The organism is Chryseobacterium sp. SC28, from assembly GCF_003932955.1.
Taxonomy (GTDB): Bacteria; Bacteroidota; Bacteroidia; order Flavobacteriales; family Weeksellaceae; genus Epilithonimonas.
Genome location: NZ_QOVY01000006.1, coordinates 1 through 57,671 on the forward strand (window position 1 = coordinate 1; position 57,671 = coordinate 57,671).

General features: G+C 37.3%; 38 protein-coding genes, 1 tRNA gene and 1 pseudogene (1 of these 40 running past the window's edge). 6 read left to right on the forward strand and 34 right to left on the reverse strand.

What is annotated here, in order from left to right; genetic code table 11:
- Positions 1-107: 107 nt before the first annotated feature.
- From DTW91_RS05060 to DTW91_RS05105, 10 genes are all read right to left on the reverse strand, one after another.
- Complete coding sequence (locus tag DTW91_RS05060; RefSeq protein WP_125202307.1) at positions 108-2,573, reverse strand: hypothetical protein; 2,466 nt, start codon at positions 2,571-2,573, stop codon at positions 108-110.
- Positions 2,573-2,860 (reverse strand): hypothetical protein, encoded by a 288-nt coding sequence (locus tag DTW91_RS05065; RefSeq protein WP_125202308.1) that lies wholly within the window; start codon positions 2,858-2,860, stop codon positions 2,573-2,575. Before DTW91_RS05065 ends, DTW91_RS05060 begins: the two co-directional genes overlap by 1 nt.
- Positions 2,861-3,144: 284 nt before the next feature.
- Complete coding sequence (locus DTW91_RS05070) at positions 3,145-6,108, reverse strand: DEAD/DEAH box helicase (RefSeq protein WP_125202309.1); 2,964 nt, start codon at positions 6,106-6,108, stop codon at positions 3,145-3,147.
- Between the two features lie 4 nt (positions 6,109-6,112).
- The gene (locus DTW91_RS05075) at positions 6,113-7,996 is read right to left on the reverse strand and encodes a UvrD-helicase domain-containing protein (RefSeq protein WP_125202310.1); all 1,884 of its coding nucleotides are present in this window, start codon (positions 7,994-7,996) and stop codon (positions 6,113-6,115) included.
- Positions 7,997-8,007: 11 nt separating this feature from the next.
- On the reverse strand, positions 8,008-10,158 hold the full coding sequence (locus DTW91_RS05080; protein ID WP_125202311.1) for an ATP-dependent endonuclease: 2,151 nt from the start codon (positions 10,156-10,158) through the stop codon (positions 8,008-8,010).
- A 274-nt stretch (positions 10,159-10,432) separates the two neighbouring features.
- Entirely contained in the window at positions 10,433-12,640 is a 2,208-nt protein-coding gene (locus DTW91_RS05085) for a peptidase domain-containing ABC transporter (RefSeq protein ID WP_125202312.1), read from the reverse strand.
- Between the two features lie 49 nt (positions 12,641-12,689).
- The gene (locus tag DTW91_RS05090) at positions 12,690-13,526 is read right to left on the reverse strand and encodes a GLPGLI family protein (RefSeq protein WP_125202313.1); all 837 of its coding nucleotides are present in this window, start codon (positions 13,524-13,526) and stop codon (positions 12,690-12,692) included.
- A gap of 78 nt (positions 13,527-13,604) precedes the next feature.
- Entirely contained in the window at positions 13,605-14,900 is a 1,296-nt protein-coding gene (locus DTW91_RS05095) for a radical SAM/SPASM domain-containing protein (RefSeq protein ID WP_125202314.1), read from the reverse strand.
- 50 nt (positions 14,901-14,950) lie between these two features.
- Positions 14,951-15,157, reverse strand: coding sequence for a hypothetical protein (locus DTW91_RS05100; protein ID WP_125202315.1), 207 nt, complete (start codon positions 15,155-15,157; stop codon positions 14,951-14,953).
- A 295-nt stretch (positions 15,158-15,452) separates the two neighbouring features.
- Complete coding sequence (locus DTW91_RS05105) at positions 15,453-15,680, reverse strand: hypothetical protein (RefSeq protein ID WP_125202316.1); 228 nt, start codon at positions 15,678-15,680, stop codon at positions 15,453-15,455.
- 285 nt (positions 15,681-15,965) lie between these two features.
- Between DTW91_RS05105 and DTW91_RS05110 the strand changes: the two genes are divergently transcribed.
- Complete coding sequence (locus DTW91_RS05110; protein WP_228412661.1) at positions 15,966-17,705, forward strand: helix-turn-helix domain-containing protein; 1,740 nt, start codon at positions 15,966-15,968, stop codon at positions 17,703-17,705.
- Between the two features lie 64 nt (positions 17,706-17,769).
- Here DTW91_RS05110 and DTW91_RS05115 read toward each other — a convergent pair whose 3' ends face one another.
- The 9 genes and pseudogenes from DTW91_RS05115 to dnaK form a co-directional block, all read right to left on the reverse strand.
- Complete coding sequence (locus DTW91_RS05115; protein WP_125202318.1) at positions 17,770-18,966, reverse strand: hypothetical protein; 1,197 nt, start codon at positions 18,964-18,966, stop codon at positions 17,770-17,772.
- 449 nt (positions 18,967-19,415) lie between these two features.
- Positions 19,416-19,835 (reverse strand): toprim domain-containing protein, encoded by a 420-nt coding sequence (locus DTW91_RS05120; protein WP_125202319.1) that lies wholly within the window; start codon positions 19,833-19,835, stop codon positions 19,416-19,418.
- A 33-nt stretch (positions 19,836-19,868) separates the two neighbouring features.
- Positions 19,869-20,366, reverse strand: a complete 498-nt coding sequence (locus tag DTW91_RS05125) for a hypothetical protein (RefSeq protein ID WP_125202320.1) — start codon at positions 20,364-20,366, stop codon at positions 19,869-19,871.
- Between the two features lie 235 nt (positions 20,367-20,601).
- Complete coding sequence (locus DTW91_RS05130; RefSeq protein WP_125202321.1) at positions 20,602-21,774, reverse strand: VapE domain-containing protein; 1,173 nt, start codon at positions 21,772-21,774, stop codon at positions 20,602-20,604.
- Between the two features lie 5 nt (positions 21,775-21,779).
- Positions 21,780-22,118 (reverse strand): helix-turn-helix domain-containing protein, encoded by a 339-nt coding sequence (locus tag DTW91_RS05135; protein ID WP_125202322.1) that lies wholly within the window; start codon positions 22,116-22,118, stop codon positions 21,780-21,782.
- Between the two features lie 114 nt (positions 22,119-22,232).
- The gene (locus tag DTW91_RS12835) at positions 22,233-22,961 is read right to left on the reverse strand and encodes a hypothetical protein (protein WP_125202323.1); all 729 of its coding nucleotides are present in this window, start codon (positions 22,959-22,961) and stop codon (positions 22,233-22,235) included.
- Positions 22,962-22,963: 2 nt separating this feature from the next.
- Complete coding sequence (locus tag DTW91_RS05145; protein WP_125202324.1) at positions 22,964-24,214, reverse strand: site-specific integrase; 1,251 nt, start codon at positions 24,212-24,214, stop codon at positions 22,964-22,966.
- Positions 24,211-24,807, reverse strand: a complete 597-nt coding sequence (locus DTW91_RS05150) for a helix-turn-helix domain-containing protein (RefSeq protein ID WP_228412656.1) — start codon at positions 24,805-24,807, stop codon at positions 24,211-24,213. The genes DTW91_RS05145 and DTW91_RS05150 overlap by 4 nt, the downstream gene beginning before the upstream one ends.
- A gap of 220 nt (positions 24,808-25,027) precedes the next feature.
- Positions 25,028-26,806 (reverse strand): annotated as a pseudogene (gene dnaK, locus DTW91_RS05155) (molecular chaperone DnaK); the annotation flags it as partial.
- Positions 26,807-27,014: 208 nt separating this feature from the next.
- On the opposite strand from dnaK, the gene ppk1 reads away from it, so the two are divergent.
- The 4 genes from ppk1 (at position 27,015) to DTW91_RS05175 (ending at position 34,488) form a co-directional block, all read left to right on the forward strand.
- Positions 27,015-29,084 carry a polyphosphate kinase 1 gene (ppk1, locus tag DTW91_RS05160; protein ID WP_125202424.1) on the forward strand — a complete coding sequence of 690 codons (2,070 nt, stop codon included), beginning with the start codon at positions 27,015-27,017 and terminating at the stop codon, positions 29,082-29,084.
- A 39-nt stretch (positions 29,085-29,123) separates the two neighbouring features.
- Complete coding sequence (locus DTW91_RS05165) at positions 29,124-30,017, forward strand: exopolyphosphatase (protein WP_125202326.1); 894 nt, start codon at positions 29,124-29,126, stop codon at positions 30,015-30,017.
- Positions 30,018-30,193: 176 nt separating this feature from the next.
- On the forward strand, positions 30,194-33,247 hold the full coding sequence (locus tag DTW91_RS05170) for a choice-of-anchor I family protein (RefSeq protein ID WP_125202327.1): 3,054 nt from the start codon (positions 30,194-30,196) through the stop codon (positions 33,245-33,247).
- Between the two features lie 221 nt (positions 33,248-33,468).
- Complete coding sequence (locus tag DTW91_RS05175) at positions 33,469-34,488, forward strand: LLM class flavin-dependent oxidoreductase (RefSeq protein ID WP_125202328.1); 1,020 nt, start codon at positions 33,469-33,471, stop codon at positions 34,486-34,488.
- A gap of 121 nt (positions 34,489-34,609) precedes the next feature.
- Here the strand turns inward: DTW91_RS05175 and DTW91_RS05180 are convergent, their stop codons facing one another.
- The 3 genes from DTW91_RS05180 to dnaE all read right to left on the reverse strand — a co-directional run bounded on the left by DTW91_RS05180 (position 34,610) and on the right by dnaE (position 43,121).
- Positions 34,610-36,403 (reverse strand): ComEC/Rec2 family competence protein, encoded by a 1,794-nt coding sequence (locus tag DTW91_RS05180; RefSeq protein ID WP_125202329.1) that lies wholly within the window; start codon positions 36,401-36,403, stop codon positions 34,610-34,612.
- A gap of 287 nt (positions 36,404-36,690) precedes the next feature.
- A complete protein-coding gene (locus tag DTW91_RS05185) occupies positions 36,691-37,854 on the reverse strand; it encodes a GEVED domain-containing protein (protein ID WP_185144744.1) in 1,164 nt (387 codons plus the stop codon).
- Between the two features lie 620 nt (positions 37,855-38,474).
- A complete protein-coding gene (gene dnaE / locus DTW91_RS05190; protein WP_125202331.1) occupies positions 38,475-43,121 on the reverse strand; it encodes a DNA polymerase III subunit alpha in 4,647 nt (1,548 codons plus the stop codon).
- 241 nt (positions 43,122-43,362) lie between these two features.
- On the opposite strand from dnaE, the gene DTW91_RS05195 reads away from it, so the two are divergent.
- A complete protein-coding gene (locus DTW91_RS05195; protein WP_125202332.1) occupies positions 43,363-45,414 on the forward strand; it encodes a S8 family peptidase in 2,052 nt (683 codons plus the stop codon).
- Positions 45,415-45,518: 104 nt separating this feature from the next.
- On the opposite strand, the gene DTW91_RS05200 is transcribed toward DTW91_RS05195, so the two are convergent.
- From DTW91_RS05200 to DTW91_RS05255, 12 genes are all read right to left on the reverse strand, one after another.
- Positions 45,519-47,102: a T9SS type A sorting domain-containing protein gene (locus tag DTW91_RS05200; protein WP_125202333.1), complete on the reverse strand. Its 1,584-nt coding sequence runs from the start codon at positions 47,100-47,102 to the stop codon at positions 45,519-45,521.
- 139 nt (positions 47,103-47,241) lie between these two features.
- Positions 47,242-47,315 (reverse strand) — tRNA-Asp (locus tag DTW91_RS05205).
- Between the two features lie 350 nt (positions 47,316-47,665).
- Entirely contained in the window at positions 47,666-49,267 is a 1,602-nt protein-coding gene (locus DTW91_RS05210) for an ice-binding family protein (RefSeq protein ID WP_185144745.1), read from the reverse strand.
- A 270-nt stretch (positions 49,268-49,537) separates the two neighbouring features.
- Entirely contained in the window at positions 49,538-49,855 is a 318-nt protein-coding gene (gene trxA, locus DTW91_RS05215) for a thioredoxin (protein ID WP_125202335.1), read from the reverse strand.
- 69 nt (positions 49,856-49,924) lie between these two features.
- Complete coding sequence (locus tag DTW91_RS05220) at positions 49,925-51,097, reverse strand: cysteine desulfurase family protein (RefSeq protein ID WP_125202336.1); 1,173 nt, start codon at positions 51,095-51,097, stop codon at positions 49,925-49,927.
- 50 nt (positions 51,098-51,147) lie between these two features.
- Complete coding sequence (locus DTW91_RS05225) at positions 51,148-51,735, reverse strand: HAD family hydrolase (RefSeq protein ID WP_125202337.1); 588 nt, start codon at positions 51,733-51,735, stop codon at positions 51,148-51,150.
- Between the two features lie 56 nt (positions 51,736-51,791).
- A complete protein-coding gene (locus DTW91_RS05230) occupies positions 51,792-52,517 on the reverse strand; it encodes an SDR family NAD(P)-dependent oxidoreductase (protein WP_125202338.1) in 726 nt (241 codons plus the stop codon).
- A 30-nt stretch (positions 52,518-52,547) separates the two neighbouring features.
- Positions 52,548-53,864, reverse strand: a complete 1,317-nt coding sequence (locus tag DTW91_RS05235; protein ID WP_125202339.1) for an FAD-dependent oxidoreductase — start codon at positions 53,862-53,864, stop codon at positions 52,548-52,550.
- Positions 53,865-53,926: 62 nt separating this feature from the next.
- Positions 53,927-54,814, reverse strand: a complete 888-nt coding sequence (locus DTW91_RS05240; protein WP_125202340.1) for a decaprenyl-phosphate phosphoribosyltransferase — start codon at positions 54,812-54,814, stop codon at positions 53,927-53,929.
- A gap of 87 nt (positions 54,815-54,901) precedes the next feature.
- Positions 54,902-55,600, reverse strand: a complete 699-nt coding sequence (locus DTW91_RS05245) for an OmpA family protein (RefSeq protein WP_125202341.1) — start codon at positions 55,598-55,600, stop codon at positions 54,902-54,904.
- A gap of 20 nt (positions 55,601-55,620) precedes the next feature.
- Positions 55,621-56,115, reverse strand: coding sequence for a lipocalin family protein (locus DTW91_RS05250; protein WP_125202342.1), 495 nt, complete (start codon positions 56,113-56,115; stop codon positions 55,621-55,623).
- A gap of 83 nt (positions 56,116-56,198) precedes the next feature.
- Positions 56,199-57,671 carry the 3' portion of a S8 family serine peptidase gene (locus tag DTW91_RS05255; protein WP_125202343.1) on the reverse strand. 207 nt of this gene lie beyond the right edge of the window, so only the last 1,473 of its 1,680 coding nucleotides appear in the window; its start codon lies off the right edge, out of view; the stop codon is at positions 56,199-56,201.

Genomic DNA, 57,671 nt, shown 5'->3' on the forward strand with positions numbered 1-57,671 from the left:
TTTGTTCAGATAATATCTTAATAATCTGAACTTCTGAAAATTTACTGTTTTTCATAGTCTTCCAAATTAAAAACTATATTTTTAAATATTCCTATTTTTGGGGAAGATTACAGATAATCTGAACCATCAGCAACTTTATCAGGGGGCTTACCATAAACTAAAGACTGATATATAAAATTTAAAATACTTCCAATTCTTATAACAACAATATTAAAATCATCAATTTCGTCGAACAAGTCGGTTTCTTTATATGACTTTAGCAAATATTCGTATGCTTCCGATAATTTATATATTGCTGATTTTGAATCTCCTAAAAACCAAAATGAGGTGGCATATTCTGCCATCAATTTTGCCAATGTAAGTTTCGATAGTTTTAAATCTTTATTATTGTCGGCATATTCAAAAGCCTTGTTTGTATATGTGTGTGCAATGTTTTTATCTTTTTCACCAAAAATTTTAGCAATAGTGATATAAGTGTCTAATTTTGTTTGAGACAATATATCGACATCTTCTATTTCTAGTAAAGCTATTAAAGCATTTTCTTTATCTCCAGAATAAAATTGTTGCCGTCCGAATTCATCTTTAATAATAAATACTGCTTCTGGATTGGAGAAAGAATTTTTTATTTCATTATAAAATACCTCTGTTTTATTCATATCCTTATACTTGTCGGCAAGAATAAAGATTTTTGATTTACTTGAATAAGCACGCAACAATTCTAATTTTCTTGTGTTGCATTCTTGAATGATATATTCTAAAATTTTAATTGTTTCTCTCCAATTATCTTTATTTTTCTCATTTATGTTGTCAATCAACCTCCTTGAAAAAAGATGAATCAAATTTTTATCGTAGTCGATTTCCTGTTTGCCGATTACATCAAAAGTTCCAAACCAAGCCTCGATTTCTTCTAATTCACTTGTTTTGTCTAATATTGACCAGAAATTAGCAGTAACTACCTCATCTGCTTTATCTGGAGTTCTGAAAGAACTTTCGTTTAATTTTATAAGAAAATATAATGATTGTTTTACATCATTTTCTTGCAAATAGCTTCTAAAAAGCATTAAATAAGCAATGCTAGCAACCTCTATCGGGACTAATTCTATATCGTTTTGTAAAATTGTTTCTAAATGGTTTCGAATAAAATTTCTATTATTTTGATTGTATCTATTGTCTTTCTTGAATTGCAAATCATTACAGATATAAAGTTGTAGTGACCTAATAGACAATTTAATCAATGGACTCATTTCGTTAGGCAAATCAGAACCAAACCATAATGATTGAAATAAAGAACCCAAATATATTTCGGGATTTGTAAAATAGGTTTGTAGTCCCATTGTCATTACAATTCCTGCGTCATCAAAAGATTCTCCGATTAAAAAATATGACATTGCACTTTGCCCCTCGAATTGAGAAATTGTTTTTTTCTGTAAAATATTCTTGGCTAAAGTGTTATTAATTTCTTTTCGTGTTTCTACGGCAACATTATTACTTCCCAACCTTTTTATTAAGGGCGAAATAAAAAAAGTAGAATCACTGTTTTTTTGTAACCAGCATCCATTTAAGTTTTTAAGTTTTTCAAAGGGCTTATGAATAATTGGCTTAATGTTGCTAACGATTTCTATTATTTCGTTGGTAATCATTCCAGAAACTATGTTAAGTCTATATAATAACTCTCTGGAGTTTTCGTCTTGAGTAGAGTTAAACAATTTTTGATAGGTTTCGTCATCCAATTCGTCAAAAGGCTTACCAGAAATAAAATCCATTAAATTTTCGTCTGAAATGTTCCAATTATTCAAGTCTAAATATTTGCAAATAATTTGAACATATATTGGATAACCTAATGATATTACTTCTATAATTGTAGAAAATCGTTTATGATTATTATCATTCCTATAACTTAAAATTATTTCTTCAATTTCTTCTTTCGTAAGTAAGGGAATTTGTAGTTCTAAAAAATCATTAGTAATACCTTTGACAATTTTTGAATGAATCTTATAATTTGACGTAGAAAGAACTTTTATGTTATTTGCTTTGCAGTATTCTATAAATTGGATAAATAGTAGATTTACATTTTCGTCCATTCCAAATTCTGGAAGGTCATCTAAAATTATTAGTTTACCTTTTTCATTATTAGAAAAAACGTTTGTATTTTGAGAAAGAACTTGATTAAAAATTAAAACAATAATATTGTGAAATTCCAAAATTGAAATCTCTTTAAAATTGTAATTTAATATGCTTTCAAGAGGTAAATATTTTTCTATTAATAATGAAAGTTGGGTTTTGCCCGTATCAAAACCGCCTTGTATATTTAGCCAAACTTTATTTTCCCAATTTTTTGCAATACCTTCAACGGTTTTGTTCCGATAACTTAAATTATTACTTAAGGTTGATAAGGAATTTTTCCGTATCGAATTTCCAATAATAACATTCTGATAGGGACTATTGATAAATGAAGAAAGGTCAAGTTTATCTACTTGTAAAACATTAATAGTAGATTGACTAACATCCTTTATATCAATTTTACCTTGATTTTGTTTATTGTTACCGAATAGTTTCCCAAATAAATCAAACATTATCTCTTATTAATATTGATTTCAGAATTTTTTTTAATTTTAGAAATATTATATTCTGCATCATCATTCTCGTTTGTGTCTATATTTATTTTTGATTCAGAAATATTTTTGATTCTAAATTTATTATAAATCTTGTCACCAAAAAGCAAGACAGTTAGAGCTAAAATTTGCCCCAAACATATAATTATAGGTTCATAATCAAAATCTGTTTTTTTTGCCCATAAAAATGATACTCCTAGAATCAAAAAATTTACAACAATAGATATATTTTTAACCAATTTGCTCATACCACAAATTTACCATTTAAAGTAATGCAGATATTCATTTATGAAAAAAGAGAGCAAAACTTTACTGTCTTATCATTATTGAATTTACTTGTCGTTAAATTTAGCTTTTCCGTTTGATTGTTTATCCTAATTATATATTTTGTTGTCTATCAAATTGAAAATTTCAAAAAATATTCAGCTTGCATATCTATCTCAAATATCATAACAATTAAGTTCTCATTGTTCGTTTTTCCCATATTTTTCTTTATTTTTATTAACACTTAATCAATATAAAAATATAGAGTTTAACATATACATTCCTCCAACAACCCTTTCCAAATTGTAAATCCCTTATTGTTGTCGGAGTAGTCGTGGACAATTCTTGAAAAGTTTTTTGGATTGGTTTCCAAATAGGCTTGCCGTCCTTTCTCTCTAATGATGTTCAGTTCTTTGTCTATTAGTTTTATGGTGTCAATCAGTACCGATTTGTTTTTTTCTGTATGCCAGATATAGGTTGCTTCTTCGGTGTCTAATGTTTCTAAAATGATGTGATAATTTTGTTCTCCTACTAACAAAAAGACAAATGAAAAAGGTTGTAGAACAAACCGTAGTTTCATAACATTTCGTTCGTGTTTTTCGGCTAAAAACTGGATGTGCTGTGAATGTTTGTACTGTTTTCCTTTCAATAAATCTTCTAAAATATTTTCAGCATCGCTGTAAATGTTTTGATTTTTGGGGAGTTCATTCGTAGTAAGAATATTTTGTACCGATGTCGGAATTTGACCGATAAAACTTTTGTTCAGAAACTGAAATTTGACACTCTCTACAATTTCCTTATTGATGTTTTCAATGTCGGATGATGTAGCTAATTGCGACAAAATCACTCCATTTTCAATTTCGGCATAAATATCAATATTAACCATTTTTGATTTCAAAACCTTGATGAAATAAGGTTTCAAAACTTCAAATTCTGGTCTGAATTCTTCGTTTTCGATTTCAAAATCAAATCGTTTGTTGTTTGGTTTATCAATGTACTCAAAGCCAATATTGCCGTATCTGAAATCTAAATCTTCTATGGGGACTTTAATTTGCTTTTCAACATCCAAACTTTGTCTTTCAGGAGAAAATTCGGTTGGTTCATCAAACAGACTTGCTTGTTTGGTTATTTGACGATAATACGTATTCCGTTTTAAAAACAGCTTGTTTAGGTAGTCAATTTTGATGTCCCGATAGTCGTGTATAATTGGGTTGATTTCCGACCGTTGCACACGTCCAATATACTGAATTAGCTTGCCTTTGAAAGAAAACGGATATACCAAAAACAAGGAGCTGATATTCGACAAATCCGAACCTTCTCCAAAATATTGTCCAGTGGTAATCAATACCTGAAAATTGCCTTGTTGTAAAGTTTGCCATTTAGATTTTCTGTTGGCATCGGAATCATCTCCACTTAACGTAACGACTTCATAAGACTGTTTCAGAAAAAGATAAAGCGTATCAATGTGTTCCTTTCTCTCTGTGATAATAACAATTCGCTTTCCTTTGGAAAGTTCGTTTTTGATGTCATTCAGAATGAGTTTATTCCTTTCCGAATCGTGAACTAAAATCTTTGAAAGTGTTTCAAAATTATCCGTTTTGGAATTGAAGGGAACATCCAAATTAGTATTTCTGACAATGATTTGAGCGTGTTTGAAATTTTCAATTTCATTGCTTGTAACTTCTGAAATGACATCTCCTATAAAAGCAAAAATCAGTTTGTCGTCATTGTATTTTCTAAACGGAGTTGCCGTCAATCCGTAGAGATAAAATGTATTTAATTTCTCAATCGTATTACGAAAAGTTTCGGCAGGAATATGATGACATTCATCCACTAAAATAGTTCCGAATTGATTTTGGAGTTGCTCTATTTGCTTCGGTAAACTTTGGATAGTCGCTATGGTAATTTGCTTGCCTATTTTCACTTTCCCTTGACCGATAATGCCGATTTCGTGTTTCGGAATAGCGAGAAAAGCCTGAACTCGTTCTTGCCATTGTTCTAATAATTGTTTGCGATGTACAACGATTAGGGAAGATTGCTTTTTGTCTGCAATAATCTTCAACCCCATTATCGTTTTACCCGAACCCGGCGGAGCAACGATAACGCCAAAATCTTTTTTTGAAATAGTTTCAATAACTTTTTTCTGATGATTTCTCAACGTAGCATTGAACGAGTATGGGATTTCTTCTTTAAGTTTTCGGTTGTCTTGAAAATCAAATTCCAGATTTTGTTCTTTGCAAAATCGAAGCAATTTTCCAATAAATCCTCTCGGAATAATGATTTCATTTTCCGTTTCTTCAACGAGTTTAAAATATCGTTCTGTGCCAAAAGTGTTTTTGCCCGATTTCTTCTTGATAAAGAACTCTGAATTGGCAAAATTCAATTCCTCTTTCAGAAAGTTGATTAGTGGAGTTGTTAACCCATCTCTTTGAATGAGAATATTTTGTTGAAGTGTAATAGATAGTTTGCCATTATGGTTTTTAGCAATTGGTAAATTTTGTATTGTTGAAATTTCCTCAAATAATTTATCCAACATTTCAATCGAAACCCTTTCAATTTCATTCAAGAATTGCCATTGGTCGGGATAAGGCTCAAAAGTTTCAGGATTGATAAAGCAACTGTTACCGTTGTCCATTGCTGGTTTGAAAAATGGCAGTGCAATCAGATTACCCAAACCTTTTCCAGAAAGAAAATCCTGATTTGGAAATAATCGGTCGAAACTTGAACTTTTGTCAAACATTGAAAACACTCCCGATTGCTCTAAAATGGAGATGAAAATTTTTCTGCTTCGGATTGCAGGATAAGGCTTCTCAAAAAATATCCAAACGTGTCCGCCATTTCCAGAACGGGAACGTTCCAAATAGGCAGGAATATGTTTCTCTCTGCAAGCATTTAAGAAATATACCGCTTCTTCTTTCCAGTTTTGCTTGTCAAAATCCGCTACCAAAAACCAAGATGTATTGTCTTGCAATAATGGATAAGCTCCAATTTGTTGAACACCGTTTAAGTGTTTTTGAATTTCGTTCTCGGTAAGTGGCAGATAGGTTTTATGCGGATAATTTGTAAATGTTCCGCCATTCATTTTGTGTACCCGATAGTGATACGGGTCATATTGATAGGCTGGCATATAGCCTGACTTTCCTGATTTCTCCCAACGAACAGCAAACACGTCTTCACGACCTTTAAATAAGGAGCGGAATGTGTTAATATGTTCGTTAGAAATATCATTCATAAAACTATAAGATAACTTCTACTTCATCATCGCCAAACCACCCATTACTAATAACATTTTTCTTTAAATCTTCTGGTAAATCTGTATAGGCAACTATTGCCAAACTCTCTTTAGCTCTACTGCAAGCCACATAAAACAGTCGCATCGTTCTATCTATACCTGTTTCTTTACCTTCATCTATGTTTTTCTTATCGGTATTTGTGAGTGGTTTTAGTCCAAATAATTTATCGTAGCTAAACATGAACCCTTTTGATTCTTCATCATCGATAATAATCATAACACGCTCAAATTCTAATCCTTTAACACCTTGATGCGTTCCAAATTTCGACTCTTCGTTGATATATTCATTATACTTTACTATCTCAGCAAAATTGGCTTTTAATGCTTCTTCCCAGGCTATCAAAACCTCGTCATCTTCCGTTGTTTCATCATCTTCAATCTCAACATCTGAATCAACATCAACTCTTTTCAAAACCACTTTTAGTATGGGTGGAATTTTAAACAAATTGGTTTTTTGTATTTTTTTTAGTATCTCTATTAACGTAGGATTATTATCTTCATTCCATAAAGACAATAATTCGTTGACCTTATCATTTACGGTATGTAATAATTCTAATTTATTAGCATCATTTTGTAATGTCTGCTTATCTATTAAATGCGAATGCTGTTTTATGATATTAGCAATCTCAAATTTATTTTTCTTAAGATGAGCCTTATATAAAGGCAGAACTGTTTTCGAAAATAAATTAATAGAAGATGAAGTGCCATCTAACAAACCTGTTTTCAGCCTATCAACAGCATAAAGAGGTGCAAAGAAGTTGGAGAATCCTATTCTCCTTGCAGCCATGTGATGCTCCAATGTTAAAATCATAACCTCAGAATCATTCTTGTTCCACTTATCATCTTTTGTTGCTTCCTGCATTTTTTTGTGTATCAATTCTTCTGTTTCGAACTTATCCTTTGTGCGAGAAATAGCAAAGAATCTAACAGTTCCACCTTTATTTTCAATACGTGGAAATTGTTCTTGACCATCTATATCTGCTCTAATTTTGTTTATAAGGTCAATTATTCTTGATTTTGAACGGTGATTCATTTTTTTCGCAGGCTTAACCCATTTTTCTGGTAACCCTATTCCTAAATTTTCTTTTCCATCTGAATAAATTCTTTGCATCGTATCGCCAAACAATCCTAATGAAAGTCTTTCTTCATATTGATTTTGAAGTTCAAATAATGCATCTATTAACTCCTTTTTAGTATCCTGACTTTCGTCTATAAGGATAACAGGGTACTTATTTATTAAGATTTGTTTGAACAAGTCTTTTGATTTAATAAAATCAGCAGTAATGGAAATTACCTCCGTATGATTTAAAGAATCTTTCGTTAAATTATCTCCATTGGGGTTATAAATGAACTTTTGAATAGCATCGAGAGAAGCAAGCCTTTTATTTTTGGATTCTATTTTTTTAGCTCTTCCAATAGATGTCTTATTGTTTAAATCTTTACTTTTAGATTGTTGCTCTTCTAATTCAGCTATTTCAACAACTAAATTACTCTTTATCCAGTTTTTAATATCGGGAGTAAAACTTTTTATTAATTCCCAACAGAAACTATGAATTGTACTAACATTAAATATTGAACTATATTCCAACCTATGAGTGATTTCATCGGCAGCTGCATTAGTATAGGTAATGATTGCAATTTTTTTATTTCTTAATTTATACTCCTGTCCAAATTCCTCTTTAAAGCGAGCCAAGACATTTACAAGTGTTCTTGTTTTTCCTGAACCGGCTCCTGCAAAAAGAAAATAGCTTTGGTGGGATGATGGTTTAATACTTTCATAAATCACATCATCAACTGGAGCATCTATTTCATTAGTATATTCAGCCATTAGATTTATGTTTAGTTGATTAATCCTTGTTTGTTACTTTTTAATTGTTCTTCAATCCAGTCTAATCCCTCTTTTATATAAGAAGGAGTTTTTATCTTTTTAGGATCTTCAAAATATAATATATCCAAAGCAAATTCTGCTTTTTTGGCTTGTTTATCGTTAATGATTGTGTATGTGTCTTTTACGAATTCTTTCAAATCATCTTTCTTGGAAGCCTCTACCATCTTTTTCAAAAGACCTGTAGCATCTGTAATAGCTATAAAGCTCTCCTTGTTCTCAATAACCAATGCGTCTTCAAATGTGTAGGGATAAACAATGATTTTGTCACCGTCATTGTCAAATTCGATTGCTTTTTGATAGGCTACTCTAATCGGTAAATCTTTCATTATTTTATCATCCGAGCTTAAATTCAACAATTCATCTAAAGATTCTTTTTGCGGATGCCATTTCTTTAAAGTATCATTATTTGTTTTATAGCTCTTTCCTAATTCAGGTTGACATTTATTGCCATTGTCATTTGGATTGACAGAATCAACATCAGTAATAACCAAACAGATCAAACCTAATTTTTCAATCAAGGGTTTTAATCTGTGTGCATGACTTCCGCCAATCTCTAAAATTGTTACATAACAACTATCCAACAAACAATTTTCATTCTTTATGAAATGTGGTACGAGAATTCGTTCGGCAGGACCTTCTACTAAAATAACAGCATCAGCAAAAAACAAATCGTTATGTGTAGTATTCAGATATCGAATCACAAATTTTTCGGTCTCTTTATCTTTTTTGCCAAAAACTGATTTTAGACTAATCACTTCTGATGTAGGAAGAGCTAAAGAATTATTTCTTTTAAAATATCTTAAGCTTTCAAATTTTTGGTGAGCAATGTAGCTGGAATGCGTACTAATAACTAATTGCGTTGTAAAATCTTTATTATCTTTTAAATTCACATTATTTCGCAATACCTCATAAGCCTTTTTGATAAAAACCTGTTGCACTTGAGCATGTAAATGAGCTTCTGGTTCTTCTATCAAAATCAAATGCAATGGTTCTATAACTTCATCGTCAGTTATTGCATTTTTACCGACTCTCATCCATTCGTCTCTGAAACGTATTAATTTGAAAATGATTGATATGAGATTTTGATATCCTAACCCATTATACTTTTCAGGCAACGATAAATCTTTATCAAGATAATATTTTACCGCTGAATCATGCTGTAGACCATCAGCCGTTGAAACTTTAGTTGATAATTGAATTTGAGGATTCCCAAATCCAGGATAATTCAATCCTTCAAGCTCTGAAAGAGATGTTTTAAAACTTTCTTTTAAATTCTTATCAAAATCATCTTGAGCATTATTGATTGACTCTAATGCATCAATATCTTTTTCGGTTGGCTCTAATGTTGGATTAAGATGCTTATCATAATAAGCCCTTAATTGTGAAGATAAATTCCTACTATTACTTTCAATAGTTTCTGAATTTGCATCACTGAATCCTCTTTGAGCATTAATAATATCTATTTTAATTAGACCTTTTAAAACATCTCCATCTAAAGCTATATTATTATCTAATAATTCTTGCTTTTCCTCATACTTATCAGGATCAAGCAGATAAGTTTTGATTGTGAAATGAGCATTAAGTTTACGTTCACAGAAATCCCAAAATGTTTTTGGCCATAGCTTAAAGTCTTTTCCCTTTTCTTGTGATAGCTTATTCGATTTGTTATAAAGAGTTATGAATTCTTTTATTAATTCATCCATGTCTTTAGGTTCAAATCGTAACCTTATACCTAATAAGCCTCCTTCCCAATCTAAAGTAGGAATCATATGGCTTACATAGTGAAGTTCCGAATTCTCGACTTTAATCCATAAATCCAATATCGGAAGGTATTGTTCTAATAGTTTTACAGACTTGTCCTCTTCCTTTAGTTCATCTGCTTTAATCCAGTTTTCTCCAATTTCATTTAAACTTTTCCAATGGCAGAGTGTAAAGTCTTGGGTTTTGAAACTTTTTGTTTTAAGGAAAATCATCAATGCATCCATAGCAGTCGTTTTACCACTATTATTTGCTCCAACAAAAATTGTCTCTTTTTCGGAAAAATCTATTTTACAGGATTGCAGTTTTCTGAAGTTTTGTATATGGATAGAATTTATTTTCATATGAAATTATTAAAAATTTGTAAAAATATATTTATACGAACAAAAATGTAGTATCTTCTTTGTAATTCTATTTTCATTGGTGTTATATTTCATTAAGAATCCTATCACTCAACTATAAAGATAGTTATTTAAAACTATTTTTTTTACAGTTTCCCATAAACCTTTAAACATAACAGCCCCCAAAAAGAGAGCTGTTATTGTAAATATAGTATGAATGAATGTTTAAAAATCATATTCTATAATTCTTTTTACCCAAATTTACGAATTAGGACGGTTAATTTCCCAGTTCCAACTGGTTTTTTACAAGATTATAATAATCTGCTTTTCTTTTAACAAGACTTTGATGATTGCCTTGCTCTGTAATTTCTCCGTTTTTCAGGACAATGATTTGGTCGGCATTTTTTACGGTGCTTAATCGGTGAGCTACAATAATTACCGTTTTCCCTTTGAAAAAGGATTGAAGATTATCGTGGATTATTTTTTCGTTTTCGGCATCCAATGCGGAAGTAGCTTCATCAAAGAAAATAAAATTAGGGTTTTTATAAACTGCTCTTGCGATTAGTATTCTCTGTTTCTGTCCACCCGAAATCCCATTTCCTGAAGCTCCTATTTTTGTGTTTAAACCCAAAGGTAATTCCTCAACAAAAGATTTGATATTGGCGGTGTGTAATGCTTTTTCAAGTTTTTTATAATCTATATTTTCATCACTTGTAGCAATGTTTCTTTCGATAGTGTCAGAAAATATAAAACCATCCTGCATCACCACACCACAGTTTTTTCTCAAATCTAATGGCGAAATATCTTTGATATTAAGATGATTAAAATTAATTTCTCCGGAAACAGGTTCATAAAATTTTAAAAGCATTTTCATCAAGGTTGTTTTACCACTTCCACTGGCTCCGACAATGGCAGTCACTTTTCCTTCCGGAATAAATAGATTAATATCTTTTAAAACATAAGATGACTGCGGACCTTCATACTGGAATGAAACGTCTTTGAAATAAATCCCTTTCTCTATACCGTTTTGATCTGTGTATTTAGGACTAAATAATGAAACCTGATTTTTCTGTTCCTCTTCCGGATGATTTTGTACTTCGTTCAATCTTGATAAACTTAGTTTGGCATCCTGTAAAGAACGGAAAAATGAAATCAACTGACTTACAGGCGAATTCATTTGCCCGATGATATATGAAACACTGAGCAATGCTCCCAGTGTCATATGTCCTTTTACGACAAACGAAGCAGCTAGAAATGTAACGACGATATTTTTAAATTGATTGATGAACTCAAAACCTGAAAGCTGTATCTGGTCTAATTTTAGAATACGGATATTAATTTTGAAAAGCTTTTGCTGAATGTGCTCCCATTCTCTTCGCTTGAAATCCTCAAATTGGTTAAGTTTCATTTCGGAAACGCCATTGATGATTTCGTAAATGGACTCCTGATTCTCACTTCTTTGCTGGAATCGAAAATAATCTAATATTTTTCTTTTTTTCATCCAATAGAGCGACCATACTATAGAAACTACGGTCAAAACGATATAAACTGCCAATATCCTGAAATCATAATACCACAACACTCCAAAGAATACAGAAAACGTAATGATAGAAAACAACGTGAGAAGACTTTGAGAAGTAAGGAAATTCTCAATGCGTTCGTGGTCTTGAATACGCTGGTTGAAATCCCCCATCAATTTGGTGTCAAAGAACTTTATTGGAAGTTTTAATAGTTTCTTTAAAAAATCCGAAATAATCTGGATATTGATTTTTGTACCGACAACAAGCATAATCCAATTGCGGAAAATACCAAAAATGATATTTCCAAAGAAGAATGCCAATTGGGCTAATAAGATATAGGAAATGACAGATAGGTCTTTTTTGCTAACTCCATCATCTATCAGCTTTTGTGTAAGAATGGGAAAAATCAAAGTGGTAAGTGTTCCCAGTAATAAAAGAAAAAATAGCTGAAGCATCTGGTTTTTATAAGGCTTCAGATACTTTAGCAAATATCTTATTGAAAGCTTTTCCTCTTCCGGCGGTGTTTGCTTGTAAAATTCTTCTGTAGGTTCTAAAAAAAGAGCAACACCTTTCTCTCCGTCTGAAAGCCAAGACTTTTTGAATTTTTCCTCAGATAATGAAACAAAACCGTGTCCCGGGTCTGCAACTTTATAGACTGGTTTTCCTGTGAATATGTTTTTGTTGATTTTGTAGAGAACTACAAAATGATTTTGATTCCAGTGAAGGATACAAGGGAGTAATTCTTTATCAAAATCTCCAGTTTTTAACTTTGCTGAAATAGTTTTAAATCCTATTTTATCTGCTGCTTCGCTTATTCCCAACAATGATACACCTTCCCTAGTGATAAAACTTCTATCCCGAAGATATTGCAAACCGAAGTCTTTGCCATAATGTGAAGACACCATAGCCAGACAAGCAGGACCGCAGTCCATTTGGTCGTGTTGGGCAAAAAATTGAAATTTCATATTTTTTCTAGAGTTTACAAGGAAACATTTTATACGCTTTATTACAGAATTATTTTTTAGAATATTTAATAGCCTTACTTATTTCAATAGGGTTATTATGAGTGAGTATAAAATTCTGCTCCTTCTTTATCAATGGTACCAACTCATTTGCATTTGAATATTTTACACCATTCTCTTCATAGGTAGTATTGCCGTTTCTTAAATTTTCCCTTATACCATGATAAGGGTCATTAAAATACTCTAATGCTTTACTGACAAATATTTTTTCTGTTACAAATAGTGGTTTATTACCATATCTTTCTTCCAAAAAATTTGAAGTATCGTAGGTTGTTTTAAGATTTTTATTTTGTACCAATGAAAAGAGATATTGGTCTTGAGAATCCCTTAATAATATTATTAATCCGGGCAACCCTTGGAATTTATAGGGACCTTCTGAAAATGGTATTTGTTTTGTAAACCACGCAACCCATTTTCTTCCTCCAAAATTGGTAGTTGCTTTTTGGATTTCAAGGTCAGAATAAACTTGTGTTTCATTAGATAAAGTCCATTTGATTTCATCATTTGTTAGATATGAATATATTTGAAATTCGATAATCTGATAATTCATATTTTTATTTGAATTTCTTTTTCTGCTAATGGGTATTTGATTAGTCCAGTTCGTATTTTGGGAATTAGTAGCTTTATTAATAGAGTCTTTTACTAAAAAATTGTAGTCATAATATTTAGTATCTTTAGGATTAATATCTAGAACCATTAATCTTTTGGAATGCTCTTCTTGTGTGGAATCTAATTTATATTTTAGTTCATATACATATCTATGAGTTTGGGCTGGTAGAAGCCAAAAACACATCAATGCGGACAAATAAATCAATCTTTTAATTTCCATTTTTTTTTTTAATTTTTCTTTTAAATTACATAAAAACTTTTTTAGAGTTTACTATCAAACCTAAATTTTAATAAATATTTAGACATAGATAACCTTCTCAAGAAATTTTTGATAGATAACATCTTGCTTCTTATTTTCATCAAATCCGAAAACACAATAATCTTTATCAATATTTTCTAGTGCGCTTTGGGAACATCCACCGTTGCACAATGGTAAAATTTTACAACTCAAACAAGGTTTATTTTTAAATTTAGAATTTAATCTTGCATCCTGCTTTTCATTCCAAAGAATATTACCATTATTATCTAACTCACCTTCTTTATTATTATCATTAAAATCTCTAGCAGTACATTTAAAAACTTCTCCATTGTAGTTAATAGTTGCTTGATTAATCTTATCCGCATAGCAAGAGTGTCTTAATGTATCGGTTCTACCTCCAATATAGTTAACTTTGAGCCCAAGACTCCTGAAATATTTAATAGCTTCATCAATTTTATCATCAATTTCCGCTTTTTCCTGCCATACTTTTTGAAAGGAAAAAACCATATTCTTATATTCTAGACCATTCTTATTCACAAAATCATCTGCAATATTTTTAAGACCATCTATTGTATCTTCAGAAATATTAATTCGAACATTTACTATAAAATCTTTCTGAGCAATTTTTAATATATTCTCTACTATTTTATAGTAACTACCTTTGTTTTTCGATACAAACCTGACATTATCGTGTCGAACTTGGTCACCATCCAATGTTATTTGATAATCTATTGCATTATTGTCAATACAAAAATCAATAATTTCATCTGTAATTAATAGACCGTTGGTAGTGAAACTTGAATCAAAAGTTATCTCGTCCGATTTCTGAATTTCAGAGTTGGTATATTCTAAAATCTCTTTAATAACATCAAAATATAAAAGAGGTTCTCCACCAAACCACGAAATATGTAAATGCTTAATTGATTGATTTGTAATAATATTGGAAATGAATTTTTTTATAGAAACAATAGTTTCATTTGATAATTTAGAGCCTTTTATGTGGCTTTCATAACAGTACCAACATTTAAAATTACAATTCATTGTAGGATTAATGATAAGATGATAACTATGCTCATTATTATCAATGATATTTTGTAAATTCTTAATATAATTTAACTCATCAAAATCATCATTTATCAGAAATTTTTTTTCAATTAAAAAATTATAAAAGTCCTCGTGAATATCATTTAAATCATCAATATTATTATGATTAACTCCGGCAATATAAATGTTATGCAGTTCTTGTTCAATTATTATAAATTCATCACTTAAAGCATTATATCCAATAATTTTGTTTTGATATGGGAAAAATGAATTGTAAAAGCTCGGTTTCATATTAAATTTTATTAAAGCGGGGTAGAAAACCCCGCTAGATTAGACAAATTTTAACTACAACCAGTATTACTGCATTTGTAGTTTTCACCACCTGTTCCCGTGCACTTATTGTTATTACAATAATCGTTCACGGCTTCTACGGGAAGTAAAGAATTTGGAGTTGATGAGAATCCCCCTTTCAACTGCCCTTTTTCATTTTGTTTTAGAACTTCCATTTTACTTGTTAGTTCTTGAAATTTGTGATTTTTCTTTTCCATAGTAATAAATTTTGGAAAGTTAAAAATTTAGTTTTTGCTTTAAAGAAAGCTGTATTTAGACATTTAGAATTCTATGTGCACCTATAAACACTAAATGTGAAAATCATTCTGAGCTTAGTTAGAAAAAAACTTTTTCTACTACAACTTTTTTTCTGTATTCTTGAATTGAGTCTTTTCTTGACTGCAAATCATAAAAAATTTTATTAGTTTGTGTTTAAATAAAGCGAGATGTCCCTGAAACAAGTAATAAGAACCAGATTATTATTTGATAATACATATTTTCCATAATTTTTCATTACCACTTAATTTCATCATTCTTCGGAGGTGGGTCGCTTTCTTGTTCCTCTAACGAATTAGATTCATTGGATGTGGGATTAATCCCAGTAGAATCTTTTTTTACTTTTGCAGACATTGACTGATTTTGTATTTCATCAGGAATTGTTGTTAATTCTTCTGCTTCTCTACAATTAATCACTGAAACAAATACAGCAATTGCTGATACCCAAGAGATAAACTTTTTCATAATAATTTTTTTTGAAGTTTATCCCGGCGCCGGGAGATTTTGTGATTGAATTCTGTGGCTAAATTATCTGTGTAAAATGGCTTTTCCTAAAAAAGCAGGTCTTCAAATGGAAATTGACAGATAGGGACGTCATAAAAAAGAAATTAGGACGGTTTTTTAATTTTAACAAGCTGATAATCTGAATTTTATAAATTATTTATATTAATTATAAATAATTTATATGTTTAATGATTTTTTAGCTGTTTTATTTAAATTTGTACTTATTAACTAATAATTTTGACAGGAGTGTTATATAGAAAAGTATTTCTTTACTTTTTTTATTTGTCTTTGTTTTTTTCTTCTGGAAAAATACACGGGCAACATAGTTTTGAGGATATACGAAGCACATATGACAAAAAGAAAGAAAATGATATAACCGCATTAAAAGGGATAAATCTCTATATTCAAAAAGCAAAACTCGAAAATAATTTAGTTGAACAAATCCAAGGATATAGAGATGCTACTTTTTATTCTAAAGATAAAAGACTAAAAATAAACTATGCCGATAGCGCCATAGTTACTGCGCAAAGAGCAGATGATAAGGAACTGATTTCTACAGTTTACCTGCTGAAAGGCAGTTTGTACTATTTCTATTATAAAAACTACCAATCTGCACTGGCAGAATATTTAAAAGCTTACCAATATTCTAAGGACAGTAAGGATGATTATCTTAAATATAAGATTGTCTATCAAATGGGATTAGTGAAGAGTTATCTGGGATACTACAGTGAAGGCATTGAACATTTTAACGAATGCATTTCTTATTTTGAACCCAAATCAAAAGAAAAATTGGAATCTGGCGCAACACGCAATGTAGAAAGAGGCTATCTTAACAGCTTACACCAAATTGCGGTATGCTATAGAAATATAAAAGATTACAAGAAGGCAGATTCAATTATTGATGCAGGACTTCGTTTTTCAAAAATTGACGAATTTTCTTCAGAAAAAGCTTATCTAACAAAATGCAAAGGAATTTCTGAATATCACGATAAGAATTATAATTCTGCCATTATACTTCTGCAAAAAAGTTTACCCATTTTGAATAAAAATGATGATTTCTATTGGTCTTCTGTCTCAGAGTTCTACATCGGAAAGAGTTATTTAGGATTGGGAAAAGAAGATTTAGCAATTAAACAATTTGAGAAAGTAGATTCTATTTTTCAGAAAAGACAATTTATTGTTCCTGAACTTTTTGAAAATTATAATTTTCTAATCAAATATTACCAAAATCGAAAGGATTCGGAAAAGGAGCTTGAGTACTCCAAAAAACTTCTGAAAGCAGATAGTATTCTTAACAGAGATTTTAAATATTTGTCTGAAAAAATCCATAAAGACTATGATAAGCAAATCTTAGAAGAATCAAAAACTAGATTAGAAGCTAGTAATAAATGGGGATTTGGAACCATAGTAATACTTATTGCAGTATTACTTATAATTGCTTTATTAGCTTGGAAATTTTATAAGAATGGGAAACAGATAAAATTAAAATATCTTGAATTAGAAAACCAGTTAAACCAGCAAATAAAACCGGTTTCACTATCGTATGAAAACCTTTCAAGCCATGGGAAGTCTATACTAAATGAGGAGGTATTTTCTGATTTACAAAATAAGCTAAGAGAGTTTGAGACCAATGAAGGTTTTAAAGAAAATGGACTAACTATTGACAGGCTGGCAAATATTCTACATACAAACAAATATTATCTATCACAATACATCAATGATGTAAAAGGAATAAATTTTAGCAAATATCTCTCAACACTTCGTATTAATTACATTACCAGACTTATGTATGAAAACCCATATTATTTGCAAATAAAAGTTCAAGGATTAGCAGATGAATGTGGCATAGCTTCCCGTCAAAATTTTTCAGACCTTTTTCAGGAAATCAACGGCATCCGGCCAACAGATTTTATAAAGCAAAGAAAAGCTGAGATGGATAAGTATGAAGAAAGAGGATCAGCAGAGTTCAAATTAAAAAAGAATTAATCTGAATTAGTCAATACTTAATCTGACGGCGATTTAGGTGTATGCTATGTAATTTAGACCTACTTTACCTCCTAAATCCTCTTCTTTTTTCTGATTCTTCTTGCTGTTCTGGTTTACTATCTGTTTTTATTTGTGTCTTTCCTTCTTTTTGTTGTCTGACTTCATAATCTCCAAATCTCATAAGTGTAAAAAATTGAGCTGTTTTATTCGGATCGCTAAAAATCTCCTTGAAAGCAGAAGAAGGGATGTTGTTTTCTTTTGAGATTTTCTTGGCAATTTTGGTCAGTTCCGCAAGCATTTGTTTATGGGTTTCTATCTTAAAATTAGGATTAAGCTTCTCGAACCTGATTGCTTTTTCAAGAGTATTTTGCACCGAATCCAGATATTTTTTCTTTTCAAAAGCAAAAGTCTTTTCATCTGTCAATAGAATGGAACTTTTGTTTTTGAGAAGACGAACTTCCTTCCTTAAGCTTTCAATTTTAGTGTTGAGTTCTTCAATCTGTTTTGTTTTGGCTTCCAATTCCGTTTTGTTTTTTAGAAGTTGGGTGTTATAGACTTTAAATATCTTTTCATAATTCTTAATCGTCTTCTCTGTTTTGACTCTCTGAAAACCTAAAAAATCCGGTTCTTTCACGATTAGTTCTTCAAATTTCTTGGAGCCTATTTCAGTTTTCATTTCATTAAGTCTTTCTTCCAAAGCCTTCAGATCTTCTTCTTTTTGCTTGATCTTAAATTCAATAGCTTCCAATCGTCGTATTCCTGTATTGGACTTACCTCTTTCCATTCCCAGACATTCTGCGGTGATGTCCTGCATTTTGGAATAGTGAAAGGATTGATGCTTTAATGTTTTTCCTGTTTGCAAATCTTGCCAGTCTGCTACCAAATGGGCATGATAATTCGGTTTCCATTCTTTGGTATCTTTATCGTAATGTCCTTCGTCTTTATGAATGGTGATTTGGAAAATTCTGATTTTTAATTCCCCTTCCAATCGTTTTGATAAATTGTGTAAATCCTGCATAGTAGTATTTTCTTTAATTACAACTACAGCTTCACGAATCGGAATAGCGTTCTTCTGCAACTTTCTTCTGGATTTTTCTTTGCAGTAGGTTTCAATTTTTTGAAGCCGGTCTGCCATTTTCTGTTCCATCCAGTATTCATTTTTGGGAGTTAAATCTTTGCGGATATATTCAAAAGTCTTCTTCCTGAAATTATGGATTTCAGAATCGGATTTTGCTGCCTTGAAATTAATGGATGTCTTCATACAATTATGTATTTGTGTTTTTAAATCAATGTATATTTGTTAAATGATATAAGGCTGTAAGTATTGAAAGCTATAACTATTTTATGCAGGTTTGAGATGTACCTGTATCTTTTTTACGCAGGTAGTTTAATCAACCTGTATTCATTTTATACAGGTTAAACAAATATTTATGCTCAATAATTGGGGTTATAAATATTGGGTACTATCTTATCAAATTCGTCTTATTACTTGTATTCAATTTACTCAGGTTAAAGCCCCGCAGGGCGAAGCAGCAACTTTGTTGGGAGGGAAACGACCTTCAAAGTTGCGAATGAGCTCCTAACTTCTGCGGGTAGTTGGTAAAAAACATATACCCTGTAGTATTTTTAGCCACCTATTACGATGTATTTTATTTAGCCACAAACCTTGTATTATTTTTGACAGGTTAAATTTATCTACTTCTAAGTTTTTCATCTTCTTCGTTTAAAACCCTGAACATTTTGTTGTTGTTCATTCTGCTCTTTTTGATGTAAGATTTCGGATTCTTTTTTGATTCGTTCAATTAAAAATTCATTCAAGTCTTTATGTTCGGAATAGATTTCGGAACAATCATTTGCCTTGGGAAATGTTTTTAAAATTTCATCTTTACAAACTTTCCCGGCTTGGTCATTATCCAAAAACAAATGGATTTCAGAATAGTTCTTCAGATGCTCTTTGGTTTTATTCAAAAGGGCAATTGAATTCATCACCAATACATCTCCTTTGAAAAACCTTTTCATTTCTACAAAAGACAATAGATCCATAAATCCTTCAAAAACGACTACATTTTTGTTGTTGAATCGGTCATCTGACTCTTGATTAAGACGAATAACAGAAACATCCTTTTTCAAAACCGAACCTTTGTAAAATGAATTTCTGAGTTCCTAACCTCCGGAATTGTTTTCAAATCCAATAGCGTACAGATTTTGGTTTTTATCGCCTATTTTGAAATGCACTTCCCTTATTAACGGATACACCATTTCCGAAAGTCCTCTTTGTTGCAGATAGTTCATCAAATTTTCGTTTTGAAGTTCTTTTATTTCGGTGATTTGATAATTTTTATTGGGCTTTAGATTCGTATCCGATTGTGGAATTTTGGTTTGCGGATGAAAAGAAGAAAAATTCTGTTTTTCTGCCCATTCCAAAACTTCTTTTACGGAAATATTCAGATATTTTTTCATAAAGTCGGTATTGTTTCCTCCTATTCCTTCTGAATGGAGATACCAAACATTTTGTTTTTTATCAAGTTTAAAAGAGGCATGGGTTTCTGTTCCGAACGGATTCAGAAACCATGCTTCTTTTTCATTGTGTTTCGTGGGAAGGTGTCCGAGAGAAAGGAGGACTTCTTCCAATGGTATAGTGTTAAATTGTTTGCAGTTCATTTTTTTATGTTTTTGTAAGTTTTTACTGAATCTTCTTACCTTTTTACCAAAGTCTTTGTCAGAAAGTGTTTTAGGAGGTTTTAGTAGTTACCTTTCTTTACCTCATTACCTCTCCCTTTGTTATTTATGGGTAACTTAGGTAAGAGAAAATTTTATTATTACCTTTTTTAGAATCTATTATTCATCAAGGTTTTCAAATATTTTAGGTAAGTTGGTAATTGAGGTAAGTCGATTTTTAATTTTCGTTTTTTGATTCTTCGATTTTTCGTTTGATTAAATAACCATAGACTTGCCTTTTGGAATGTTTTATCCGTTCATAATTCAAGACCGTTAATGCTTTTCCTATTTTTATAATGTTTAACCGAACTCCCAATGCATTGTTCATCGCCAACATAATATCCGTTGCTGTGAGGAATTCATTTTTACTATCCGATTTCTCAAAATGAGTGAGAATAATTTCCTGCTCTAAACTGACTTGCTTGTATTTTTCATTCCGTTTCTCGTTTTCCAAAATATCTTCGGCAGTGAGTTCCGGATTGTAATTTTTCCTTTCAAAAGCATTGAAATATGCTTGAGCCCAAACTTGATTAATATTGATTTCCTTAGAATAATTGAAATTGATTTCCAGAACTTCAAAAATCTGCCAACGAACGCTTCCTGTTTCATCTGTCAAAAAATCGGAGCGGTTGGTTGAGCCACAAAATGAAGCGGTTCTGTGCATTAATGAAGATTTTCTATCATAAGGTAATCTTGCATTAATGGTGTTTTTGGAAATGAAAGATTTCAGCGTATTCACATCAATTTTTGACATCACAGAAAGTTCATCAATGTTGATGATCAAAGATTTGCAAAGTGAAATCAATCCATCTTTATCAATTCCAATATCTTCGGTGTAATATTTTTCTAGTTCGGTTGGAATCAGGAATCTCAGAAAACTTGTTTTTCCAGAATTTTGTTTGGTATTGAATAGAACCAAGCATTGTTTGTTGACATATCCTCTATTCAGCGAACACAAAACGGCTCTTGTCAACCATTTTTCAAAATGATTTTGAAATGATTCATCGTCAGTCGTTGTTATGTAATTCGCTAATTTTTGGATATGATTTTCACCGTTCCATTTTAGGAGATTTTCAAAGTAATTTTGAATAGGATTGTATTTCTCTATCAAATGACTTTTCAGTAAAATTTCCAACTTATTTATAGTGACGTTAATTCCTGATTGAATCAATTCAATAAACAAGGAATTGATATTCAATTCTTCCCAATCTTCATCTTCAGTGCGAATTTCAAATTCCAAAGCAATTTCATTGTATCGGACTTGATATTTGTGATTCAGGTACTTAATCACCTTATCAAATACGGTAACAGAACTTGATTCAGTTTGATAACGTTTTTGTGGCAAATCCATCAGAATTATTTTAGACTCTTATAATTCGCTCTCGCTTCAGCTTCTATCTCTTGAATGGTTTTCTTTTTGCCTTTAGATATCCATTCTAAAAGTTCATCTTCAAAAAAATAGAGTTTCTTTCCGCTTTTGTAACATGGAATTTTTCTTTCCCGAACAAGCGTATAAATTGTCGGTTTTGCTTTACCGATTATTTTACAGGCTTCGGAAATGTCAATAGGAATTTTCTTTGTAGGAATTGCACGAACTTGATTTTGCTCTACAATTGATTTGATTTCGGCAATTTCATTTGCCAAATGTGCGACTGCTTTTGGCAGGTTTTCAAAGTTGATTTCGTTTGCATCCATATGTATCGTTTATGATTGTTATGGTGCAATAATATAAAGTGATTCCTCTGTGATGACGATAAACACGCAATCACAGAGGAATCACACACAAAACACTATGTTTTGTAATTTTTATTAATCAGAGAGGGATTCTTTGATTGTAATTAGTCCTTTTTTGGGATCATCTTTTAAATGACTTTTTATCGTATCAATTTCAACTTCTTTCAATGATTCAGCAAATAAATGTTTTAGAAAACTGGCAATTTCAATTTGCTGACCTATTTTAAAATGATTCCATAAATTCCAACCGAAGTGATAAAGGTCAAGCGTTGATAATTCTTTGATTTTAACAAGTTGAATATGCTCAAAACTTTGCTTTTCTGAATAGAGAATAATATAATCACACAATACTTTCAAATCCTCGTCTGAAACATACAGAGCAAATTTCTGTTTGGTATAATTAAGTGCGATTTGCAATTTTTCTTGGTCTTGTTGTGTTTTTTTCTCTTGCTGAGCTTTACGTATTACATTTGTATCTGCATTGTTTTCAACTGGATTTGCTATTTTCTCTGTCGAGCTAACTATTTGAATATCCTTTGGTTCAGCTTCTTGTTTTTCAACTAATTTGGATTTTGAATTGTTTAAAAAACGTTTTACTGTCCAATTTACTATTGGGTCAAGAAATATATTTAGAGTCGCAAAACCTATAATGGCAAACCCAAAATAAAACCAAAAAATAAGATTGACTGCAAAATCATCCGCTCCCTTATTTATAAAATGATCTCTACCTAAATATCCTATATAAAGACAAAGAAGTAAGACAGGTAAATATTTTAAAATGTTATCAAAATCCTTGATTCTCATTATTATTTGGACTTTAAAGATTTTAGTTGGATTGCTTCTGCTGCTTTATTTTTCTTTTCATCAATCACTTTTGCGTACACTTGTGTTGTTTTCACATTCGTATGACCAAGCATTTTGCTTACGGTATAAATGTCCGTTCCATTGGATAATTGCAACGTTGCAAATGTGTGTCGAAAACAGTGAAACGTAATATTTTTCTGAATCCCTGCTTTTGCTACCCAATTTTTTAATGGACGATTGATCCAAGATGGATTAGTTAAATTCTCAAAAACTAAATCATTGGGCAATTTTGGTTCTCCACAAATCTCTAAAGCTTGCTGAGAAATCGGCATATATTCTACGCCTTTTGTCTTTTTTTGCGTGAAGTTGATTCGTGGCTGATTACTTTCAAAACTTATTTCATTCCACTTCAATTTCTGAATGTCGGAATGTCGTAAACCTGTTAATGCTGAGAAAAGTGCAGCACGTTTCAATACATCGTTTTCACAAGGTGTTTCTACTAATATGTTCAATTCTTCAATGGTTAAGTATTCTCTTCTAGTTTCCTGAGAAGGAATACTTTTTATTTTTGCAGAAATATCTGTGATAAAATAGCCATCAATAAAAGCTTGTTTCAAAGCGGCTTTGAAAACAGAAAAATAAGTGGAAGCCGTATTTTGTGAAAGTATTCCATCTTTGTTTCCTCCTCTTTTAGCGGTCAGTAGAAACGATTTAAAATCCTCACAAAATTTAAAGTCGATTTGAGAAAACACTATCGTTTCTCCAGCAAACTCTTTCAAAAATTCGATAGACCTTTCCCAATTTATAATAATTGAACTTGAACTGTTTTTATGTCGCTTCTTTATTACAGCTTCAAAAAACTTGATAAAATTTTCCTGAGACTTTTCTTTTTGTTCTGCTTGAATAGTATCTAATTCACTATAAAGATCAGCGTTGTCGTATTCCTTTTGCCGTAATTTTCTTACTGCATCAGCATATAACATCGTTTCAATATCATTATCACTCTTACAAATAATGATTCCATTGTCATTTCTTTTTGGTTTGTAAGAAACTGAAGTTTCGGTAGTTCTTGCTACTCTTTTTTTATCAAAATCAACGGTGGTTACACTTCTGTTGAGATATTCTCTAATTCGCTGAGGCGACTTCTTTCCAATAACCTGGACAGGATAACTTTCCAAATAAATATACCATTCCTTTCTATCTTCTGCTTTTCGAAGCCGAACGGTGACTTTAGTTTTGGTTAATTCTTTCATCTATTTGCGAATATTTTATCGATTTCATCTTTTGGAACATAAACAAAACTGCCCACTTTCTTTGTTGGTATTTTGTTTCTCCTAATTACATTATTTACGGTTCCCGGATCAGCATGAAATTTTTCACTGATTTCCGAAATCGTGTAGCAATTCCCAACTTCGAAATTAGGTTTTGATTTCTCTTCTTTTTTCGGTGGAAGTTCTATCGAAGTGAACAATAATTCTATATCTAACTTACTCACTCTTGTAAGTCTTTCTCCAAAATTGTGAGCAGGAATCTTTCCATTTTTAATTAGTCTACGAATGGTATCTTTTGAAATGCCGAAAAGAACTACCGCTTCACTAACTGAAATATAGGGGCGAGTTTGTATTTCTGCAATTTTCTTAACAGATTTTTCCAAAAGCGATTGTTTTTCTTCCAAGTCTTTTGCAATTCGCTTTTGTCTTTTCCCTTCTTTTTCCGAACAATATTTACTGCAGAATCTTGTCGTAACTGTTTTAGCTTCGAATGGTTTTTCGCAGAACTCGCAAATTTTAGGAATTTTTAATTTACTAAAACCCATTTCAAAATTATTTTTTGATTCTATGCACATTTAAATGCAATTAAAAACAAAATAAGACCTAATAAGGCGCACATTTTCTGTATTTAACGCTCGGTACAAATATGATACAAAAATATACTAAAAATTGATTAAAAACAAGCAAAACAAAAAATGGCTAAAAACCAAAAATCGCTGTAAATATTACATTTACAGCGATTTGGTAATTATTATTAGTTGATACTAATCAGTACTTACTTTACTTCTTCGAAGNGGAAGCGGCCATCCATGCGGCGTCCAAAGCTTCGGTTTTAGCTTTTACATCGTCTGCATTTTTAGCTTCGAAAGCCGTTTTCAAGCCAGCAAGAGCCGTTTCGATGGCTGCTTTCTTATCGGCAGACAATTTATCTCCGAATTCTTTCAGCTGTTTTTCGGTCTGGAAGATCAATCCGTCGGCTTTGTTGAAGAGTTCTACTTCTTCTTTTCGCTTCAAGTCGGCAGCAGAATTTTCCTGCGCTTCTTTTTTCATTCTTTCGATTTCTTCTTCGGAAAGACCGGAAGAAGCCTGGATTTTGATCGATTGTTCTTTTCCTGTTCCTTTATCTTTTGCAGATACACTCAGGATTCCGTTCGCATCAATATCGAAAGTTACTTCAATTTGAGGAACGCCTCTTGGTGCCGGTGGAATGTCTGTTAGATCGAATCTGCCGATTTCTTTGTTATCGTTGAACATCGGTCTTTCGCCTTGTCCTACTCTGATGCTTACGGCCGGTTGGTTGTCGCTTGCGGTAGAGAACACTTCCGATTTTTTGGTTGGGATGGTGGTGTTCGCCTCAATTAATTTGGTGAATACGCCTCCCATAGTTTCGATACCGAGAGAAAGCGGCGTAACGTCCAGCAAAAGAACGTCTTTCACATCGCCGGTAAGAACGCCACCTTGGATTGCCGCACCGATTGCTACGACCTCATCCGGGTTCACCCCTTTGGACGGTTTTTTACCAAAGAATTTCTCGACTTCTTCTTGGATCACGGGGATTCTTGTAGAACCACCCACCAAGATGACTTCGTCTATATCTTTCACTGTAAGGCCGGCATCAGCAAGCGCTTTTTTACAAGGCTCCATAGTTCGTTTTACCAAGTCGGCAGATAATTGTTCGAACTTGGCTCTGGTCAAAGTCTTCACTAAGTGCTTAGGACCAGTTGCCGTTGCGGTGATGTACGGAAGGTTGATTTCGGTCTGTGGAGAAGAAGACAACTCGATTTTTGCTTTTTCGGCGGCTTCTTTTAATCTTTGCAGGGCAATGGCGTCTGCTTTCAAGTCCACCCCTTCTTCTGCTTTGAATTCGTCTGCCATCCAATTGATAATGACATCATCGAAGTCATCACCACCCAAGTGCGTATCACCATTGGTAGATAATACCTCGAAAACACCGTCTCCTAAATCCAAGATCGAGATATCAAATGTACCACCACCTAAGTCGTACACAGCAATTTTTTGGTCTTTGTGAGATCTATCCAGACCATAGGCCAAAGCTGCTGCAGTTGGCTCATTAATGATTCTTTCCACAGTGACACCAGCTATTTCGCCGGCTTCTTTGGTAGCCTGTCTCTGAGCATCATTGAAGTAGGCCGGTACGGTGATAACCGCCCTTGTCACTTCTTGCCCAAGATAATCCTCGGCTGTTTTTTTCATTTTTTGAAGAATCATTGCAGAGATTTCTTGTGGTGTATATTCTCTGTCGTCGATTTTGACTTTTACGGTATCGTTGGGTCCTTTCACAACGGTGTAAGGCACTCTCGAAATTTCTGCCGCATCATCTTTAAAATGCGTTCCTATAAATCTTTTGATAGAATATACTGTTTTCTTAGGATTGGTGACCGCCTGTCTTTTTGCGGGATCGCCTATTTTTCTTTCACCGTCTTCTGTAAACGCTACGATAGAAGGTGTTGTTCTTTTACCTTCTGCATTAGGGATTACTACTGCCTCCTTACCTTCCATTACTGCGACGCAGGAGTTGGTAGTACCTAAGTCGATTCCAATTATTTTGCTCATTTTATTGGTTGTTTTTTGTTATTAATAAATATACTGTGCAATTCTCAATATTTGTACCACGGTAAAAAATGTGACATATTGTCATTTTAGAACTTTTTTTAAAATTATTAATATAGAAGAAAGAATTCCGGGAGGTAAAGTTGTACTTTGTCAACCGTTTCTATTTCCAATGAATTTTACTACTTTTGAAATCATCAAAACCAGAACTATGCCACAAGAATTCAATCCGCGCGACATTACATGGCTGGGCTTCAACGCCAGAGTCTTGCAAGAAGCGATGGACAAAAGCGTTCCTATTCATCTTAGGATTCGGTTTTTAGGAATATTTTCCAACAATCTGGACGAATTTTTCCGCGTGAGAGTAGCAGGACTAAAACGCGCGATGGACTTCAAACAGAAAGTCGTAAGTGAATCCTTTTATGAGGCACCTTCCAAGATTCTCCAAAAAATAAACAAACTGGTCATCCGTCAGCAAGAGGATTTCGACCGTACTTGGAAAGATGTGCAACGCGAGATGGCCAAAGAAAAAGTTTTTATAAAGGATCATAAGCATCTCACGCCTTCTCAAAAGGCTTTCGTCTTCAAATATTTTGACGAAGAAGTAGAATCTAATGTGATCCCGATCCTTCTCCACGACAACAAGCCGATGCCCTATCTTCGGGAAAAGAGTCTTTTCATCGGCATCGCCATGAGAAGAAAGGAATGGCAATACGAGAGCCAATATGCCATCATAGAAGTGCCTGTAACGGCCAACGGAAGATTCGTGCAGCTCCCGACAGAAAATCCCGAGCAAAAGGATTTGATGCTTTTGGAGGATGTTATCATTTACAATCTGCCTCATATTTTTTCGTACTTCGGATATGACGAGTTCACGGCACATTGCTTCAAAGTAACGAAAGATGCAGAATTCGACCTCGATAACGATATCAATACCACGCTGGCCGACAAAATAGAGAAGGGCATCAAAAGCCGGCGAAAAGGCAAGCCCACCCGCTTCGTCTTCGACAAGGAGATGGATAAGGCCTTACTGGAGTTCCTCATCAAGAAACTGAATCTCAGCAAAAAAGACAGCATCATTCCGGGGCAAAAGATTCATAATTTCAGACATTTTATGGATTTCCCCGACGTCTTCAAAGCGTATGAAAAACCCGTCGAGAGAACCTCCTTCACCCATCCGGAATTTGCGAACACACAGAGGGTGACAGACGTGATCATAAAAAAAGATGTTCTGCTCACCTTCCCTTACCATTCCTACGACTCCGTCATTGATCTGCTAAGAGAATCCGCAATGGATCCCGATGTGAGGTCTATCCAAATCACCGCATACAGGCTTGCGCCCAATTCTAAAATAATCAATGCCCTGATCAATGCGGTCCGAAACGGAAAAGCAGTCACCGTGATGCTGGAACTGAGAGCGCGCTTCGACGAAGAATCTAATCTGCTGTGGAAAGAAAGACTGGAAATGGAAGGCGTAAAAGTGCTGCTCGGCTTCCCCAACAGAAAAGTACACGCCAAACTGTGCGTTATCAAAAAAAGAGTGAATAATAAAACCATTCAATATGGCTTCGTGAGCACCGGAAACTTCAACGAAAAGACGGCGAAGATCTACGCCGATCATCTCATAATGACGTCCAACAGATCGATAATGGCAGACATCAATAAAATTTTCTTAGCACTTAGTAAACCAAAAGTTGATCCCACAGTCACCCTGAGAAGTTGCACCAATCTGCTGGTCTCTCCGGAGTTTATGCGAGCCAAAATAATAGCGCATATCGACCGGGAAATAGAAGAAGCCAAAGCCGGACGAAAAGCCGAAATGATCATCAAAGCCAACTCCGTGAGCGACAGGACACTGATCAAAAAACTCTACGAAGCTGCGGAAGCGGGTGTCAAAATCAAAATGATTGTCCGCGGCATCTACTGTGCCGTGAACCAAAAGAACTTCAAAGAAAAAATCTATGCCATAAGTATTGTGGACGAATATCTGGAGCACGCCCGGGTGATGTATTTTTATAGCAAAGGTGCAGAGAATATGTACATCTCCTCCGCCGACTGGATGACGCGAAACTTGGACTACAGAATAGAAGCAGCCATACCTATCTTAGAAAAAAATCTGAAAAAAGAGTTGAAAGCACTACTGGAAATCCAACTTCGGGATAACGTCAAAGCAAGAATCCTGGACAAAAATATGAGAAATGAATACGTCCAATGCAACTCTGCCGAAAAAATACGGTCGCAGATCGAAATTTACAAGTTTCTCAAAAATCAGAAATACTGAATCGTTTATTTTAAATTTAACCTTTAATCGCACCCCTAAATGATAATTGCCGCCATAGATATCGGAAGTAATGCTGCAAGGCTGCTCATCAATGATGTAAAAGAAACCGACGGGAAACCGGAATTCACCAAACTGAATCTTCTGCGAATCCCGCTGAGACTGGGTTTTGATGTTTTCAGCCACGGAGAGATCGGCCCGGTAAGGAAACAGATGGTCATCAAGACCATGATCATTTTCCGGGAATTGATGGAGATCTACAATGTAGAACATTACCGCGCCTGCGCGACCAGTGCAATGCGTGACGCAAAAAACGGACAGGAAATCATCGACATCGTAAAAGAACAAGCAGACATCAATATCGAAATCATAAGCGGCGACGAGGAAGCCACACTCATCTACGAAAACCACGTCGCAGAAGGGCTCGACAAGGATTTCGCCTATCTCTACATAGATGTTGGCGGTGGCTCTACAGAACTCACTTTCTACGAAAACAACCAAATGCAGTACGAGCATTCCTTCGATATCGGAACCATTCGTCTGCTAAACGGATTGGTTCCGCCAAGCAGCTGGGATACAATGAAAGACGAGATCAAAACTAAAATTAAGACGAAGAAAACACTGGTTGCCATAGGCTCCGGCGGCAATATCAACAAGATCTTCACGATGAGCAAAACCAAAGAAGGAAAACCGATGTCTGTGTCCGTAATCAAAAAATATCTGAAGGATATGCAAAATCAAACCGTCGAAGAAAGGATGCACCAATACGATATCCGCGAAGACCGCGCAGACGTGATTGTCCCCGCTTTGCAGATCTTCAGCAATGTGATGTCTTGGGCCGACATCAAACAGATATTTGTTCCTAAGATCTCTGTGGCCGACGGCTTGATCCACAGCATTTATGAACAAGTGCAAGCTCGGGAAAAAAAGAAATAAAGATGGTAGTCTTGGGCGCCAAATCCATTAATTAAATAATAATTTTAAGTTAATTTTCAATTAAAATGATCTTGAAAAGGGCTTCATTAGGAACTTTTATTAAATTATAATTAAAGTATAATTAAAGTCTCGCAACAGCATATTTTTCCATCTTTACGGCAATCAAAAAAAGTAATATGAAAAATAAATACCTTTTCAAGAGTCTTTTGCCATTTGTTGTATTGTTTCACAGCCTTTTGTCTGCACAGACCTTGGTACATTATTGGAATTTTAACAACAACTCTTCTGTGGCGGCCATTACGGCTCCAACGCTATCTCTTCTGAATGGTTCTATCACGGCGGTTTCCACCGGCACAAGCGGTAGCGATACGTATATTGACTACGCCGGCGGCACGGGACAAAACTTTAATGTCGATAACTTGAACGCCAGAAACGGAGATCCTGCCGGAACCCATTTGAGATACAATAATCCAATCAATGGCAACATACAATTCCATCTGCCAACGACCGGATATAACAACGTGGTGGTGAAATTTGCAACGAGAAGATCGGGCTCCGGAGCAGGTACACAAAATTGGTCTTATTCCACAGATGGAACTACCTTTATACCATATCAGACGGTGAATCCTCAAGATGCTAATCCACAATTGATTACACTTGATTTCTCAGCAGTTTCGGGCGCTTCCAACAATCCCAATTTTAAATTGAAAGTGGAGTTTGCCGCAACGGGAGGCGGTTCCGGTGGAAACAACCGCTTTGATAACTTTACCCTTGATGCAACCTTAATCGGTAATACAGATACCACTGCACCCTCCGTCACGTATTTTCCGGCGAATGGAACAACCAATGCTTCTACGACGGCAAGCCCCACCATTTCTTTTAATGAGGATGTAAGACTGATTGACAATTCGGCCATCACGGACGCCAATGCGCAAAACTTGGTGGAATTACGATTAAATAACAGCACCGGAAGCACAGTCGCATTCACAACGACAATCAGTAATAATAAAATTACAGTGATCCCCAACGCCGGTTTGCTGCCCAATCAGACTTATTATTTAGCCCTAAAACCAAATCTAGTCGAGGATCTGAGTGATAATGCTGTTAGCGCCGTCTCCTCATCTACTTTTGCCACCGCCGGAACGACTGTTTCATTTGATAAAACTTTCGTAAAAGTTGATGAGAATTCCGGAACCGTAGCAGTGAAGATCAACGTCAACAATCCGTCCAATGCAACAGTCGATCTCGTCGTAAAACCCGCACCTTTCGGTACGGCAAACAGCAGCGATTTCATTTTACAAAATCAAAATATCAATATTACCCCTTCAACCGGGAGTGTCACGATAAATATTCCAATTATTGATGATAATTCGGATGAGCAACAGGCAGAATATTTTGTGGTAGCTCTTGAGAATCCTGTGGGTACAGCTATCTCCGGCAATGCGACGTCAACCATTTATATTGTAGATAACGACAAAGCAGTGCCGACGCCCACTAAAGAACTTGAACTCAATTACCTTGGATTTTTTGACCCTTCGGGAAGCAATAATAGTTCGACTGAGATCGTCGTTCACGATCCTGCAACCCAGAGGCTCTTCACCATCAGTGCTTTGACCGATGTTTTCGATATTATCGATTTCAGCAACCCGGCAACGCCCGCCGTCATTTCGACGGTGAATATGTTGCCTTACGGTGGCATCACCAGCATCGCCGTAAAAAACGGAATCGTTGCGGTAGCCTCTCCCAACGGAACCGACGCCCAACAAAACGGATCTGTCGTCTTCTTTGATACCGCCGGCAACTTCCTGAAACAAGTGACCGTGGGCGTCCTTCCCGATATGATCACTTTCACACCTGACGGCACAAAAGTAATGACGGCCAACGAAGGCGAACCCAACGACGCCTACACCGTAGATCCCGAAGGATCCATCAGCATCATCGACATCACCGGCGGAATTTCCAATCTTTCACAGTCAAATGTAACGACGCTTTCGTTAGCAGTTTTCAACGGTCAAGAGGCTCTTTTGGCTGCATCCGGCGGCAGAAAAGTAAAATCTACAAGCACCTTGGCTCAGGATTTGGAACCCGAATATATTGCCATCAGTGCAGACAGCCAGAAGGCATGGGTTTCGTGCCAAGAAAATAATGCCGTCATCGAGGTAGATCTATCCACCAAAACTTTAGGCAACATCTGGGGCTTGGGTCAAAAAGATATGAACCTTCCCGGAAACGGTTTCGACGCTTCCGACAACAATGGGGAAATCCTAATTGCTAACTGGCCGGTAAAAGCCTATTATAATCCGGACGCCATGGCTTCGTACAAAGTAGGAACCGCCAACTATATCATCACGGCCAACGAAGGCGATGAGAAAGACCTGAGCGGCTTCAGTGAAAGAACCACCGTGGGCGCCAGCGGCTATGCTTTGGATGCTACTGTCTTCCCGAATGCTTCTGTCCTAAAAGCATCTTACAACTTAGGAAGATTCCGCGTCACCAATGTGAACGGCAATACAGACGGCGATGCCGAATACGAAGAAATTCACGCTTTGGGCGCACGATCATTCTCTATTTTCAATGCAGATACAAAAACGATTGTCTATGACAGTGGCGATCAATTTGAAAGATACGTTGCCGCAAATCATCCGTTGATCTTCAACGCAGACAACGAAAGCAACGATCCCAAAAACAGAAGCCGAGCAAAAGGCCCAGAACCCGAAGGCGTGACTCTCGGCACCATCAGCGGAAAGACTTTTGCCTTCATTACGCTCGAAAGAACAGGCGGTGTTATGGTTTACAACGTCACAGATCTTGCAAACCCAACATTTACAGACTACAAAAATCCGCGGATGACAACTGCGTACGGCGGAGATAATGGTCCCGAAGGTATTACTTACATCGCTCCTGAAAACTCTACGACCGGCAAAGGCTACGTGGTGGTTGCCAACGAAATCAGCGGAACACTGTCAATCTATGAAGTAGTGCTGTCTCCAAGTTTAGCAGCAGGAGAACCAAAAGCTGAGAAGGCAACATTCAGCATTTTTCCCAATCCGGTCACCAAAGGAAACCCGCTTTACCTGAACCAAGCAAAGGATTATGACTTGTATGATATGTCTGGCAAATTGCTTAGCACCGCAACAAATGCGCTAACCATCGATACTTCAAAACTGGCTACAGGTGTTTACATCGTTAAAACTTCGGACGGTGAGGTCAGGAGAGTGATTGTAAAATAATAAATCTTTTTTCTTTTTAATTTTCTTTTTTGCCTCGGATTTTTCCGAGGTTTTTTTTGATCTTAAACAAATCAACGATCGCGAAAAGGACACGAATGATTTGTAATAAAAAATTACCTTTATGATGAAAGGATTTCTGCGAAGTTCAACCAATTGTAATTACCTTACATCAATGCTTTGGCAACCGCGAAGTTGTAAATTTGCGGTAAAAAACGACCGTTATGGAAATAGGAATAGGAATGTTCGGAGATATTTCGCCGGATCCCAAGACAGGAAAATACAGAGATGTCAGCACAAAATTAAACGAAATCTTGGAGCAGGTGAAGCTGATGGATCAATTGGGTCTGGATGTTTTCGCAATGGGCGAGCATCACCGCGAAGATTACGCCGTCTCCTCGCCGGAAATTCTATTGGCCGCCGCTGCAAGCATCACCCACACCATAAAATTAGCGAGCGGCGTCACGGTTCTTAGCTCTGCAGAGCCCGTGAAGGTTTATGAAGATTTTGCCATCATCGACTTGATTACCAAAGGACGAGCCGAAATCTTTGTGGGCAGAGGAAGCTTCATCGAATCTTTCCCTTTGTACGGCTACGATCTTTCCGATTACAACCAGCTTTTTGAAGAGAAATTAGACTTATTGTTGAAAATCAACAACGAAGAAAATGTCAGCTGGAGCGGAACATTGCGCCCGCCGATGCGCAACCAAACCGTTTATCCCAGAGCTTACCAAAATCGCCCACTGCCTATCTGGGTGGCGGTTGGCGGTACACCGGAATCTGTCCTGAGAGCTGCAAAATTGGGCTTACCCTTGATTGTGGCAATCATTGGCGGAATGCCGAGACAGTTCAAAAATCTGATTGAATTTTACAAACAAGAATATCTGCGAGCCGGCCACGACAAGACCAAAATGCAGATCGCCATCCATTCGCACACCTTTGTAAGCGACGATCCAGAAGTGATTGATCAATACTTTTTTACGTACAAAGCTCAGATGGACAGGATCGGGCGAAGCCGCGGATGGGCGCCTTTTAGCAAAGCACAATATGAGGCCGGCCGAAGTAGGGATGGCGCATTATTTATGGGAAGTGCGGATGAAGTGGCAGATAAAATCAACGACATGAAAGATTTATTCGGACTGACAAGATTTATCGGACATATGGATGTAGGCGATCCGGCGCACGATGTGATGATGAAATCCATCGCGTTGTTCGGAGAAAAAGTGGCTCCGCAAGTGCGGTAAATAAAATGACATCCTGCTTTATAAGTTGGGTTGTTTGGTTCTTCTTTTCAGACGGACTCTTAATCCTGCGAATGAATAATTTGAAGAATCTGCCGAATTATTTGCGAGTTAGAAACTCAAATTATTTCAACCCATAAGCTTTTCCTTCGAAGACAAAAGCTTCGGCGTCTTCGGGATAATATTTGATTTTGCAATGGGCAGTCCGTCTCGAGATCAAATACGGATTGATGACAAAATCTTTGATTTTTGCCTCATTTTTATTGGACTTCAGCCAGAAAACTGTTTGATCTTTGTCCTTGACGCTGATGATTTTCTCCCTATAAAACTGATGAACCAAAACCTCCTTTTTCTCAAAATTATACACATTAAAACCAATTCTAAGACCGAAAAACACGAGCAAACAAAAACTGAAACGAAGCAAATGCATTAGGTTCAAATGCTCTTTGACAACAAATTTTAGAAAAAAAATTGAAAGGAATAAGAAGACGATTTCCCATAAATTGAGAGAAAGATTCCTATTCATAAGTGTTTCGAAGCCCGAAAACCAATGAATCAATTTCAAAACATACAGAATAAACGTATCGAAAAGCTCATAAACAGGAAGAAATTTTAGTCCAAACGCAATGAAAATAACCATAAACAAAGACGAAATAATAATCACCTCCGAAAGCGGAATGATGAGAAGATTTGCGAAAATGGAAATAAAGGAAAACTGATGAAAATAAAAAATCGACAAGGGCAAGGTCGCAATCTGAGCCGCAATCGTCATTGCTGCAATACTGTAAACGAAATCCAAAAGCCACCACTTCGGCTGCCCAAAAAGCGCTTTGACGGGCTCTGCCAACCACCAAATTCCCAATACAGCGACGTAACTCAACTGAAATCCCACTTCGAAAAGCTGCCTGGAATCTACCACCAAAATCAGGAAAGCAGACAATGCCAAAGCGTGCAAAAGATCCGGTTTACGCTGGAGCAAAACCATAATATAGTAGCACGAAATCATCAAACAACTGCGCATCACGGAACTTCCGTAATCAATGAAAACGGCAAAGGCCCAGATCAAAACCAGACTTAAAATAATGGATACTTTCCTGAGCTGCACCGGAATAATTTGGTTAAAAATAAAAAGCGCCAGCCAGAAAATAATGACCATGTGCGAGCCGGAAATCGCCAGCAGATGCACCAAACCGGTCTGGTTAAAATCCGTCACCGTCTCGGAATCCATCTCCGTGCGATCCGACAAAATAATGCCTTTGACAAACTCCTGAATCTTCGGCGACAGCGGCGACCGATTGATTTCGTTGAGAATGCTTAGGCGTTTTTGACGAATCTGATCCGGAAAAGAAACGTCGGTTTTTTCCGTTTTTAAAATTTCATTGGGCAAATAGGCTTGCAAATAAACGCCTTGTCTTGCGAGATATTTTTTGTAATCAAATTGAAAATCATTCGCGACAGATTCCGGCTGATGGATGTAAACTTCGGCGTCGTAGAAATGATTGAAATCCAACAGTTCCTGATCCTTCGGAATGCTCAGAACGCTCTTGATGGGGGAAAAATCTTTGATTTCTTCAGATGGAACCGCTACAATGTCCACGATATATCGTCTGTTTTTTTCGTTGGAATTCAGTTTTTTATTAAGCTGGAAAACGATATTTTCTTTTCCATCAAGTGGTGGAATTTGCTGAGCCGAAGAGTTTTGAAAATGAACGAAAACCCCGATTGAAAAGAAGAAAAATACCAACACCTCATATTTGATCCGCGGGAAAAATCCGATCTCGATTCCAATGCCGATTAATGAAACGCCGGATAAGGCCAGCAGACTAAAAACAGTGAAATCATTGAGATGGAAGTATTCCTGAAAGACAATCCCAAGTATGAAACCAATCAATAAGATTAACAGTGGCTGCTTCTTCATTGGAATCCCTGTTTTTTTGTTTAATATTTATGATCAAAAGTTTTCCGAACAGTTACCGATCGGCATCACCGAAAACAGAATGTAATCTTTTTTATCCCGTATTAGCAATTTGTCATTCGAAAAAAAATTCAGAATAAAAATAAGATTATTATTTGAAAATGCCTTGAAGGCTAATAATTAATTTTGACCGATTTTTAGGCAGTTATGAAATATGCCTGATAGTCTGTGTTTGTGGGTAGTAAAAAAGCCACTCAAATGAGTGGCTTTAATAGTGGTTTATTAAAAAACTATTTTTTGATAGCTTTGAAAGATTTCACACTTCCGTCTTCCATTTTTAGGTTTACGATGTACAAACCTGTTTTCAGATTAGAAAGATTAAGCTCTGCGGATGGTGCAAGAGATTTTACCTCTCTGCCGGTCATATCATTTACAGAAATCGATTTGACGCCTCTTACGTCGGAGATCTTAAGAACATCTGTGAATGGGTTTGGATAAACCGAGATAGCCGATTTGCTAAGATCTGATACACCCAGAGTAGGAGAAATGTTTAACGTATAATCTTCCACCTGTCCATAAGTTGCGGTTCCGCATGATGAAGTGGGCAGTGTGGGCGAATATGCGGCATTACTGTCATAAATCAACACTCGCATGCGAACGGAGCCTTCCGTAGCGGTATTTGGTATTGAAACGCTATTCGGCGCACTGGTATATGCAGTTGAATTCGCGGTGACCGGAATATTTGCTACCAATTCTCCCGTGTCAGCAAAACTTCCATTATTATTATAATCTATAAAGGCAAGTATGAAATCTCCCGCATACACTCTGTCCGATTTTATTACTAGATCGTAAGAATTTACTTTGGTAACGTCTCCTACAACCGAGGTGAAATCCTCATATCCGGGCGGGTATGGAGTTGTAGAACCCTGAGAAGCATTATTTATACTTGCAAAAGAAACATTGGTTATTTTTTCAAACTGGGCACTAGCAGGACCGCTTGAAGAGCAATAGGAAACAGAATTATTTGTACTAAATGATATTTCCTGACATCCCGATGCATCGCCTGAGGAGTTAGAAGGTACTACCTTGGCGTAATAAGTTGTATTTACAGTTGCGGGAAAAGAATATGACGTGCCATTCACGTTTCCACTAAACACCTCACTTCCGCCAGAGGTAGTGCCAATGGTTAATTTATAACTTACTGCAGTGGGTGCTGCTGCCCAAGTGATTGTAGGTTGTCCCGCAGTGATAACAGAACCATTAGCCGGTGAAGTAATGGTGGTGCAAGCCGGCGGCGTAGTTACAACATCCTGAACAATTTTATAATCAGCGGTTGTAATAGTTGCATTACCAGCAGAACGTACATAAAAATAACCATAAGCGTAATCTTTTGAACCATCAGTCATAAGCGTACCGGCAGGGATAGTCGCTGTAAGGGTTTGGCAGGCAGTCACGGCAGACGAAGTAATCTCAACACTGGCCAGTGTATTTACGTTCCACGTTGTTCCCCCTGCGGCGGTGTCAAAATAAACAAGAAATAAGGTTCCGGTACCTGTACCTGATTTTTTATAAGAGACAGAGACTGTTGCAGCCTGCCCATTATTTGTCTGCGAGGGCGTATTAGCGGTTAGAGTTGTTAGATTTACTCCAACACCAACTTGCGTTGCACCAGCCTTACTCACCTGAGAAACGCCATTACCCAAGCAAGCACTTGCAACAGTCGTAGGTGCGACGGCAAAATAGATAACAGCCGGATCTGTAGAAGGATCGGCGGTATAATTGTATTGTGCGCTTGCGCCAATACCCAATGCTAAAAAGCACGATAGTAAAAATTTCTTCATAAAAATTTAATTTATTTTTTGTGGCGCAAATGTAGTAATTATAATTTAGAAAACACCAAATATTTTTGATGCAAATTTAATTATTTTAACAGGAGACCGAAATATTGCTAATTTGGAATTGATAAATCTTCAAAAATATGCATTTGTATAACGAAGTAGATTTTTATTTCTCTTTTATTTTAGCAAATAACAAGAATGCTTACGGATAATGCATTATTTTGTCATCATTTTTACTAATTCAAAAAAATTTCATAGTTCTGAACCTCATGGAGCACTTCCAAAAGTTCTTCACTAATATTGATCAGATGTTTCATAGAAACAAGTTCCAAAATTGATTGGTCAGCTGGATTCTTGATATAGAATTTAAGCTTATGCTCTCCCCGATTTTTTAAGATTGTTTCCTTAAAAAAATCGAGATCCGATTGTCGCAATGAATCCAAAGGAACCACCACCGACATACTTTTTACAAATTTTTGAAAGGCTTCTTTCAGATCCAAAACGTCAGTTACATTTACAAAGACACGTCCATCCTTTCCTTGCGAAAATTTCAGCTTCATAATCACAAATCGCTGGACGTCCAATTTATCTTTCAGCCGCATATAATCGCGGTCGCCCAAGCGAAAGGAGTAAGAACCTGTATAATCCTCCAGCTGGACAAAAGCTACTTTTTCGCCACTTCGGAAGCCGTCTGACACTTTATAATCTGTGATCAAGCCTGCGACAGTATATTCTTTGGAATTTTCTCTTTCGTTCTGGCGCTCTTTCCAGCTTTTCTTCTCTTCAAATAGTTCTGCCACTTTCGCAGGAAAGCCTTGGTCTTTAAAAGCTTCCACCTCATCGAGATTCAAAAAATTAAAATTACCCTTTGGCTCCGCTTTTTTAGTAATTTCCTCCACGATTTCATCTTCCAAAATAAGATCTTCGGACATAGAAATATCAGAAACTTCTTCCTCGGAAACGTCATCGACCTCCAGAAGCGGCACTACCTCATCCAAAATGAGTTCCTCTTGCTTCTCTTCGAGAATGGCTTTTTTGGAAAGGACACCTTGCATAAATTGGAACTGATATTTGAACTCGTCCAAAGGATGCGCAGACAGATAGAAACCGATAATTTCCTTTTCTTTGTTGAGTTTATGCATATTGGGCCATTCTGCACAAGGCAAGATTTTCGGTCTTTCGATTTGCACTTCGTCTGCAAAATCTGCGAAGAGCGAGTTTTCCATTTCGCCTTTGCTCTCTTGGAAACTCTGCCCATAGCGCGAAAGTCTTTCGATAGTTGTCCTGCCTGCAGAATCCACGTCGAAGTATTGCGCACGGTGATAAGTATCCACTTCGTCAAAAGCACCCGCAATCACGAGGCTCTCGGCTACTCTTTTATTCACTTGCGATGCCGGCACTCTTTCGAAGAAATCATAAATATTTTTAAACTTACCATTTTTTCTTATCAAAGCAATCGTTTCGCTGGGTCCTTCTCCAATACCTTTGATGGCGCCCAGTCCAAACCGGATTTGCCCCTTGTCATTCACCGAGAATTTGTACTGCGATTCATTGACATCCGGACCCAAAACATCCACGCCCATTGCCTTGCAATCTTCCATAAACATCGTGATAGAAGCCGTGTTGTTGATATTATTGCTCATCACGCTTGCCATATATTCCGCCGGAAAATTGGCTTTCAAATATGCCGTCTGATAGGCAATCCAAGCATAACAGGTGGAATGAGATTTGTTGAAAGCGTACTCTGCAAAGGCTTTCCAATCGTTCCATATCTTCTGCAAGCGCTCTTCGTCCAAGTTATTTTTCCGGCCGCCTTCTATGAATTTGGGATACATTTTGTTCAGAACTTCGATTTGCTTTTTCCCCATCGCTTTTCTCAAAGTATCGGCTTCGCCTCTGGTAAAATTGGCCAATTTCTGAGACAGAAGCATCACTTGCTCCTGATAAACCGTGATGCCGTAGGTCTCCTCAAGATATTCCTGAGTTTCGGGCAAATCGTAAATAATTTCCTCTGTGCCGTGCTTTCTGTTGATGAAATTTGGGATATATTTAATCGGACCGGGCCGATAAAGCGCGTTCATTGCGATTAAATCTGCGAAAACGGTAGGCTTGAGCTCGCGCATATATTTTTGCATTCCGGGACTCTCGTATTGGAAAATCCCGATCGTTCTTCCTTCTTTGAATAATTGATAGGTTTTGGCATCATCCAACGGGATTTCGTCGGGATCAATGTCGATTCCGTGGCGTTCTTTGACGAGTTTCACCGCATCTTTGATTATCGTCAAGGTTCTGAGTCCCAGAAAATCCATTTTCAGAAGACCGGCACTCTCTGCCACCGAGTTGTCGAACTGCGAAACCAAAATGTCGGCATCTTTGGCAGCAATCGTAATCGGCACCAGATTGCTCACCGGCTCAGGCGTTATGATCACGCCGCAAGCGTGGATTCCCGTGTTTCGGATGCAACCTTCCATCTTTCTGGCACTTTCCAAAACGGCAAATCTGGCGTCAGCGGGGTTTTGCAAAATGGCTTTCATCTCGTCCACCAATTGCTGGTCTTCCGGTCTCAGTTTGTCGTATTTCGAAAGCGCTCCGGCAATATTTATTCCCGGACTTGGCGGAATCAGTTTGGCAATCATATTGGTTTCTGGAATCGACAAATCTAAAACGCGACCCGCATCTTTAATTGCCGATTTTCCTCCCAAAACGGAATATGTGATGATCTGCGCCACTTGCTCCTGTCCATATTTTTCAACCACCCATTTGATGACTTTGTCGCGGCCTTCATCATCAAAATCGATATCGATATCGGGCATCGAAACCCTTTCCGGATTAAGGAATCTCTCAAAAAGCAGATCATATTTAATAGGGTCGATACTGGTTATTTTTATGCAGTAAGCCACCGCGGATCCGGCTGCCGAGCCCCGCCCGGGACCCACGGTGACCCCCATTTTTCTGGCTTCGTTGCAAAAATCCTGAACGATCAGGAAGTAACCCGGGTAGCCTGTGTTGGCAATCACTTCCAGCTCAAAATCCAAACGCTCTTTTATTTCCGGAGTCATATTCGGATAGCGTTTTTTTGCACCTTCGTACGTCAAATGTCTCAGGTAGGCCATCTCACCGCGCTTTCCGCCATCTTTTTCGTCTTCAGGATCCACAAATTCTGCGGGGATGTCAAACTTCGGAAGCAAAACATCACGCTTCAAAGTATAAGGTTTAAACTTTGCTAAAAATTCCTCATAAGCATCGAAAGCATCGGGATAAGCGAGGAAAGCTTGCCGCAGCTCGTCCGGATTTTTGATATAATATTCGTTGGTCGTCAAACCTTTTCTTTTACCAAAACCTTTTCCGATGGGCGTTGACTGCTTTTCGCCATCTTTGATGCAGCACAAAATATCTTGGATATCCGCATCCTCTTTCTTGGTATAGAAAGTTTCGTTTTGAGCCAGAATTTTGACATTATATTTATCTGCAAACTGCAAGAGAACTTCGTTCAAATGCTCTTCCTCGGGTAGATTGTGATTTTGGAGTTGCACATAAAAGTCATCACCGAATTCGTCTTTCCACCATAGGAAAAGTTCTTCTCCTTTTTGTTCGCCAATATTTAAAATGGTGTTGGGAATATCGCCGTTGATCCCCGACGTGAGTGCGATGAGTCCTTTTTTATATTGAGCAATCAATTCTCTGCTTATCCTCGGAACGCCGAAATAAAAACCTTTCTGAAAACCAATGCTGGAGAGCTTAATCAGATTTTTGTAACCCTCGAAATCTTTTGCCAGCAAAACGACTTGCGTGCGGCGGTCGGGATCGTCTTTTGTAAATTGTTTCTGCTCAAAGCGCTCGGAGATGAAAAACTCGCAGCCAACGATTGGGATCAGCGGCTCTTTGATGGGCTCTTCTTCGATGAAATCTTCGCTATTCTCTTCGGCTTGCTTTTTTTTATCCCAATATTCTTGATGTTTTTTTAAACGGGCAGCGTTGGTATCTTCCACCGCAGAAACGAATTTGAACGCGCCCATCATATTGCCAATGTCTACCATCCCGACGGCAGAAAAATTCTCTTCCGTGGCTTTGTTTATGAGATCATTGATGGTGCTCGTAGCCATCAAGGTAGAGAAGATACTGTGATTGTCGAAATGGAAATATTTTCCCAAATCGATGTCGTCTATACTGCCAAAGTCGGTTTGTTTTTTCTTAATGTTGAAGTTGGCAATCTGTCTTCTGATGACGATTCCGAAAGGTTTTATGATCGATGGATTTGCTTTTTTGAATTCTTGTAATTGCATTTCCGAAACTTTCAAAACATCCGCAGAGATCAAGCCGATTCTCATCATCTCGAAGAAGGCTTGGGCGGTTGCATTCACGTCTGCCGCGGCGTTGTGGGCTTCGTCAAATTTTTCGCCGTACAGTTTTTCGTAAAGTTCTGCCAGTTTGGGCGATTTGAATTTTCCGTTTTTTCCGCCCGCAATTTGGCAAAAATCGGTTCCCAGGATCATTGTGTCGGCTTTCGGTTTTTCCTGAAGATTATCTGTAATGTTTTTCCTGAAAAATTCTGCACCTACGATCTTGTAATCGAATTCTACATTGTGTCCGACAACGACTCTTACGTTTTCCAACGCTTTGGAAAATTCTATTAAAACTTCTTCTAAATCTCGTCCTTCTTCATTGGCAATTTTTGTAGTGATTCCGTTAATTCTGGAAGTATTAAACGGGATGTCATAACCTTCCGGTTTGATGATGTAGTCTTGGTTTTCGATAAGGTTGCCCAGATCATCGTGGATTTGCCAAGCAATCTGAACCATCCGAGGCCAATTGTCTGAATCTGAGAGTGGTGCGTTGAAATTTTTGGGTAAACCGGTGGTTTCTGCGTCGAAAACTAAGTACATCTATATTGTAATTTGGGGTAAAGTTAAGGTTTTAAAAAGAGAAATAAAATGCTTTAGAAGTCAGATTTTGTTAAATTCATTTAAAAAAAATCAGTGCATATTTTTATGGCGTTATGAAGATATTCCAAAAGAATCCTAAGCTTCCTAAGGTTTAGATTTCTTTAAAAATCCGAAAAAATATAGCTATTGCTGTGGGAAACCGATTTGAAATAACTATTTTTATATTTGTAAAAAGGTTGCAATGAAAAAAGTCTTTTTAAGTGCCGGATTGCTCTTTTCTTATTATTTTGCTAATGCTCAGGATTTTAGAACTGAAAGATTAAAAAATGAGAGGAAACTGGATCAATATTTTATAAAGAACAAAAACCGATATTCTGAAAAGGAAAAAGACAGCCTGAAAAAGAACCTTGCCGGTTTTGCAGGAGAGATTCCGCTTTTTTATTCTCTGGAAGAAACGAGTGCTAATGCCACTGCCAATATCGATGAGTTGCAAGCCGGAACTGTCGCCGGCATCGCTGCTCCGGTTACGGGGAATGGTGTGAAGATTACGGTTTTTGATGCCGGCAGAATCCAAGACACGCACGAGCAGTTTGCCACCAATAGAGCGGTAAATCAGGAAGCAAGCAGTGAAGCCAAACATTATCACGGCACCAATGTGAATAGTATTTTGATCGGAAACGGAGTGGCGACTGGAACTTTCACGCAAAGCAGCATCGCCTATCCGAAAGCCAATGCCAAAGGCATCCTTCCCCAAGGAACGACGGATAATTACATGTTTGCAACGACTGCTTTGGGCAATAATTATGACAAACTCGCCAATCTGCCGGATTTGAATATTTCCAACCATTCTTACGGTGTGAATGTAGGCTGGCAACTTTCTGGCGGCGCCTATTACTGGATAGGAAATTATGAACTGAATCATCAGGATACCTACTCAGGCGCCTATTATCAGAATGATTATAACTTCGATACCATCGTGTATTCTCAGCCTCAACAGATCATTGTAAAATCAGTGGGAAATTACTACGGTGTTGGTCCGGCAGCCAATTCGACAAAATATAAATATGACACAGCAACAAGCAGCTGGATTCCTTTTGCTACCACCGACGAGATTCCACCGGCCAACTGCAGCCAGGGTTACAACTGCATCGGCTACGGATCGTTGGCCAAGAATATTATTGTAGTTGGAGCGGTGAATCAACTGACGACACCGAATCACAAATATACTCAGACTTCCGATGTTGTAAAATGGAGTTTCAGCAGCGCCGGTCCTAGAAAAGATGGTGCTATAAAGCCCGATCTGACGGCAGTTGGCGTCGATATGATCATGGCGAACTACACCACTTCGAATCCAACGACGAACAATCTGTACGTGGTGAATTACGGAACATCTTATGCCGCACCAATGGTAACGGGGATTGCAGGTGCGCTGACTCAGATCAAAAGAAATATCTCCGGAGACAGCAGTTTTATCTTCAAAGCGGACGAGATGAAGGCGCTGCTGACGCATACAGCGAATGAAGCGGGCAGACCCGGCCCCGATGTTTGGTATGGATGGGGATTGGTAGATGCTAAAAAAGCGGCGCAGGTGTTGGTAAATGTGTTGACGGAAGATGCTTGTTTCGAAAGACTAAATCTTAAATCTGGACTTAATTTTACTAAAGAAATCAAAGCATCCGGAACTGAACCCTTGAAAGTGAGTATTTCCTGGGTAGATCCTGCCATTGCTTATTTTACAAATGATATCGATCTTCAGCAGAATCACACGTCCCGAATCGTGAATGATCTGGATTTGAGGGTCGTCGAAGTGAGTTCCGGCACAACTTTTTACCCCTGGAAATTGGACATTGATGATCCAAATGCCAATGCGACTAACGGTGATAATACTGTCGATAATGTGGAGCAAATTGTAATTGAAAATCCGGTCGCCAACGGCATTTACAAAATAGAAGTGAGCAGCAAAAACACCTTGGTAAATCAAACGGGAGATCCTGCAACACAGGATTTTGCTTTGGTGGCAACAGGAACCGAGAAGATCACTTTGGATGCTGATAATCCATCGAAAAATCATATCAAAATTTACCCTACAAAAACCTCTGATCTAATTCATATTGATGCGCCAACCGAGATCGTAAGAATTGCTCTTTTTGATATGAATGGAAAATTAGTTTTTGAAAATATAAGACCCTCAAAATCTGAAACGATTCATTTGAATCAATTGCCAAGTTCGGTTTATATTCTAACGGTCACAACGAAGACAGGCAATATATCGAAGAAAATCATTAAACAATAAATTTAGAATTCGAAAACAGAATGTTATAAAGCCTGGCAATCCAACAAATATAAAACAAGAAGCCCACTCCGAAAAGTGGGCTTCATTAATGAAATTCTAAAGAATTATTTTTTAATCGCTTTGAAAGTTTTGACACTTCCATCAGCCATTTTAAGGTTTACGAGGTATAATCCCGATTTCAAATTAGATAAATTAATTTCGGAAGCCGGTGCAAGCGTTTTCACTTCTCTTCCGGTCATATCATTTACAGAAATCGATTTTACATCTTTTACATCAGATATTTTAAGAACATCCGTGAAAGGGTTTGGATATATAGAGATACCGACCTTGCTCACATCCGTAACAGCCAAGAACTCTTGATAGTCTAATGTGAAATCCAAAGTTTGTCCATTGGTCATACTCGAGCAAGCTGAAGACAATGCAGGATTAATGATGGTTGTACTAGAATTGAAATTATATTTTACTCTCATCACTTTTTTACCAAGAGCCGTTCCGACTGGAACTGTAATATTTCCGGTCAATGTTACCGGATTGGTAGATCCTACAGCGGTTATCATTGTAGCCGGCGTATTAAAATACGACTCTCCGGCATCCTCAAAGTCACCGTCGTTGTTCCAATCAATAAAGGCAGCCATGCCCCATCTATTGGTAGTACCGATCGTAACACCCTTAACAACAAGAGGAAGAGAGGACACATTATTTTTTACCTCGAATGTGGTATCAGCAGTATAATCGATATAAGGAGTTACTGATCCTGCTGCCGTATAACCCGTTGATTTCGTAATACTTGCGAAAGTAACAGAATTTATTGGGGCAACGTTAGTTGGAACAGTAGAAGTTATGGGTCCGCAATGGCCTACTGTACTATTTGTTGTAAACGAGATTTCCTGACATCCGGTGGCATCTCCCACATTATTTGTAGGAACCACTTTAGCATAGTATGTCGTATTTGTAGCAAGAGAAACATTCTGCATAGTGCCTATAACTGTTGTATTTAGAACATCAGAACCACCGGGAGTTGTTCCAACGGTCAATTTATAAGCTGAAGCAGTGGATACATATTGCCAACTAAGTCCAACTGTTCCTCCCGCAATTGTGCTGCCGTCAGCCGGTGTAGTAAACGAGGTACATGGCGGTACAGAAGTTACAACGGCTTGTTTTACAGAAAGATCATCAATGTAAAGAGCGCCTGTGGTGCCACCGGTTCTGACCAACCAAGTTCCTACGCCGTAAATCTTTGCAGGATCGAAGGTTCCTGCAGGAATGGTAGCAGATAAATTGGCGCATTCGGTAACAGCCGCTGAAGTTAACGGGACACCGGTTCCTACAGTGTAGATCGTCCAACTATTTGCTTGAGGACTGAAGATTGCGTACATGGCATAAAGTGTGCCGGTAAGTCCTGGCGCTTTTTTATAGTTGAAACTCACCGTAAGTGCCTGACCGTTGTTCGTCTGGCCGGTGATATCTCCAACTTCCAGGAGATCTGCCATCCACCCCGTTTGGCTTACAGTGGCACTGTAAGTTAATGATCCTGACGTTGTGGCACTACAATAGTTCGCCGTGTTCAGGGCGCCACCACCAAACTGATAAAAGCCCGTCAGATCGCCTTCAAAATCGTGAGTAAAATCGTATTGGGCGTTGACTCCAATACCTAATGCCAAAAGGCAAGAGAATAGAAATTTTTTCATAATATTATAATATTTATTTAAATTGATACGAATATAAAATTAATTTTTGATTAAAAAAAGAATTTTAACATTTTCAGATCCAACAGCCGAAAAGTCTATAACAAAAAAAATCCCACAAATAAATAATTTGTAGGATATGCGATCCGGACGGGACTCGAACCCGCGACCTCCGCCGTGACAGGGCGGCATTCTAACCAGCTGAACTACCGGATCAATTTTTATTTGAAAATATTTGATAAACTTTTGCCATCCCCGACCGTAGTTCTGCAGAAGGATTTCTTTTTATGCAAAGTCTACCGCGTGATTAAGCTGGTGCAAATATATGGCTTTTTTTATTTTCACCAAACAAAGCCACAATTTTTCATAGAAACTTAGTGCAAGATACAGATTTTCAAATACAAAAAATTATTTTGTGTTAAATCCGGAATCCGAAAAGGTTTGGAAATTAAATTTGATTATGCTAAAAATTTCCGCTGCTCCGGATCACCTCAAAAAGTTAGACTTTACAAGGTATTCCAGAGCAGCAGATTTTTTATAAAACAGGTCGGAATCTGATGTTCAAATTATGGTTTTGAAATAAGTTTACCGCTTTGTTGTACACCAGTTTTACCTTTAAATTGGTAGAAGTAGATTCCTGCAGGGACATTTATATCTAAAGCAGTCGTCTTGTTGGTCAGGCGCATTTTTAAAACGTTTGAACCAGCGCTATTAAAAATCAAAAGATCCGATCCCACTTCTGCTTCATCTAAAGTGATGTGAAGAACCGACGAAAATGGATTTGGATAGAGGGTAGCAAATTTATTTTGAGAAGAAGCGGACATTGTTCCTAATGTGCTACACCCAGGCGTCATTACCGCAGTAATGCTCGCGGTGGCCACGGCGCCCGTCGTAGTAAGGATCCGCCCTTCGAGACTCGTACCGGTATTGAGATTGACTGCGCCATTGTTACCAATCAAAGTTCCTTTAAAACTGGAGTAGTCATTGAGGCTTATGGCGCCGTCTACTTTCCAAAAAACGTTTTTCGCCTGAGCACCGTTTTGTAAAAGTACGGAAGCGTAAGTACCGGTTGACAGAGCACCGTTGATTTTGATTACGAATACGGCATCAGGATTGTTTTGGGCATTTAAGATGACGTTTCCGTTAAGAACCGTTGCGGCGTTCAGAAGATAAGTATGGGGTGTAAGCACCAGATCTTGTCCAAAGGCTGCAGGATATAGTAACTCGATATCGGTAGAAAGTGTATTAAGATAAGTATAAACATTGTTGAGATCCAAAGCGCAAGCCGCCGTAGAAATATCCGGATTTGAATGGATGGTTCCTGTTACATTCAGAGGATCAAAACCAGTTGTTAAACCAACATTAGACCCAATATCGCCTGTCACCAAAGAAATTCCTGAGTTGGTAACTGTTCCGCTTCCCGTAAATATCGTATAGCATGCCACTGTATTTAGAACCGGTAACGCAGGACCGGTAAGGATTGGAGAACCGCAACCAATCGGTGTGGTAACCGTCACGCCAGAAACCGACACGGCACCCGTCGTAGACAAAGCACGCCCCTCAATCGTTACACCGCTGTTAAGAACTATTGCTGCATTATTGGCGACGAGCGTTCCTTTCATTTCGGTATTGGTAGCCAAGTCTACAAGACCTTCCACCTTCCAAAATACATTACATGCTGTTGCCCCGTTGGTAAGAACAACTTTAGCACCGGAAGTAGAGGAGAATGCGCCCTGTATTTTGAAAATAAAAACAGCATTGGCGTTCCCACCCCCGTCGAGAGTTAAAGTATTATCCAGAATTGCACTCTGTCCTATAGAATAAACTCCGGCAGGAAGTATTTGTCCGTTTCCAAGCAGCGGAGCGGGGAAAAAGTTGGAGATGGTGGCATTAAGTTGATTGTAAGCAAGTGTTAAAGCAGCTGCAGCACTGGCCGCAGCACCATCAGCGTCGTGCATCACGCCATCGACATTTCCGAAATTGGTGCTGGATCCGTTCGCCGTTCCGACATCGCCGGTCAGGTGAGACAATCCTGTGTTACTAACAGCTCCATTGCTGGAAAAGAGCGCAAAATTAGCAACAGACCCTAACACAGGTGCCTGAGCTATCAGTTGTGAGTTGAAGCACATAAAAGCAGCCACAGCTGCTAATTTTAAAATTTTTTTCATTATTTTATTTTTTATTAGTTGAAAATTAATTAATCCAACATTTATTAATATTACGAAAATCATACCGAAAAAGATATATTTTTAATAAATTTAAAAAATAAAAAAATAAAACGTAAAAAATAAAAAATAAATTAATCTAATTTTTATCAATAATTAAAATTTGTAAGGCTTGTAGATTAATGATAATGGTCATTCGCAAATTTTAAACAAAAAAAAACGCTTCTCCATTAGAAAAGCGTTCATTGTTCGTTATATAATTTTGATTCCTTATCAGAGGAATGCATTCAGCTTTTCGGCAATTAGCTCTTTTGGTGCAACTCCCACAATCTTGTCTACTACCTCGCCTTCTTTGAAGATCAAAACGGTTGGGATATTTCTGATGCCGTAATCTACGGAAATCTGTTGATTATTATCCACATCCACTTTGCCGACAACAGCTCTTCCTTCAAAGTCTATTGCGACTTCCTCGATAATCGGTCCCAGCATTCTGCAAGGCCCGCACCACGCTGCCCAAAAATCTACCAAAACCGGTATACTGGAATTAAGTACCGTTTCCTGGAACGATTGATCTGTGATTTCTACTGCCATAATTTCTATATTTTCTGAGTTAATTTATGGTACAAAAATACAAAATATTATCTTTAACTGTCGCAATGCTTATCTATGCAAACTATCAGATTTTTCTATAACGAAAGGGCGACCAATTTCTTCCAATGCCAGAACCAAGGCATCGATGTCGGACTTCTTCGTATAATGGCTGAATGAAATTCGCAATGGCGTGCAGCACTCCAACTCATCTTCCGACAAAATGGACATCAGCACCATCGAGGGTTTCGAGGCTCCGGAACTGCAAGCGCTTCCTTGGGAGATGGCAATGCCTTTCATATCCAATTGTAGCCCGATCAGCGGATTTCTATACGGAAGCAAAATGTTCAGAATGGTGTAAAGGCTCTTGTCTTCGGCACTTCTTCCATTGAACTTGATGCCCGGTATTTTTTCTTTTAATTGCTGAATGGCGTAATGTTTAATTTCGATAATAAGATTTTTGTAATCTTCCATTTTCGTTTGAGAAATCTCCCAAGCCTTTCCCAGACCCGCAATTCCCGTAACATTTTCCGTGCCTGCTCTCATACTTCTTTCCTGAGAACCGCCGGTGATCAAGCCTTTCAACCCGGACGACTTGCGAATAAATGCAAAACCGGAGCCCTTAGGCCCGTGGAATTTGTGTGCGCTGCAAGACGCAAAGTCTAAAGGAATTTTGGAAAAATCCAAATCCAAGTGCGCCATCGTCTGTACGGTGTCCGAATGGAAAAGGGCGTGATTTTCTTTGCAAAGATCGGCCACTTTCCGGATGTCGAGAATGTTTCCGATCTCGTTGTTGGCGTGCATTAATGTGACTAATGTTTTTTTGTCCGAAGATTTGAGAGCATCCTCTAATTCTTGAAGATCCAAATCTCCTTGGGCGTCGGGTTTCAAGTAAAGCAATTCTACACCTTTCAGTTTTTTCATCTCCAAGCAAGTTTCGGCCACGCATTTGTGCTCCAGAGGCGATGTGATGATCCTTTCTACGCCAAGATAATTAACGGCAGACTTGATGATCATATTATTGGATTCCGTTCCGCAAGAGGTGAAGATAATCTCGCCGGGCGTCACTTTCAATGAGTTTGCAATCTTGCGTCTTACTTCTTCCAAAATGGTTTTAGCCTCCTGCCCCAGGCTGTGCGTTGACGACGGATTGCCATAATTGAATTTTAAAACATTGACCATACAGTCTATCACTTCCTCATCGAGAGGCGTGGTAGCCGCGTTATCGAGATAAATTCTTTCCATGCGTAATGATTTTGAAGCCGAAAAACTTTTTGAAAAATTAGAGTACTAAATTAATGAAAAAATCGGTAATAAGACTCATTTGCAAACTTGAGCATCGGCTTGTCTCCTGAAGAGTCTCCAAAAGCGATGATTTTGTCGAATTTTTTATGGCCTATTTCGGCTTCTATTCTGCAGACTTTTTCATCTTTGTTACAGTTTTTCCCAACAAATTTTCCGGTAAAAACATCATTCTCAAACTCCGCCTGTGTAGCCAGCAGCTTCATATTCAATTGGTCTGCAAAAGGCTTGACCCAGATGTCCAGCGAGGCCGAAACGAGGTAAGATTCGGTGTTTTCTCGGTCGATATGATTGATGAAGTCCAATGCATTTTTGCGGATTAGACCGGGGTAATTCTCATCAAAAAACAGTTGGGCCTGCTTTTCTATGTTGAGTCTGGATTCTCCTTTCAGAATAGACGCGATGAAACTTCTCTTGACGGCTTCTGCATTCGCCAATTTTAATTTTAATAAAATAAAAAGAGGGATATGTCTCAGAAACTGAACCGAAAACTGAGCCGGATCATAAAACTTCAAGAACAAAAACATCGTGTCTTTGTAAGTGATGGTTCCGTCGAAATCGAAAAGATATAATTTTTTCATGAAAGATGGAATTAGAAAATGTACATTAAACTTGGATCATCCAATTTGAAAACCTTTTAAAGCTTCAGTTTTTTAAAAATAAACTCAGGAATGTTTCTAATGATCAGCATTACAATTGCCCAAATTGGTAAAACATAAACCACATTTTTTTGGCTTTTAAATGCTTTATAAATGATTTGAGCCGCTTTTTTCGGCGATGCTGTCAAAGCCGGATTCGAGGGTAAACCTTCGGTCATTTTGGTATCCATAAAACCGGGTTTTACGGTCATAACGCGAACTTTTTTATCAAACATATAATTTCTCAATCCGCTCAAATAGGCCGTCAAACCGGCTTTGGCACTTCCATAAATAAAATTGCTCTGTCTTCCTCTTTCGCCGGCGACAGAGGAGAGAACCATCATAGTCCCGGTTCTTTTGGATTCCATTTTTTTAGCAAAGAAATTGAGGACAGGAACTAATTTTGCATAATTGACACCGATGATTCTCTCGGTATTTTCATTATCATACAGTCCGTCCTCCGTGCTCAAACCGAGATAGCCTGTGGCACAAAACAAAACATCAGAATCGATATTTTCCAAGGTTTTATAATGGATGGTTTTCATCAAATCCAAAGGAATAATCTCCGAATTCTGCAAAAACTTCACTTGGATATGCGCCGCAAATTTCGCAGTCGTTTCGGGATGGGAACTAAGCAGATAGACGGTGGGGAATCTTTCGCCTTTCGCAAGGCATTCTTCTACAAATGCCTGTGCCACTTCGGAGTTGGAACCAAGTACGATCATAGTTTTAAGTTATGGATTATGACTATCATATCACTTATTATTGACAATTCTTTTATGCTGAAGCGATACAAACTTGGATGAGTCAACATTTTTGAGGTAATCCGTGAGGGAAGATCTGCTCATGCTGTCTTTGGTAAGATAAATTCTTCCTCCGAATGTTTCCACAATCGTATCGAGCTGATCGACCAATTTTTTTAATCCCTTGTTGACTTTGAAATCCAAAGCCAGGGTGTAACCTTCCATCGGGAATGAGTTGTAGGCCAGAGGATTGTTTTTCCCAAACAACTTCAAAACAGCCAGGAAAGAGCCGTTCCCGCTTTGGGCAATCGCTTCCAGAATCTGCTTCATTCCTTCTTTCCCGTTTTGTTTGGGGATCACCATCTGGTATTGAATGAACCCCTTTTTTCCATAGATTTTGTTCCATTCATTAATGGCGTCCAACGGATAGAAAAACGTCTCGTAATTTACAAAATTATGGAGCTGTTTCTTGGTCTGCTTGTTGAAATAAAGAAAATTAAAAACCTTGATTGTGAACGAATTGAGCACAAATTCCGGAAAATAAAAAGGAACGGTGGGTTTGAATTTTTGTTTCAGTTTTAAGGGTTTTTTCTGAAGATCCGGCGGCAATTCTCCTTTCAGGGCGTGTTCGCCTCTCATCAGGATAGATCTGCCCAGATTTTTTCCTTTTTGGAAGCAGTCGATCCAAGCCACATTGTAAGTCCAATCCTCGCTTTCCTCAAACAACCGGAAAATTTCGTCCAAGTTTTCGGCTTTGATGCTTTCCTGGCGGATGTATGATGTTTCTATATTTTTTAATCTGAATTTGGCCGAGATAATGATTCCAGTGAGTCCCATTCCGCCTACCGTTGCCCAAAATTTATCCGGATTTTCTTCGCGAGAACAAGTGATAACCTGGCTATTTTCGTCGATCAATTTAAATTCGATGACACATTCTGAAAAGCAACCTTCTGCGTGGTGGTTTTTACCGTGAACGTCGGATGCAATGGCACCTCCGACGGAGACATATTTGGTTCCCGGCGTTACGTAGAGAAAAAAACCCTGCGGAACGACGACTTCCAAAACTTCCGAAAGCAGAACGCCGGATTCGCATTCGATGATGCCGTTCAGCCGATCGAAAGCGATGAATTTGCTCAGTCTTTTGGTTGAAAAAATATGCTCGCCGAGCGAAGCATCGCCGTAGCAGCGCCCATTTCCTCTTGCGATGACCTCATTGTGCTCTCGAACGAAATCTTTAATTTTTGAAACAGAATCGTTGGACCGTATTTCCTTTTCCACGACCGGGAAGTTTCCCCAATTGGTCACTTTCTGTACATAATTCGGTTTCATTTGTATTTGTATTTGTCAGTTCCGCTGCCGTAAAAATAAGTTTACGATCGGGCTTCAATTCATTATTTTTTAAAATAGATCTGCAATAGAAAAACGATAACCCAAAGGACGATTGTAACTTGTATATACCGGTCTTTGTAAACTATTTTGGTAGGCGATTCGGTTTTGTTGTAAACTAAAGTCTGTTGCAAATATCTGAGGAATGCAAAAACGACAAAAATCACGGTGTAAAATACTCTCGGATGAAATTTTGCTTGCACTGCCGGCGACAACGTGAACATCAGATAACAGACGATCGCCAGGGTACAACTGATTGACAATGCAATATCGGCAAATTGAACATTGTAGCCATCCAAGGCTTTTCTTGTTTTCCCGGAAACCTGAGCATTGATCAACTCTCCCCGCCTTTTTCCAATGGCCAGGACCAAAGCCAGAACAAAAGTCAACAAAACGGCCCAATTGGTTACGATGATCCCCGTAACATAGCCTCCTGCCAATACTCTTAGAACAAATCCGATGGCGATGATGCATATATCCACAATCGCCACTTGCTTCAATTTGAATGTATAAAAAAGGTTCATTACAAAGTAAACGCCGAGGATGACGCCAAATTTCCAAAAATTGGTATTAAAAATATAATTTCCGAGACCAAGAGAGGCAAGCGATAACAGAATCATAATAACAATCAGAAATTGTGCTGCTCTTTTGGAAACCGCGCCACTCGCAAGCGGACGGTCTTTCTTATCCGGATGCTTGCGATCGGATTCGATATCAAAATAATCGTTGATAACGTAGATGGCGCTTGCGGTAAAAGAGAAGACCAAGAATGCAAAAATACTTTTGGCAAATAATTGAGCATTCGTAATTTGGCCGGAAAAAAATAAGGGAGCAAAGACAAATAAGTTCTTGACCCATTGCTCTACCCGAATTAATTTGAGATAGTTTTTCATCAAATCTTAAATAGTTTCTTACAAAAGTACATTAAAATAAAAAAACCGCAAATTGCGGTTTAGTAATAGTAGAAATGAATGATGTATTTAATTGGTACCGGCGGCCTGTTGGGCTTCTTGGATCATTTTTTCGTTGGCCGTAATTGCAAATTCTACCCGTCTGTTTTGCGCCCGGCCTGCTTCTGTATCATTGGATGCCACCGGATTGGCCTCGCCCATACCTTGAGGGAACAATCTATCGGCAGCGATACCGGCAGCCGTGAAATAATTCTTCACAGCGGCAGCTCTCTTGTCCGAAAGGGTCAAGTTGTAGGCATCGCTCCCTACGCTGTCCGTATAACCGTAAATGTTGATATTGGTATCGGGATTGTTTTTAAGAACGGTTACCAGTTTATCCAGATTGCTCTTTGCCAAAGGTGTCAAAGTCGAAGAATTAAAATCAAAATTAACCGTATTTTCGTGAAGTGTCACTTTGATGCCTTCTCCTACTCTTTCTACTTCCGCACCAGGCAAAACTTCTTTAATTTCTTTGGCTTGTTTGTCCATTTTATTACCAATGACGCCACCCGCAACACCACCTACAACACCACCCAGCACAGCACCCAAAGGTGCATTGCCACCTTTTCCAATGTTGTTTCCTAAGACTCCGCCGAGCACGGCTCCAGCGGCGGTTCCTATGGCCGCTCCTTTCTGGGTATTGTTAGCATTCTGCACCGCTTCACAACTTGTAAACAGCATAGATCCAGAGATCATATAAGCCGCAATATTTATTTTATTTAATTTCATGTTTCAATTTGATTTATAAATTATTTAGTTCTTACAAAGTTGTATCTGATGTCGATCCTTGTGCCATCGGCATTAACGGACTGAACCAAGGTAAATGTGTCTTCAGTAGGATTTTCCAACATTAGTTTATAGCCCGCAGAGACTTGTTTTGCTTTTTCACCTTCATCTATTTTTTTGATCGAGACAACGCCTGTTTTATCGACGCTGAAGGTAATGGGCTGCGTTTTTTCGGGGCAGCCTGCGCCTCCGTGTAGAGAATAGGAACCCGTATAATTATTGGGAACAAATGTCCACGAACTGCCTACGAAACAAGTGATACCAACGCCTTCATCGAATGGTTTGATGCTGTAGTCTTTATTGTAGTCTATCGACGAAACATCCCATTGCCCTTTTAATTTCATCACTTCGGACCGTAGCATTTGTGCTTGCCCGGCGGATACTCCACTTTTCTTTGAAGAACAAGAGGTTGCCAATAATGAGACACCAACAAGCCCTAAAAAAAATATTTTTTTCATAGTATTTATATTTAGTGCTAAGTTATGAATAAAAATTATGCCAAACAGTGAAAATATAAAAAACTGATTATATTCGGAGCATTTTAGAACGCGCTGTTCTTTTTAGCATTCTTTATCTTATTTTTTTTCACAGATTTTGTAGATGCACCGTTGCTCTTGTAAAAATTATTATAAGCATATTCTGCAGCTTTCGCAACATCTATCACTCCGCCGGCTCGTGATAAAGTGGCAAATCCGTTGCTCGTACTCGTATTAACAGTTTTTACCAGCGATTCAATAACTTGATCCGGTTTCAAAGAGGGCATATAAGCAAACAAAACCGCGGCGGCTCCTGTGACAACGGGGGAAGCCATAGAGGTGCCTTGCAAATATTCGTATTTCCCGTCGGGAACGGTGGAATAGATTTTGTCTCCCGGCGCAAAAACATCTACCATTTTCGCATTATAATTGGAGAAACTTGCCTTGAGCATTAGGGGATCATTGGTATTAGCACCCACCACGATCATATTGTTAATAAATGGTTTGTCGTCTAAGGGGGATTTGAAATTCGTCGGAAAATATTGGTGTTCTCCAATATCTTCATTTTCATTCCCCGCGGCTTTTACCAAAAGTACTCCTTTGCTTTCCGCATATTTGAAGGCATCCCAAACCACTTCCTTGCCAGGCGAAACGGGTTTTCCAAAACTCATATTCAGGATTTTTGCCCCATTGTCGACGGCGTATCGGATGGCATTTGCAACATCTTTGTCTCTTTCATCACCATCGGGGACGGCTCGCACAGTCATTATTTTTGCCACTCTGTTGGCTACTCCATATTGATTTTCAGTTCCATTGACTGTTCCTGCAATGATGCCTGCCACGTGCGTTCCGTGTTTTCCATCGGGACCTTCGTAATGGTTGTTGCCATAATTTTTTTCTGAATAATCCTCATAATGATCTCCTACGATGGACGCTCGCGGATCAAAATCGAGATTGTAACCTTTTTCGGCTTGCGGCCTGAAATAATCCAAGGCTTCTTTCATCTGGTCTTTCATATATTTCTCGACCTCGGTGGCAGATTTACCAGCAACTTGCGGGTCATTGGACAGCTGAGAAAGGACTTGCATAGCCATCGCTTCCTGCTGATTGGCAGGTTTGATGGTGGCTAAAGTTTCCTTTGTCAGGTTTTGTCCGTTGAGCAATTTTACCATATCCGGAATGGCGTTGTTGATCATCGTATAAAGTTGCAGACTCTGTTTAGCCTCCTCACTTTTCCTTGCAAAAATCTCTTTAGACTTCATGTACATTGCAAATTCCTCCGGCATTTTGGCTTGGTTTTCCTTGTTTTTGACAGAATCCTCGCCTTCGAAAAGGGCTTGATATTTTTTCACCACCCGCGTCACTTCCATATTGTCCACACCGATGTCGCCGTTTTTTCCGCCTATGAAATTCCAGCCATAAATGTCATCCACATATCCGTTTTTGTCGTCATCCTTTCCGTTGTTGGGAACTTCGTTGGGATTTTTCCACATATTTTTTGCCAATCCCGGATGATCCACTTCTACGCCGCTGTCCAA

What these genes read in the sequence shown, in the direction of transcription:
- DTW91_RS05230 (WP_125202338.1), bottom strand. Translation starts at nt 52,517, where the DNA reads ATGATCGTACTTGGTTCCAACTCCGAAGTGGCACAGGCATTTGTAGAA.
- trxA (WP_125202335.1), bottom strand. Translation starts at nt 49,855, where the DNA reads ATGGCAGTAGAAATCACAGATCAATCGTTCCAGGAAACGGTACTTAAT.
- DTW91_RS05200 (WP_125202333.1), bottom strand. Translation starts at nt 47,102, where the DNA reads ATGAAAAAATTTCTATTCTCTTGCCTTTTGGCATTAGGTATTGGAGTC.
- DTW91_RS05175 (WP_125202328.1), top strand. Translation starts at nt 33,469, where the DNA reads ATGGAAATAGGAATAGGAATGTTCGGAGATATTTCGCCGGATCCCAAG.
- DTW91_RS05105 (WP_125202316.1), bottom strand. Translation starts at nt 15,680, where the DNA reads ATGAAAAAGTTTATCTCTTGGGTATCAGCAATTGCTGTATTTGTTTCA.
- DTW91_RS05150 (WP_228412656.1), bottom strand. Translation starts at nt 24,807, where the DNA reads ATGTGCATAGAATCAAAAAATAATTTTGAAATGGGTTTTAGTAAATTA.
- DTW91_RS05090 (WP_125202313.1), bottom strand. Translation starts at nt 13,526, where the DNA reads ATGGAAATTAAAAGATTGATTTATTTGTCCGCATTGATGTGTTTTTGG.
- dnaE (WP_125202331.1), bottom strand. Translation starts at nt 43,121, where the DNA reads ATGTACTTAGTTTTCGACGCAGAAACCACCGGTTTACCCAAAAATTTC.
- DTW91_RS05240 (WP_125202340.1), bottom strand. Translation starts at nt 54,814, where the DNA reads ATGAAAAACTATCTCAAATTAATTCGGGTAGAGCAATGGGTCAAGAAC.
- DTW91_RS05130 (WP_125202321.1), bottom strand. Translation starts at nt 21,774, where the DNA reads ATGGATTTGCCACAAAAACGTTATCAAACTGAATCAAGTTCTGTTACC.
- DTW91_RS05180 (WP_125202329.1), bottom strand. Translation starts at nt 36,403, where the DNA reads ATGAAGAAGCAGCCACTGTTAATCTTATTGATTGGTTTCATACTTGGG.
- DTW91_RS05095 (WP_125202314.1), bottom strand. Translation starts at nt 14,900, where the DNA reads ATGAAACCGAGCTTTTACAATTCATTTTTCCCATATCAAAACAAAATT.
- DTW91_RS05245 (WP_125202341.1), bottom strand. Translation starts at nt 55,600, where the DNA reads ATGAAATTAAATAAAATAAATATTGCGGCTTATATGATCTCTGGATCT.
- DTW91_RS05195 (WP_125202332.1), top strand. Translation starts at nt 43,363, where the DNA reads ATGAAAAAAGTCTTTTTAAGTGCCGGATTGCTCTTTTCTTATTATTTT.
- DTW91_RS05135 (WP_125202322.1), bottom strand. Translation starts at nt 22,118, where the DNA reads ATGGATGCAAACGAAATCAACTTTGAAAACCTGCCAAAAGCAGTCGCA.
- DTW91_RS05220 (WP_125202336.1), bottom strand. Translation starts at nt 51,097, where the DNA reads ATGGAAAGAATTTATCTCGATAACGCGGCTACCACGCCTCTCGATGAG.
- DTW91_RS05070 (WP_125202309.1), bottom strand. Translation starts at nt 6,108, where the DNA reads ATGAATGATATTTCTAACGAACATATTAACACATTCCGCTCCTTATTT.
- DTW91_RS05085 (WP_125202312.1), bottom strand. Translation starts at nt 12,640, where the DNA reads ATGAAATTTCAATTTTTTGCCCAACACGACCAAATGGACTGCGGTCCT.
- DTW91_RS05065 (WP_125202308.1), bottom strand. Translation starts at nt 2,860, where the DNA reads ATGAGCAAATTGGTTAAAAATATATCTATTGTTGTAAATTTTTTGATT.
- DTW91_RS05145 (WP_125202324.1), bottom strand. Translation starts at nt 24,214, where the DNA reads ATGAAAGAATTAACCAAAACTAAAGTCACCGTTCGGCTTCGAAAAGCA.
- DTW91_RS05225 (WP_125202337.1), bottom strand. Translation starts at nt 51,735, where the DNA reads ATGAAAAAATTATATCTTTTCGATTTCGACGGAACCATCACTTACAAA.
- DTW91_RS12835 (WP_125202323.1), bottom strand. Translation starts at nt 22,961, where the DNA reads ATGAGAATCAAGGATTTTGATAACATTTTAAAATATTTACCTGTCTTA.
- DTW91_RS05165 (WP_125202326.1), top strand. Translation starts at nt 29,124, where the DNA reads ATGATAATTGCCGCCATAGATATCGGAAGTAATGCTGCAAGGCTGCTC.
- DTW91_RS05125 (WP_125202320.1), bottom strand. Translation starts at nt 20,366, where the DNA reads ATGAACTGCAAACAATTTAACACTATACCATTGGAAGAAGTCCTCCTT.
- DTW91_RS05075 (WP_125202310.1), bottom strand. Translation starts at nt 7,996, where the DNA reads ATGGCTGAATATACTAATGAAATAGATGCTCCAGTTGATGATGTGATT.
- DTW91_RS05170 (WP_125202327.1), top strand. Translation starts at nt 30,194, where the DNA reads ATGAAAAATAAATACCTTTTCAAGAGTCTTTTGCCATTTGTTGTATTG.
- ppk1 (WP_125202424.1), top strand. Translation starts at nt 27,015, where the DNA reads ATGCCACAAGAATTCAATCCGCGCGACATTACATGGCTGGGCTTCAAC.
- DTW91_RS05250 (WP_125202342.1), bottom strand. Translation starts at nt 56,115, where the DNA reads ATGAAAAAAATATTTTTTTTAGGGCTTGTTGGTGTCTCATTATTGGCA.
- DTW91_RS05210 (WP_185144745.1), bottom strand. Translation starts at nt 49,267, where the DNA reads ATGAAAAAAATTTTAAAATTAGCAGCTGTGGCTGCTTTTATGTGCTTC.
- DTW91_RS05115 (WP_125202318.1), bottom strand. Translation starts at nt 18,966, where the DNA reads ATGAAGACATCCATTAATTTCAAGGCAGCAAAATCCGATTCTGAAATC.
- DTW91_RS05080 (WP_125202311.1), bottom strand. Translation starts at nt 10,158, where the DNA reads ATGAAAATAAATTCTATCCATATACAAAACTTCAGAAAACTGCAATCC.
- DTW91_RS05100 (WP_125202315.1), bottom strand. Translation starts at nt 15,157, where the DNA reads ATGGAAAAGAAAAATCACAAATTTCAAGAACTAACAAGTAAAATGGAA.
- DTW91_RS05235 (WP_125202339.1), bottom strand. Translation starts at nt 53,864, where the DNA reads ATGAAACCGAATTATGTACAGAAAGTGACCAATTGGGGAAACTTCCCG.
- DTW91_RS05060 (WP_125202307.1), bottom strand. Translation starts at nt 2,573, where the DNA reads ATGTTTGATTTATTTGGGAAACTATTCGGTAACAATAAACAAAATCAA.